The organism is Ancylobacter radicis, assembly GCF_018449475.1.
GTDB lineage: Bacteria > Pseudomonadota > Alphaproteobacteria > Rhizobiales > Xanthobacteraceae > Ancylobacter > Ancylobacter radicis.
Map to the genome: position 1 here is coordinate 233,944 of NZ_JAHCQH010000021.1, position 56,657 is coordinate 290,600.

52 protein-coding genes (2 of these 52 only partly in view) are annotated in these 56,657 nt (G+C 67.8%); 19 read left to right on the plus strand and 33 right to left on the minus strand.

Annotated features, from left to right (window positions below):
* Nucleotides 1-67, minus strand: the 5' end (the start) of a protein-coding gene (locus KIP89_RS17335) for a type II toxin-antitoxin system ParD family antitoxin (protein ID WP_213756838.1). The gene continues 218 nt to the left of window position 1, outside the view; 67 of the gene's 285 nt are visible here — the first part of the coding sequence; the start codon lies at nt 65-67; its stop codon lies off the left edge, out of view.
* A gap of 73 nt (nt 68-140) precedes the next feature.
* On the opposite strand from KIP89_RS17335, the gene KIP89_RS17340 reads away from it, so the two are divergent.
* The 4 genes from KIP89_RS17340 to KIP89_RS17355 all read left to right on the plus strand — a co-directional run bounded on the left by KIP89_RS17340 (nt 141) and on the right by KIP89_RS17355 (nt 4,366).
* A complete protein-coding gene (locus KIP89_RS17340; protein WP_250152592.1) occupies nt 141-1,559 on the plus strand; it encodes an FAD-binding oxidoreductase in 1,419 nt (472 codons plus the stop codon).
* A 210-nt stretch (nt 1,560-1,769) separates the two neighbouring features.
* Complete coding sequence (exbB, locus tag KIP89_RS17345; protein ID WP_213756840.1) at nt 1,770-2,906, plus strand: tonB-system energizer ExbB; 1,137 nt, start codon at nt 1,770-1,772, stop codon at nt 2,904-2,906.
* A 45-nt stretch (nt 2,907-2,951) separates the two neighbouring features.
* The gene (gene exbD / locus KIP89_RS17350) at nt 2,952-3,491 is read left to right on the plus strand and encodes a TonB system transport protein ExbD (protein WP_213756841.1); all 540 of its coding nucleotides are present in this window, start codon (nt 2,952-2,954) and stop codon (nt 3,489-3,491) included.
* Nucleotides 3,488-4,366 carry an energy transducer TonB family protein gene (locus tag KIP89_RS17355; protein ID WP_213756842.1) on the plus strand — a complete coding sequence of 293 codons (879 nt, stop codon included), beginning with the start codon at nt 3,488-3,490 and terminating at the stop codon, nt 4,364-4,366. The genes exbD and KIP89_RS17355 overlap by 4 nt, the downstream gene beginning before the upstream one ends.
* On the opposite strand, the gene KIP89_RS17360 is transcribed toward KIP89_RS17355, so the two are convergent.
* From KIP89_RS17360 to KIP89_RS17390, 7 genes are all read right to left on the minus strand, one after another.
* Nucleotides 4,353-5,540, minus strand: coding sequence for a trans-sulfuration enzyme family protein (locus KIP89_RS17360; RefSeq protein ID WP_213756843.1), 1,188 nt, complete (start codon nt 5,538-5,540; stop codon nt 4,353-4,355). The two genes, KIP89_RS17355 and KIP89_RS17360, sit on opposite strands and share 14 nt — an antisense overlap.
* A gap of 5 nt (nt 5,541-5,545) precedes the next feature.
* On the minus strand, nt 5,546-6,535 hold the full coding sequence (locus KIP89_RS17365; RefSeq protein WP_213756844.1) for a dipeptide ABC transporter ATP-binding protein: 990 nt from the start codon (nt 6,533-6,535) through the stop codon (nt 5,546-5,548).
* Nucleotides 6,532-7,527, minus strand: coding sequence for an ABC transporter ATP-binding protein (locus KIP89_RS17370; RefSeq protein ID WP_213756845.1), 996 nt, complete (start codon nt 7,525-7,527; stop codon nt 6,532-6,534). The genes KIP89_RS17365 and KIP89_RS17370 overlap by 4 nt, the downstream gene beginning before the upstream one ends.
* Entirely contained in the window at nt 7,524-8,261 is a 738-nt protein-coding gene (locus KIP89_RS17375) for a hypothetical protein (protein ID WP_213756846.1), read from the minus strand. Before KIP89_RS17375 ends, KIP89_RS17370 begins: the two co-directional genes overlap by 4 nt.
* A gap of 4 nt (nt 8,262-8,265) precedes the next feature.
* Complete coding sequence (locus KIP89_RS17380; RefSeq protein ID WP_250152593.1) at nt 8,266-9,189, minus strand: ABC transporter permease subunit; 924 nt, start codon at nt 9,187-9,189, stop codon at nt 8,266-8,268.
* The gene (locus KIP89_RS17385; RefSeq protein WP_213756847.1) at nt 9,179-10,192 is read right to left on the minus strand and encodes an ABC transporter permease subunit; all 1,014 of its coding nucleotides are present in this window, start codon (nt 10,190-10,192) and stop codon (nt 9,179-9,181) included. The genes KIP89_RS17380 and KIP89_RS17385 overlap by 11 nt, the downstream gene beginning before the upstream one ends.
* Nucleotides 10,193-10,559: 367 nt before the next feature.
* A complete protein-coding gene (locus KIP89_RS17390; protein WP_369807194.1) occupies nt 10,560-12,119 on the minus strand; it encodes an ABC transporter substrate-binding protein in 1,560 nt (519 codons plus the stop codon).
* Nucleotides 12,120-12,412: 293 nt separating this feature from the next.
* Between KIP89_RS17390 and KIP89_RS17395 the strand changes: the two genes are divergently transcribed.
* Nucleotides 12,413-13,645 carry an acyl-CoA dehydrogenase gene (locus tag KIP89_RS17395; RefSeq protein WP_213756849.1) on the plus strand — a complete coding sequence of 411 codons (1,233 nt, stop codon included), beginning with the start codon at nt 12,413-12,415 and terminating at the stop codon, nt 13,643-13,645.
* Between the two features lie 6 nt (nt 13,646-13,651).
* Here the strand turns inward: KIP89_RS17395 and KIP89_RS20065 are convergent, their stop codons facing one another.
* The 4 genes from KIP89_RS20065 to KIP89_RS17415 form a co-directional block, all read right to left on the minus strand.
* On the minus strand, nt 13,652-14,992 hold the full coding sequence (locus KIP89_RS20065) for an ATP-dependent DNA helicase (protein WP_213756850.1): 1,341 nt from the start codon (nt 14,990-14,992) through the stop codon (nt 13,652-13,654).
* Between the two features lie 37 nt (nt 14,993-15,029).
* On the minus strand, nt 15,030-15,869 hold the full coding sequence (locus KIP89_RS17405; protein ID WP_213756851.1) for an EamA family transporter: 840 nt from the start codon (nt 15,867-15,869) through the stop codon (nt 15,030-15,032).
* Nucleotides 15,870-15,952: 83 nt separating this feature from the next.
* Nucleotides 15,953-16,792: an EamA family transporter gene (locus KIP89_RS17410; RefSeq protein WP_213756852.1), complete on the minus strand. Its 840-nt coding sequence runs from the start codon at nt 16,790-16,792 to the stop codon at nt 15,953-15,955.
* 76 nt (nt 16,793-16,868) lie between these two features.
* Nucleotides 16,869-18,326 carry an NAD-dependent succinate-semialdehyde dehydrogenase gene (locus KIP89_RS17415; protein ID WP_213756853.1) on the minus strand — a complete coding sequence of 486 codons (1,458 nt, stop codon included), beginning with the start codon at nt 18,324-18,326 and terminating at the stop codon, nt 16,869-16,871.
* Between the two features lie 202 nt (nt 18,327-18,528).
* Between KIP89_RS17415 and KIP89_RS17420 the strand changes: the two genes are divergently transcribed.
* Nucleotides 18,529-18,897: a hypothetical protein gene (locus KIP89_RS17420; protein ID WP_213756854.1), complete on the plus strand. Its 369-nt coding sequence runs from the start codon at nt 18,529-18,531 to the stop codon at nt 18,895-18,897.
* Nucleotides 18,898-18,917: 20 nt separating this feature from the next.
* Here KIP89_RS17420 and KIP89_RS17425 read toward each other — a convergent pair whose 3' ends face one another.
* Both KIP89_RS17425 and KIP89_RS17430 read right to left on the minus strand, forming a co-directional pair.
* Nucleotides 18,918-21,665: a DNA translocase FtsK gene (locus KIP89_RS17425; RefSeq protein ID WP_213756855.1), complete on the minus strand. Its 2,748-nt coding sequence runs from the start codon at nt 21,663-21,665 to the stop codon at nt 18,918-18,920.
* Between the two features lie 160 nt (nt 21,666-21,825).
* Nucleotides 21,826-22,143, minus strand: a complete 318-nt coding sequence (locus KIP89_RS17430; protein ID WP_213756856.1) for a GNAT family N-acetyltransferase — start codon at nt 22,141-22,143, stop codon at nt 21,826-21,828.
* A gap of 168 nt (nt 22,144-22,311) precedes the next feature.
* On the opposite strand from KIP89_RS17430, the gene KIP89_RS17435 reads away from it, so the two are divergent.
* Nucleotides 22,312-22,950 carry a nitroreductase family protein gene (locus KIP89_RS17435; RefSeq protein ID WP_250152594.1) on the plus strand — a complete coding sequence of 213 codons (639 nt, stop codon included), beginning with the start codon at nt 22,312-22,314 and terminating at the stop codon, nt 22,948-22,950.
* A gap of 28 nt (nt 22,951-22,978) precedes the next feature.
* Here the strand turns inward: KIP89_RS17435 and KIP89_RS17440 are convergent, their stop codons facing one another.
* The 6 genes from KIP89_RS17440 to KIP89_RS17465 form a co-directional block, all read right to left on the minus strand.
* Nucleotides 22,979-25,273: a mechanosensitive ion channel family protein gene (locus KIP89_RS17440; RefSeq protein WP_213756857.1), complete on the minus strand. Its 2,295-nt coding sequence runs from the start codon at nt 25,271-25,273 to the stop codon at nt 22,979-22,981.
* 106 nt (nt 25,274-25,379) lie between these two features.
* Entirely contained in the window at nt 25,380-26,177 is a 798-nt protein-coding gene (locus tag KIP89_RS17445; protein ID WP_213756858.1) for a COG3904 family protein, read from the minus strand.
* Entirely contained in the window at nt 26,174-27,454 is a 1,281-nt protein-coding gene (locus KIP89_RS17450; RefSeq protein WP_250152595.1) for a hypothetical protein, read from the minus strand. The genes KIP89_RS17445 and KIP89_RS17450 overlap by 4 nt, the downstream gene beginning before the upstream one ends.
* A 230-nt stretch (nt 27,455-27,684) precedes the next feature.
* Nucleotides 27,685-29,862: a malate synthase G gene (locus KIP89_RS17455; protein WP_213756859.1), complete on the minus strand. Its 2,178-nt coding sequence runs from the start codon at nt 29,860-29,862 to the stop codon at nt 27,685-27,687.
* Nucleotides 29,863-30,044: 182 nt separating this feature from the next.
* Nucleotides 30,045-31,343, minus strand: coding sequence for an isocitrate lyase (gene aceA / locus KIP89_RS17460; protein WP_250152596.1), 1,299 nt, complete (start codon nt 31,341-31,343; stop codon nt 30,045-30,047).
* Nucleotides 31,344-31,498: 155 nt separating this feature from the next.
* A complete protein-coding gene (locus KIP89_RS17465; protein WP_213756860.1) occupies nt 31,499-31,726 on the minus strand; it encodes a hypothetical protein in 228 nt (75 codons plus the stop codon).
* A 143-nt stretch (nt 31,727-31,869) separates the two neighbouring features.
* Here KIP89_RS17465 and KIP89_RS17470 point away from each other — a divergent pair, with 143 nt between their 5' ends.
* Entirely contained in the window at nt 31,870-33,291 is a 1,422-nt protein-coding gene (locus KIP89_RS17470; RefSeq protein WP_213756861.1) for a helix-turn-helix domain-containing protein, read from the plus strand.
* A gap of 141 nt (nt 33,292-33,432) precedes the next feature.
* On the opposite strand, the gene KIP89_RS17475 is transcribed toward KIP89_RS17470, so the two are convergent.
* From KIP89_RS17475 to KIP89_RS17485, 3 genes are all read right to left on the minus strand, one after another.
* The gene (locus tag KIP89_RS17475) at nt 33,433-35,439 is read right to left on the minus strand and encodes a primary-amine oxidase (protein ID WP_213756862.1); all 2,007 of its coding nucleotides are present in this window, start codon (nt 35,437-35,439) and stop codon (nt 33,433-33,435) included.
* A 101-nt stretch (nt 35,440-35,540) separates the two neighbouring features.
* Entirely contained in the window at nt 35,541-35,756 is a 216-nt protein-coding gene (locus KIP89_RS17480) for a hypothetical protein (RefSeq protein WP_213756863.1), read from the minus strand.
* Nucleotides 35,753-37,237, minus strand: a complete 1,485-nt coding sequence (locus tag KIP89_RS17485; RefSeq protein WP_213756864.1) for an APC family permease — start codon at nt 37,235-37,237, stop codon at nt 35,753-35,755. Before KIP89_RS17485 ends, KIP89_RS17480 begins: the two co-directional genes overlap by 4 nt.
* Before the next feature lie 128 nt (nt 37,238-37,365).
* On the opposite strand from KIP89_RS17485, the gene KIP89_RS17490 reads away from it, so the two are divergent.
* The 9 genes from KIP89_RS17490 to KIP89_RS17530 all read left to right on the plus strand — a co-directional run bounded on the left by KIP89_RS17490 (nt 37,366) and on the right by KIP89_RS17530 (nt 44,149).
* Complete coding sequence (locus tag KIP89_RS17490; RefSeq protein ID WP_213756865.1) at nt 37,366-38,379, plus strand: AraC family transcriptional regulator; 1,014 nt, start codon at nt 37,366-37,368, stop codon at nt 38,377-38,379.
* 125 nt (nt 38,380-38,504) lie between these two features.
* A complete protein-coding gene (locus KIP89_RS17495) occupies nt 38,505-39,002 on the plus strand; it encodes a YciE/YciF ferroxidase family protein (RefSeq protein WP_213756866.1) in 498 nt (165 codons plus the stop codon).
* Between the two features lie 464 nt (nt 39,003-39,466).
* Complete coding sequence (locus tag KIP89_RS17500) at nt 39,467-39,889, plus strand: DUF2934 domain-containing protein (RefSeq protein WP_250152597.1); 423 nt, start codon at nt 39,467-39,469, stop codon at nt 39,887-39,889.
* 144 nt (nt 39,890-40,033) lie between these two features.
* Nucleotides 40,034-40,591, plus strand: a complete 558-nt coding sequence (locus KIP89_RS17505; RefSeq protein WP_213756867.1) for a histidine phosphatase family protein — start codon at nt 40,034-40,036, stop codon at nt 40,589-40,591.
* 62 nt (nt 40,592-40,653) lie between these two features.
* On the plus strand, nt 40,654-41,166 hold the full coding sequence (locus tag KIP89_RS17510; RefSeq protein ID WP_213756868.1) for a DUF2934 domain-containing protein: 513 nt from the start codon (nt 40,654-40,656) through the stop codon (nt 41,164-41,166).
* 129 nt (nt 41,167-41,295) lie between these two features.
* Nucleotides 41,296-41,562 (plus strand): hypothetical protein, encoded by a 267-nt coding sequence (locus tag KIP89_RS17515; protein ID WP_213756869.1) that lies wholly within the window; start codon nt 41,296-41,298, stop codon nt 41,560-41,562.
* Between the two features lie 284 nt (nt 41,563-41,846).
* On the plus strand, nt 41,847-42,125 hold the full coding sequence (locus tag KIP89_RS17520; RefSeq protein ID WP_213756870.1) for a hypothetical protein: 279 nt from the start codon (nt 41,847-41,849) through the stop codon (nt 42,123-42,125).
* A gap of 56 nt (nt 42,126-42,181) precedes the next feature.
* Nucleotides 42,182-42,397 carry a hypothetical protein gene (locus KIP89_RS17525; protein ID WP_213756871.1) on the plus strand — a complete coding sequence of 72 codons (216 nt, stop codon included), beginning with the start codon at nt 42,182-42,184 and terminating at the stop codon, nt 42,395-42,397.
* 84 nt (nt 42,398-42,481) lie between these two features.
* Nucleotides 42,482-44,149 carry an alpha-amylase family protein gene (locus KIP89_RS17530; protein WP_213756872.1) on the plus strand — a complete coding sequence of 556 codons (1,668 nt, stop codon included), beginning with the start codon at nt 42,482-42,484 and terminating at the stop codon, nt 44,147-44,149.
* A 2-nt stretch (nt 44,150-44,151) separates the two neighbouring features.
* Here KIP89_RS17530 and KIP89_RS17535 read toward each other — a convergent pair whose 3' ends face one another.
* The 4 genes from KIP89_RS17535 to KIP89_RS17550 form a co-directional block, all read right to left on the minus strand.
* Entirely contained in the window at nt 44,152-44,715 is a 564-nt protein-coding gene (locus KIP89_RS17535) for a cysteine hydrolase family protein (RefSeq protein WP_213756873.1), read from the minus strand.
* Nucleotides 44,716-44,802: 87 nt separating this feature from the next.
* Nucleotides 44,803-46,401 carry an alpha-amylase family glycosyl hydrolase gene (locus KIP89_RS17540; protein ID WP_213756874.1) on the minus strand — a complete coding sequence of 533 codons (1,599 nt, stop codon included), beginning with the start codon at nt 46,399-46,401 and terminating at the stop codon, nt 44,803-44,805.
* Nucleotides 46,402-46,413: 12 nt separating this feature from the next.
* A complete protein-coding gene (locus tag KIP89_RS17545) occupies nt 46,414-47,391 on the minus strand; it encodes a TIGR03885 family FMN-dependent LLM class oxidoreductase (protein ID WP_213756875.1) in 978 nt (325 codons plus the stop codon).
* A 12-nt stretch (nt 47,392-47,403) separates the two neighbouring features.
* A complete protein-coding gene (locus KIP89_RS17550) occupies nt 47,404-47,655 on the minus strand; it encodes a GlsB/YeaQ/YmgE family stress response membrane protein (protein WP_213756876.1) in 252 nt (83 codons plus the stop codon).
* Nucleotides 47,656-47,962: 307 nt separating this feature from the next.
* Between KIP89_RS17550 and KIP89_RS17555 the strand changes: the two genes are divergently transcribed.
* Entirely contained in the window at nt 47,963-49,210 is a 1,248-nt protein-coding gene (locus tag KIP89_RS17555; protein ID WP_213756877.1) for a cupin domain-containing protein, read from the plus strand.
* A 30-nt stretch (nt 49,211-49,240) separates the two neighbouring features.
* Here the strand turns inward: KIP89_RS17555 and KIP89_RS17560 are convergent, their stop codons facing one another.
* Nucleotides 49,241-50,179, minus strand: a complete 939-nt coding sequence (locus tag KIP89_RS17560; protein WP_213756878.1) for a DMT family transporter — start codon at nt 50,177-50,179, stop codon at nt 49,241-49,243.
* Nucleotides 50,180-50,438: 259 nt separating this feature from the next.
* Between KIP89_RS17560 and KIP89_RS17565 the strand changes: the two genes are divergently transcribed.
* Nucleotides 50,439-52,175, plus strand: coding sequence for an ABC transporter ATP-binding protein (locus KIP89_RS17565; protein WP_213756879.1), 1,737 nt, complete (start codon nt 50,439-50,441; stop codon nt 52,173-52,175).
* Nucleotides 52,176-52,209: 34 nt separating this feature from the next.
* Here KIP89_RS17565 and KIP89_RS17570 read toward each other — a convergent pair whose 3' ends face one another.
* From KIP89_RS17570 to KIP89_RS17590, 5 genes are all read right to left on the minus strand, one after another.
* On the minus strand, nt 52,210-53,256 hold the full coding sequence (locus KIP89_RS17570; protein WP_213756880.1) for a polysaccharide biosynthesis/export family protein: 1,047 nt from the start codon (nt 53,254-53,256) through the stop codon (nt 52,210-52,212).
* Between the two features lie 356 nt (nt 53,257-53,612).
* A complete protein-coding gene (locus KIP89_RS17575) occupies nt 53,613-53,807 on the minus strand; it encodes a hypothetical protein (protein ID WP_213756881.1) in 195 nt (64 codons plus the stop codon).
* Between the two features lie 53 nt (nt 53,808-53,860).
* Entirely contained in the window at nt 53,861-54,571 is a 711-nt protein-coding gene (locus tag KIP89_RS17580) for an ABC transporter ATP-binding protein (RefSeq protein ID WP_213756882.1), read from the minus strand.
* A 29-nt stretch (nt 54,572-54,600) separates the two neighbouring features.
* Nucleotides 54,601-55,425, minus strand: coding sequence for an ABC transporter permease (locus KIP89_RS17585; RefSeq protein ID WP_213756883.1), 825 nt, complete (start codon nt 55,423-55,425; stop codon nt 54,601-54,603).
* 17 nt (nt 55,426-55,442) lie between these two features.
* Nucleotides 55,443-56,657 carry the 3' portion of a KpsE/RkpR family capsule polysaccharide export protein gene (locus KIP89_RS17590; RefSeq protein WP_213756884.1) on the minus strand. The gene runs 153 nt beyond the window's last position, so the window shows 1,215 of its 1,368 coding nt (coding positions 154-1,368); its start codon lies off the right edge, out of view; the stop codon is at nt 55,443-55,445.

Below are 56,657 nucleotides of genomic sequence, written 5' to 3' on the forward strand. Positions count from 1 at the left end.
CAAGGCGGTCTATGAAATCGGCCTGCTCGCGTGGCAGACTGAAGGTGCGCTTCTCCGCGGTCGCCATCGCTCCCTCCATCGGTTCGGTATGACTTATTCATACCGTCGTTCTGTCAAAGCTGCAAATGACGCCTGATGCCATGCCCTCCCTCGCCCCGCTTCTCGCCGCCATCGCCCAGCGCATCGGCGCCGCCCATGTGCTGACCGAGCCGGCCGACATGGCGCCGTTCCTGCACGAGGAGCGCGGGCTCTATCAGGGGCGCGCGCCGGCCGTGCTGCGGCCGGGTTCCACGGAAGAGGTCGCCTTCGTGGTGGAGGCCTGCGCGCGGGCGGGGGTGCCGATCGTGCCGCAGGGCGGCAATACCGGGCTGGTGGGCGGACAGATGCCGTTCGGCGAGGTGCTGGTCTCGCTGGCGCGCCTCGATCGTATCCGCGCGGTCGATCCCGTCGACATGACGATGACGGTGGAGGCGGGCTGCATCCTCGACAATGTCCACAAGGCGGCGGAGGCGGCGGGCTGCCTGTTCCCGCTGCACATCGCCTCGCAGGGCTCCTGCCGCATCGGCGGCAACCTCGCCTCCAATGCCGGTGGCACCGCCGTGCTGCGCTATGGTAATGCGAAGGATCTGGTACTGGGGCTGGAGGTCGTGCTGGCCGATGGGCGGGTGTGGAACGGCATGAAGCGCCTGCGCAAGAACAATGCGGGCTATGACCTGAAGCCGCTCTTTCTGGGTACCGAGGGCACGCTCGGCATCATCACCGCCGCCGTGCTGAAGCTGTTTCCGCAGCCGGCGCAGCGCACCACCGCCTTCCTCGCCGTCCCCGATCCGGCCAGCGCGCTCGCTTTGCTGAAGCGCCTGCGCGGCGAGGCGGGGGATGCGCTCACCACTTTCGAGCTGATGGCGGCGTTCGGCGTCGAGACCGTGCTGACCCATATGCCCGGCACGGTGCGGCCTCTGGCCGACCGCTACGACTGGTATGTGCTGGCCGAGCTTTCCGCTCCCACCCGCGCCTTCGATCTCGGCGCGCTGATGGAGGAGGCGCTCGGTGCCGCCATGGAGGCGGGCGAGGTGCTGGACGCGGTGATCGCCGCCAGCGAGGCGCAGGCGGCCAATCTGTGGCGGCTGCGCGAGGATATGAGCGAGGCGCAGAAGCACGAGGGCGGCTCGATCAAGCACGACGTCTCCGTGCCGGTCTCGCGCGTGCCGGAATTTCTGGAGCGGGCGCTGCCGGCCTGCCTGGCGGCGCTGCCGGGGCTGCGGCCGTGCCCGTTCGGCCATGTCGGCGACGGCAACATCCATTTCAACCTGAGCCAGCCGGTGGGCATGGAGAAGGCCGCCTTCATCGGCCTGTGGGAGAGGTTCAACCGCATCGTCCACGACATCGTGACCGAGATGGACGGCTCGATCGCCGCCGAGCACGGCATCGGCATCCTCAAGCGCGAGGAACTGGCCCATTACGCCGATCCGGTGGCGCTCGATCTGATGCACCGTCTCAAGGCGGCGCTGGACCCGGCCGGCCTGCTCAATCCCGGCAAGGTGCTTAGCAACGGGCGGTAGAAACGTAGCTCTCTGGAATTATAACAAACAAGAACTACTTCGATCATCGCTGTTTTGAGCGATTCTACAATGCATTAGGTCGGCGTTTTGCTGTTGTCGACCTTGTGCGTTGAGGGGTATGGAAGCCGTTAACTGACGGGACCGGCTTCCCCGATGATCTCCGCGTGCGCCTGCGGAGCGCGGCAGCCGGCCGAACATCGGATAGCCGCCATGCTGACGTCTCGCACCACCGCCCCGTTCCGCCGCTGCGTCCACGCGCTGCTGGCTCTGGCTCTGTGCTGCGGACCGATCCTGCCCGCGCTGGCGCAGGAAGGGGCGCCGGTGGCACCGACGGCCCAGCCGGCGCCCTCCCAGCCGGCCCCCGCGGCCACGGTTCCCGCTGTCCAGCCGGCTCCCGCCCCCATTGCCCCGGCCCCCGCAGCAGCGGCTCCGGCGCCGGCCACGGGTGACGCTCTCGTGCCGCCCATGCCCGGCGCGACCGGGACGGCTCCCGATGCGACCGCCGCTCCCGCGCCGGCCGACGCGCCGTCGGTTGCCGGCGCGCCGGCCATGCCGCCGGTGGCCGGCGAGGATGTCAGCGTCGCCGCCCAGTTGCCGCACGACCTCTCTCCGTGGGGCATGTTCATGGCGGCGGACTGGGTGGTGAAGGCGGTGATGATCGGCCTCGCCTTCGCCTCGGTCGTGACCTGGACCGTTTGGCTCGCCAAGTCGCTGGAACTGACCTTTGCCAAGGCGCGGCTGCGCCGCTCGCTCAAGGGCTATCTCGGCAGTGCCTCGCTGGATGCGGCGCGGGCCGTACGCGCCGCCGGGCCCGCCGCCGCCATGCTCAAGGCCACCGATCTCGAACTCCAGCGTTCCGGCGATCTGCCGGCCGAAGGCATCAAAGAGCGCGTCGCCATCTCGCTCGGCCGCATCGAGGTCGGCGCCGGCCGCGCCATAACGCGCGGCACTGGCCTGCTCGCCACCATCGGCGCCACCGCGCCCTTCGTCGGCCTGTTCGGCACGGTGTGGGGCATCATGAATTCCTTCATCGGCATCTCGAAGGCGCAGACCACCAATCTCGCTGTCGTCGCGCCGGGCATTGCCGAGGCGCTGCTGGCGACCGCCATCGGCCTCGTCGCGGCGATTCCGGCGGTGGTGATCTACAACCACTTCTCGCGGCAGGTCTCGGGCTACCGGGTGCTGATGGGCGATGCCAGCGCCGAGGTGCTGCGCCTGCTCTCGCGCGATCTCGACAAGCGCGACGCGATCGCCCGCCACAGCGCCGAGGCGCGCCAGAACGACCCGCGCCACACCGGCCACGGCTCGCCGGTGGCGGCCGTCCGTGTCCGCGCCGCCGCCGAGTGAGCGGACGGCCCTAATCCGCGAGCGTGCGGGCAGGAGTGATTTGCCATGGCTGCCAAGCTCCAGAGCACGGACAGCGACGATCTCGTCGAAAACCACGAGATCAACGTCACCCCGTTCATCGACGTCATTCTGGTGCTGCTGATCATCTTCATGGTCGCGGCGCCGCTCTCCACGGTCGATGTCGCGGTGGACCTGCCGGCCTCCAACGCCGCCGTGCAGCCGCGCCCGGACAAGCCGGTCTATCTCACCGTGAAGGGCGATCTCGGTCTCGCGCTCGGCAATGACGATGTGGAGCGCCCCGCGCTCGGCGCCACGCTCGACCGCACGACGGAGAACAAGCGCGACACCCGCATCTTCCTGCGCGCCGACAAGGCCGTGCCCTATGGCGAGCTGATGGAGGTGATGAACCTGCTGCGCGCCGCCGGCTACCTCAAGATCGCCCTGGTCGGCATCGAGATGGCCGGGGTGCCGGCCACGGGTACTGCCCCCGCCGCGCCGGGGGCGGCTCCTGCCGCCGGGACGCCTGCAATCGGGACGCCTGCCGCCACGCCGGCGGCGCCCGCGCCGGGAACTCCCGCACCATGAGCCTGATGCTGCTGCATGGCAGCCGGCGCCAGGAGATGGTGCGCGCGGCGGGCTGGGCTGTGTGCGGCGGGCTGGTGCTGGCCGCCCATGGCGGGGCGCTCGCCTATATGCTCTCCGAGCCGCCGATCGTCGCGGCGCAGGAGCCGGCCGCGATCATGATCGAGCTGGCCGAGATGCCGGTGGCCCCGGCCGCCAACCCGGTCGAACTGCCGCCGGGCCCGGAGATGGTCGAGGCGCCGGAAAAGATCGAGGAAGAGGTGCCGCCCGATCCGCTGGCCAAGGAGGAGGACGTGCCGCCTCCCGAGCCGGAGCCCGAGCAGGAGCCGGTCCCCGACGTCGCGGAAAGCCCGGCGCCCGATATCGAGGTGCCGCTGCCTCCGCCGCCGCCGCTCGCCTCCGAACTGACGCCGCCGGAGAAGAAGCCCGATCCGCCGAAGGAGCGCCCGAAGCCGAAGCCGAAGCCGAAGGAGCGGGAAAAAAGCGAGAAGCCGCCGGCGCCGAAGACCTCCGCCGCTCCCTCGCTCAATGCCGCCCCGTCCGACCGTGTCGCCGCGCCGACCTCCGGGTCGAGCGCTTCGTCGAGCCGGGCGCAGGCGGACTGGCGCTCGCGGCTGATGTCGCATCTCAACCGGCACAAGCGTTACCCGAACGAGGCGCGCGCCAATGCCGAGCAGGGCCGTCCGCGCGTCGCCTTCACGATTAATCGCGCGGGACAGGTGGTCGCGGCGCGGCTGGTCGGCTCGTCCGGCTCGGCCAGCCTCGACGAGGAAGCGGTCGCCATGGTGCGCCGCGCCTCGCCGCTGCCGGCGCCGCCGGCCGACATGCCCGGCGGCAGCTTCAGCTTCACCGTGCCGGTGCTGTTCAACCTGCGCTGAGGCGGTCCAGCAGGCCGGCGAGGTCGTCCCACAGCTCGGCGGGGTCTTCCAGCCCGATGCTGAGGCGCAGCAGCGGGCCGGCATGGGGCCAGCGCGTCGCGGTGCGGATGGACGCGATGTCCTGGGGCGCCACGAGGCTGTGCGTGCCGCCCCAGGACGCGCCGATGGCGAACACCTTGAGCGCGCCCAGTGCCGCGCCGAGGTGTGCCTCCTGGCCCGGCTCCAGCACCAGGCTGAAGACGCCCGAACCACCCTTGAAGTCGCGGCTATAGGCGGCGTGGCCGGGATGGCTTGGGAGCGCCGGGTGCAGCACCGCCGCGACGCCGGGCCGGCCAACGAGCCGCCGGGCGAAATCCTCGGCCACCTGCCCGACATGGGCGAGGCGCACCGCCATGGTCTGGATGCCGCGCAGCGCCAGCGCGCATTCATCCGGCGACACGCCGATGCCGAGCGTGCCGAGCGTCGCCCGCAATTCCCGGTGCAGGGCGATATCCGCGACGGTGATCGAGCCGAGCAGCAGGTCGGAATGGCCGCCGACATATTTGGTCAGCGCCTCGCAGACGATGTCCGCGCCATGGGCAAGCGGCTTGAACAGCAGCGGCGTCGCCCAGGTATTGTCGCAGCCGGTGAGCACACCGCGCGCGCGGGCCGCCGCGATCAGGGCGGGCACGTCCGGCACCTCCATCGAGCCGGAGCCGGGCGCCTCGATCCAGAGCAGGCGGGTGCGCGCCTCGATCAGATCGGCGATGCCGGCGCCGATCATCGGGTCATAGACCGTGTGGGCGATGCCGCGGGGGTTGAGATAATCCGCGCAGAGCGCGCGCACCGGCGGATAGGCATTGTCGGGGATCAGCACATGATCGCCCGGCTTCAGCACGGCGAGCATCACCATGGAAATGGCGGCCTGGCCGGAGGGCACGATCAGCGTGCGCGCGCCGCCGTGCAGCCGGGTGATCTGCTCCTCTAGCGTGCGCGTGGTCGGCGTGCCGTGCAGGCCATAGGTGTACCCGTCGGCCCCGCGCGTCGCCCGGCGCAGGAAGGCCTCGCCATCGGGATAGACGATGGTGGAGGCCCGATAGGTCGGCACGGCGAGGCTGGCATAGCCTTCCTGCGATACCTCAGGCGGGTGGACGCAGAGCGTCGCGTCCCGCGTCGGTGTGTCGTCCTTCGCCATGGTGACTACGCCGCCCAGCAGGCGACCAGCTGCTCGCCCTTGCGCTCGGTCGGCGGCATCTCCACCCGGCAGCGGTCCATCACCAGCGGGCAGCGCGGGTTGAAGGGGCAGCCGCCCGGCGGGTTGAACGGGGAGGGGAGTTCGCCCTGAAGCACGATGCGCTCCTTCTTCGCCTCCGGGTCCGCCACCGGCGTCGCCGAGAGCAAGGCGCGCGTATAGGGGTGCTTGGGCGCGGTGAAGATGGCCTCGCGCGGCCCATGCTCGACCACGCGGCCAAGATACATCACCAGCACCTCATCGGCCATGTGGCGGACCACGCCGAGATCGTGCGAGACGAACACATAGGCGACGCCGAGCTGGTCCTGAAGCTCCACCAGCAGGTTCAGCACCTGCGCGCGCACCGACACGTCGAGCGCGGAGACCGGCTCGTCCAGCACCAGGATCTTCGGCCGCATCACCAGCGCGCGGGCGATGGCGATGCGCTGGCGCTGGCCGCCGGAGAACATATGCGGGTAGCGCCCATGATGCTCCGGCCGCAGGCCGACGCGGGCCATCATGTCGAGCGCCCGCGCCCGCCGCTCGGCGGCGGAGAGCTTGGTATTGACCAGCAGCGGCTCTTCAATCGCGTTGCCGACCGTCTGGCGCGGATTGAGCGAGCCATAGGGGTTCTGGAACACCATCTGCACATCGCCGCGGTACCGGCGCAGCGTCGCCGTGTCGGCATCGGCCACATCGACATCGTCGAGCCGCAGCGAGCCGGCGCCCGGCCGCTCGATCATGGTGAGCATGCGGGCGAGGGTCGACTTGCCGGAGCCGCTCTCGCCGACCACGGCCAGCGTCGAGCGCGGGGCGAGGCGGAAGCTGATGCCGGCGACGGCCTTCACGATGGCGGATTTGGCGAACAGGCCGCGCGCGACCTCATAGCTCTGGGTGAGGTCGACGGCTTCCATCACCGCATCGCGGGCGGCGGGTTCGTGGGGGGCGATCTGGTTCATAGGGCGAACTCCCGGTGCTGCGGCACGCCGTCCTTCAGCGGATAGTGGCAGAGGGCGAGGCCAAGCGCGGCGCTGGCGCGCGACGGCGGCACGGTGCGGCAGGTATCGGTGGCAAAGCGGCAGCGCGGCGAGAACAGGCAGCCGGCCGGGCGGTCGGCAAGGCCCGGCACCACGCCGGGGATGGACGGCAGGAGCCGCCCGCTCGCCCGCTCCGGCAGGGCGTCGAGCAGCGCCGCCGTATAGGGATGGTGCGGATCGGCGAACAGGCCGCGCGTGCCCTGCATCTCGATCTGCTGCCCGGCATATTGCACGCAGACCCGCTGCGAGGTCTCCGCCACCACGCCCATGTCATGGGTGATGAGCACGAGGCCGACGCCGCTCTCCTTCTGCAGCCGCAGCAGCAGGTCGAGGATCTGCGCCTGGATGGTGACGTCGAGCGCGGTGGTCGGCTCGTCGGCGATGATCAGCTTGGGGCTGCAGGCGAGCGCCATGGCGATCATCACGCGCTGGCTCATGCCGCCGGAGAGCTGGTGCGGGAAGGCCTTCAGCCGCCGCTCCGGCTCGGGAATACCGACCAGATCGAGCAGTTCGACCGCCCGCTTCTGCCGCTCCGCGCTGGAGAGATCGAGATGCGCGGCCATCGCCTCGCGGATCTGGAAGCCGACCGTGAAGCAGGGGTTGAGGCTCGACATCGGCTCCTGAAAGATCATGGCGATGTCGTGCCCGATGATCTTGCGCCGCTCGCGCGCCGAGAGGGTGAGCAGGTCGCGATTCCCAAAGGCGAGCCGGTCGGCGCTCACCTTCGCGGTCCAGGGCAACAGCCCCATCACCGCCAGCATGGCGACCGACTTGCCCGAGCCGGACTCGCCGACAATGGCCACGAGTTCGCCCTCGGCCACATCGAGATCGACGCCGTCGACCGCCTTGAACGGCCCGCGCGAGGTGGCGAAGGTGACGGACAGGTTGCGGATGGAGAGGAGGGGTTCTTTCATTCCGCACCTTTGGAGCTTATATTCGGGTCATCTGGAGAAACGTCATGCGCGGCCCGATCATTCCCATCGTCTGAGCTGCCCGCACCGCCCCCGACAGGGCGTCGGCTGGCTTCGCGCGCCCGAGCGCGCGTCATCGCCGCCCGGCGACGTTCCAGAAAATGGACCGACTGACGTTCAAGCTGCATGTCCGGCAGATAAGCGGCGATGTCCGTGATCGCCCGCTCGCCGGCCGCCCGCTGCATGTCCACAACCGTCATCAGGCCCTTGATGAACTTCGTGCGCTCGCCGGGTTCCTGCGCGGCGAATTCCGGCGTGCGCAGTTCGCGCGTCAGATCGTTGGACTGGGCCGCGAGGCGATAATACTCGACCACGGCGTGGATGACCGGCGCCGGCAGCAGCGCGAGTTCCCCCAGCGCGCTGCGGAAGACGAAGTCATTGTCGTCGGCGGTGGCGAAGGGCGAGCTGTTCGCCAGCGCGTAATCATATTCCGCCTGACCCACCTGCCATTCGCTCGCCCCCACGCCTGCCAGTATCTCGGCATGGACGGCGACGAGAAGGTCGCGCTGGCGCTGGCGGCGCAGCCGGCGCTCCTGCCGCAGATCGTAGCGCGCCTTGAACATGGCGGTGGCGGCGGCGCCGAGCACGCCGCTGGCAATGCCGATCGCGGCGACGATGAGCCGGGGATCCTGCACCGCCTGCCAGAGCGATCCTACCGGTACGGCCTCCGTCTCCATCGGCTCAGCTCCTGCGCAGCTTGGGATCGAGCGCGTCGCGCAGGCCGTCGCCCATCAGGTTGATGGCGACCACGGTGACGAGGATGGCAAGGCCCGGCAGGGTGACGATCCACGGCGCGGCGCGGATGAATTCGCGGCTGTCGGCGAGCATGGCGCCCCATTCCGGGGTCGGCGGCTGGGCGCCGAGGCCGAGGAAGCCGAGCGCCGCAGCCTCAAGGATCGCGTCGGAAATGCCGAGTGCGGCCTGCACGATGAGCGGGGCGAGGCAGTTCGGCAGCACGGTGACGAACATGAGCCGCAGCCTGCCGACGCCGGCGACCTGCGCGGCGATGACATATTCCTTCGACAGTTCCGCCAGCGCCGCCGCGCGCACCAGCCGCACATAGCGCGGCAGATAGACGACAGTGACGGCGACGATGGTGTTCAGAAGGCTCGGGCCGAGCACCGCGACCACGAGGATGGCCAGCACGAGGCTGGGGATCGCCACCACGAGGTCCATGACGCGCATCACCACCACCTCGACGATGCCGCGCAGGAAGGCGCTGGCGAGGCCGAGCACGATGCCGACCACCACCGAGACCAGCATCACCGACAGGCCGATGCCGAGCGAGATGCGCGCGCCATAGATGAGGCGCGAGAGCACGTCGCGGCCGACCGCATCGGTACCGAAGGGAAATGCCCAGGTGCCGCCGGCCCAGACCGGGGGCTGCTGCACATGCTGGCGGAACTGCTCGATCGGCGAATGCGGCGCCACGAAGGGCGCGAACAGCGCCAGCAGCGCGATGAACACCACCACGGCAAGGCCCAGTACGGCCCCGCGGTTCTCGCTGAAGGCGGACCAGAAGGCGCGCAGCGGCGAGGCTTCCGCCGGCACGCCCTCGACCGGGGGCACGGCGGGGGAAAGAGCGAGGGCCTGATCATCCGCCATGCCGGATCCTCGGGTTGATCGCGACATAGGTGAGGTCGACGATGAGGTTGACGACGATGACGATGCCCGAGATCAGCATGATGCCGCCCTGCAAGGCCGGATAGTCGCGCCGGGCAATGGATTCGATCAGCCATTTGCCGACGCCGGGCCAGGCGAAGATGGTCTCGGTCAACACCGCGCCGGCGAGTAGCGTGCCGGTTTGCAGGCCGATCACGGTGACCACCGGAATCAGTGCGTTGCGCAGTGCGTGCAGCCCGACCACGCGCAGCGGCGACAGGCCCTTGGCGCGGGCGGTGCGGACATAATCCTCGCCCAGCACCTCCAGCATCGAGGAGCGCGTCATGCGGGCGATCACCGCCAGCGGGATGGTGCCGAGCACGATGGACGGCAGGACGAGATGCGCCGCCGCCGCGCCGAACGCGCCTTCCTGACCGGAGAGGATGCTGTCGATCAGCATGAAGCCGGTGACCGGCTCGAAATAGTAGTTGATCAGGTCCATGCGGCCGGAGACCGGGGTGAGACCCAGATATTCCGACATGAACATGATCAGCAGCAGGCCCCACCAGAAGATCGGCATGGAGTAGCCGGTGAGAGCCACGGTCATCACCGCATGGTCGAACACCGAGCCGCGCTTCACCGCCGCCAGCACGCCGGCCGGGATGCCGAGCACCACGGCGAAGATCAGCGCGCAGAAGGCCAGCTCCAGCGTCGCCGGGAACAGCACCGCGAATTCCTGCAGCACCGGGGTCTTGGTGACGATGGAAACGCCGAAATCGCCGTGCACGATGCCATTGGCGTAGTCGAGGAACTGGCGCCACACCGGCTGGTCCAGACCAAGCTCATGGCGCAGCTGGGCGAGGCGTTCGGGCGCGATGCCGCGCTCGCCGGTGCGCGCCTCGATCGGGTCGCCGGGCACGAGGCGCACGGCGACGAAGGTAACGAACATCAGCGCCACGAAGGTCGGCAGGGTGAGCGCGACGCGGCGTAGGAAAAAGCGGAACATGGGCTTCCCGGGCTTGGGGCCGGCCAGATCAGGCCGACAGGCGAGGCCGGCACGCGAGGCCGAGACCTGCGGCGGCACGCGCAAAGGCGAACGTGACGGGACGGAGCGATGTCGTGCCCGCGAAAGGGCCGCGGCCTGTCCCAGGCATCGGCGCGGACGCTGCTCTGCGTCCGTGCGGTTGCCGGCGCCTGTTGAATCAGCACGCCTGTTGGAACAGTTCCTTGATGGATCAGCCCCTCGGCGGATCAGCGGGCGCGAACGGCCCCGGTCGCGGCACGCGCCGCCCCATGACAGGCGACGGCGCGGCCCGTCTTGTCGAAAGGCACGGCCCCGGCGGCGCGCTCCCGCCGCCTGGGGCCGCGCGGGCTCACTTCAGGTCGACGCCGTAGAACTCGTGGCGGCCGAACGGGCTCACCTTGTAGTCGACGACTTCCTTGCGGGTCGGCTCATAGACCACCGAATGGGCGATGGTGAACCAGGGCGCATCTTCCTTCACGATGACCTGCGCCTGCTCATAGAGCTTGGTGCGCTCGGCGACGTCCGAGATGGTCTTCGCCTTGTTGATCAGGTCGTCGAACTCCTTGTTGCACCACTTTGCGAGGTTCTGCCCACCCGGACGGGCGGCGGCGCAGCCGAGCAGGAAGAAGAAGTTGTCCGGGTCGCCATTGTCGCCGGTCCAGCCGAGCTGGCCGGTCATGTGCTCGCCCTGCTGGAGGCGCTTGCGGTACTCGCCCCACTCATAGGAGACGAGCTTGGCATTGACGCCGATCTTGGCGAGGTCCGACTGCATCATTTCGGCGATGCGCTTGGCGTTCGGGTTGTAGGGACGCTGCACCGGCATCCACCACAGGTCGATGTCGAGCGGGGTTTTGACACCGGCCGCCGCGAGCATGGCCTTGGCCTTCTCGGGATCGTACGGGTAGTCCTTCACGGCGGTGTTGTAGGACCAGATGGTCGGCGGGATCGGGTTGATCGCGGCCTGGCCGGCGCCCTGATAGACGTCCTTGATGATCGCGCCCTTGTCGATCGCCATGTTGAAGGCCTGGCGGACCTCCTTCTTGTCGAAGGGCGGCTTCTGCGTGTTGAACGACAGATAGGCGATGTTGAGGCCCGGCTGGGAGATCAGGTTGACCGCTGGATCGGTCTTCAGGGCGGCGATGTCGGCCGGGTTCGGCGCGATCATCACATGGCACTCGCCCTTCTTCAGCTTGGCATAGCGCGCGGTCGGGTCGGGGGTGATGGCGTAGACGAGGTTGTCCACCTTGGCCGGGCCGCCCCAATAGGCCGGGAAGGCCTTGTAGCGGATCACCGCGTCCTTCTGGTAGGCAACGAAGGAGAACGGGCCGGTGCCGACCGGGATCTGGTCGTACTGCTCGGGCGTGCCCTTCTTCAGCAGGAAGTCGGCATATTCCTTGGACGTGATGGTGCCGAAATCCATGGCGAGGTTCGCCAGCATCGGCGCGTTCGGCTCGGTCAGGGTGAACTTGACCGTGTAGTCGTCCACCTTGTCGATCGACTTGAGCAGGTCGGGCATGCTCATGTCGTTGAAGTAGTCATACGCGCCGCCCGTGACCTTGTGGTACGGGTTCTCCGGCTTCCACTGGCGCTCGAACGAGAACAGCACGTCATCCGCGTTGAAATCGCGGGTCGGGGTGAAGCCGTTCACGCCGGAATGGATCTTCACGCCCTTGCGGAGCTTGAAGGTGAGTTCCTTGCCGTCATCGCTCACCGTCCAGCTTTCGGCCAGCGCCGGGACGACCTTGGTCGAGCCGCGCTCGAATTCGACGAGCTGGTTGTAGACCGGGCGGGCCGCATCGAAGCTGGTGCCGGTGGTGTTGAGCGCCGGGGTGAAGTTTTCCGGGCTGCCTTCGGAGCAGTAGACCAGCGTCTTGGCGGCGAAGGCGGGCGCCGACAGGACGGTAAGCATCGCGGCGGCAAGCGCCAGCTTGGGAGTGATTACCCGCATAGAAAGACCCCTCTCGTGGAACGAAGCGGCGCCGTGCCCATTGTGTGGGCCAGCCTGTTGTTTGATCTCCGTCGTCCAAGCGTGAAATCAATCACGTGTCCGAGTATTGCGCAATCTCACCCCACCCCCCGACCAAAGTCGCATGACCCAAGGAAGGGCGTGCCAACCACGCCGCGCCTCGTGCATGGCGCCGTGCGAAGTTGTAAGAGCATGGCAACCGGCGCGCTCCGCCGGCTGATGGGAGAAGTCCGCTCATGAGTGCCGCGCTGTCCGCCGCTTCCGCCGCCCCGACGCCGACCAAGGCCGCCCGCGCCGCCTTCGACTGGGCCGATCCGCTCGATCTCGACGGCCAGCTCACCGAAGAGGAGCGCCTCGTTCGCGATACGGCGCGGGACTATGCACAGGAAAAGCTGCTGCCGCGCGTGACCTCCGCCTATATGGAGGAGCGTTTCGACCGCGAGATCATGACCGAGATGGGCGAGCTTGGCCTGCTCGGGCCGACCATCCCCGAGGAATATGGTGGGGCCGGCCTCGGCTATGTGTCCTACGGGCTGGTGGCGCGCGAGGTGGAGCGGGTCGATTCGGGCTATCGCTCGGCGATGAGCGTGCAGTCCTCGCTGGTCATGCACCCGATCAACGCCTTCGGCAGCGTGGCGCAGAAGAAGAAGTTCCTGCCGAGGCTGGCCACCGGCGAATGGGTCGGCTGCTTCGGCCTGACCGAGCCGGATGCGGGCTCCGACCCGTCGGGCATGCGCACCCGCGCCGAGAAGATCGACGGCGGCTATCGCCTGTCCGGCACCAAAATGTGGATCACCAATTCGCCGATCGCCGATGTCGCGGTGGTGTGGGCAAAGTCGGCAGCGCATGACGGCGAGATTCGCGGCTTTCTGGTCGAGCGCGGCATGAAGGGTTTCACCACCCCGAAGATCGAGGGCAAGCTCTCCTTGCGCGCCTCCGTCACCGGCGAGATCGTGCTGGATGGCGTCGAGCTCCCCGAGGAGAACCTGCTGCCCGACGCCTCCGGGCTCAAGGGGCCGTTCAGTTGCCTCAACCGCGCGCGCTTCGGCATCGGCTGGGGCACGATGGGCGCGGCGGAAGCCTGCTATGCGGCGGCGCGCGGCTATACGCTGGAGCGCAAGCAGTTCGGCAAGCCGCTGGCGGCGACGCAGCTGATCCAGAAGAAGCTGGCGGACATGGCGACCGAGATTACCCTCGGCCTGCAACTGGCGCTTCAGGCGGGGCGGCTGTTCGATGCCGGCCGGCTGCCGGTCGAGACCATCTCCATGCTCAAGCGCAATAATTGCGGCAAGGCGCTGGAGATTGCCCGCCTCGCCCGCGACATGCATGGCGGCAATGGCATTTCGTCGGAATATCCGGTGATGCGCCACATGGTGAATCTGGAGACGGTGAACACCTATGAGGGCACGCACGACATTCACGCGCTGATCCTCGGCCGGGCGATCACCGGCCATCAGGCGTTTTTCTGAGCCGCGTCAGCCCAAAAAGGGGAACTCGGCATCCGCTTCGAAGGCGGCGGTGAAGGCCGCCACCCGACGGTCGATGCGGATGTCGGAGGCGCGCAGCGGGCGGGCGAGCGACAGCCCTTCCAGCGAGCGGGCACGCGAGAGCGCGACATAGGCCTGACCGGCGGCGAAGGCGCCGCTGTCGAAGTCGATCCGCGCATCGTCCAGCGTCAGGCCCTGCGCCTTGTGGACGGTGACCGCCCAGGCGGGCACCAGCGGGATCTGCGTGTAGGTGCCGACCACCTTGGCCTCGACCTTGCCGGTGACCTCGCTCCAGTCGTAGCGGATGCGCTCCCAGGAGGTGCGCTCGATCTCGACCACGCCGGCGCCGTCGAGCCGCACGAAGGCGCTGTTGGGGGTGAGGCCGATCACCGTGCCGACCGAGCCGTTGACCCATTGCCGCTCGGGATCGTTGCGCACCGCCATGACGCGCGCGCCGACCTTCAGCACCAGCAGTTCGGGGACGGGCAGGCGGTCATTGGCGAGGTCGAACTCGCCCTCGCTGCGCCCTTCATAGATGCGGCCGGCTTCGGTGAGCCCGTCGAGCCCCCGCCGGTTATAGGCGTCGACGCGCATATTGGTCGGGGCCAGCACCACCGGAATGGACCCGGCGCGGTGCTCGCGGAACGAGGCGGCGTTGATCGCGTCCACCGCGCGCCCGACCTGCCGCCCGCCGCGCAGATCGGCCAGATGGCCGACAAAGGCGTCGTCGGTCTGCCGGTAGACCTGGATGAAGGGCAGGCGGGTGATCTCCACCTCGCGCAGCACCCGCGCGTCGAAGGCGAAGGGGCCCTCATAGCCGAGATGGATCAGGATCTCGCGCTCCGCCTGCGGCACGACCGGCGGGAGCTGGAGGAAATCGCCGACCAGCACGACCTGCACGCCGCCGAACGGGCGGGGATCATTGCGGGCCATGCGCAGCGAGCGGTCGACCGCGTCCAGTACATCGGCGCGCACCATCGACACCTCGTCGATGACGAGGCGCTCCAGCTTCTTCATCAGCGTGCGCTTCTGCGGCCGGATCTTGATCTGGTCGGGGTCGATCAGCCGCGGCGGCAGGCCGAAGAAGGAATGGATGGTCTGGCCGCCGAGCTGGAGCGCGGCAACGCCGGTGGGAGCGAGGAAGGCCTGCTTGCTGCCGCCGCGCTTGCGCAGCGCCTGAAGGAAGGTGGTCTTGCCGGTGCCGGCCCCGCCGAGCACCATGACCAGAGGCGCCCCCTGGTCGATCAAGGCCAGCGGCCCCGCAAAGGCATCCTCCGGGATGGCGAGGCGGGTCGCGGGGCGAATCGTCGGGGTCGGATGGTCGCTCATGCCCGCAAGGAAGCACAGCCGGCGGCGCTGCGCGACGTCAGTGCAGCTTGATAAGGGCGAGGCCGAGCACGATCAGCCCCGCCGCCGCCAGTCGCGCCGGCCGCAGCGGCTCGTGCAGCACCACCACGGCGATCAGCGCGGCGAACATCACGCTGGATTCGCGCACCGCCGCGACGAGGCCGATGGGCGCCTTGGTCATCGCCCAGATGGTGATCCAGTAGGCCGAGAGCGACATGGCGCCGCCGAACAGGCCGGGCAGCAGGAAGCCGGTCGCCGGGCGCAGCGCGGCGGGGCCGAGGCGGATGAGGGCCACCACCAGCACGCACGGCCCTTCGAGCAGGAACAGCCAAGCCGAATAAAGATGCGGGCTGCCGGCATTGCGGGCGCCGAGACCGTCGATCAGCGAATAGATGGCGATGCTGAGCGCGCAGGCGGCGGCGAGCAGCAGGGCGCGCCCGTCGAACCCGCCGCCCTTGGGCCGCCAGGCGATGGCGAGCACGCCCAACGCCAGCACGACGACACCGAACACGCCCTGCGCGTCGATCGGTTCGCCGAGCAGCAGCAGCGAGAACAGCGTGGTGATGAGCGGCGAGCCGCCGCGCGCCAGCGGGTAGACGAAGCCCATATCGGCGAGCCGGTAGGCGCCCGTCAGGGTGAGGTAATAGACGAGATGGATGGCGATGGAAGCGGCGATCCACGGCCAGACATGGGCGGGTGGCGGGCCGACCCAGATCGCCGCCGGCAGGGCGATGGCGCTGCACGCGGCGGTGATCAGCACCACGGCGACCAGCGGATCGAGCCGGATCTTGAGAATGGCGTTCCAGCCCGCATGCATGGCGGCGGCGGCGATGACCGCCAGAAACACGCTGGGTTCCATGGACCTGCCGGAGAGTGCGAGACGCCCCGTCGTTAGCTGATTCACGCCGCCTTGCCGAGCTTTCGCTGAGCCGGCAAAAGGTTCTAGTGGATCTTGATCAGGGTCAGCCCGCCGACCACCAGCACCGCCGCGATTACCCGGTCGGCGCGCAGCGGCTCGCGCAGCAGCGTCACCGCCATGATGGCGCCGAACAGCACGCTGGATTCCCGCACTGCCGTCACCAGCCCGATCGGCGCCTTGGTCATCGCCCAGACCGAGAGCCAGTAGCTCACGAACAGCATGGCGCCGCCGAGCAATCCCCAGGGAAGGAAGGCCATCATCGGCCCGAGCACGGCCCGCCCCTTCCACGCCAGGACCAGAACCGCGATCACGACCGCATCGAAGACGAACAGCCAGGTGGTGTAGAGATTGGCCTGGCCGGTCAATCGCGCGGCGGTGCCGTCAATGACGGTGAAGGCGGTCACCGCCACGCCGGAGCCGAGCGCCAGCACGAGCGCCCGCCCTTCCAGGCTGTGGCCGAAGGCGTGGCGCGCCATGATCAGGATGCTCGACGCGAGCAGGAGGATACCGATCGTCCCGATCAGGCCGATCGGCTCGTGCAGGAACAGGATCGAGACCGCCGCCGTCATCAGCAGGGCGCTGCCGCGCGCCACCGGATAGGTCATGCCCAGATCGGCCCGCGTATAGGCGCCGATGAGGAAGGCGTAATAGGACAGGTGGCAGACCACCGAGGCGCCGATCCAGGGCAGCACGGTGGGGCCGGGCAGGCCGAACCACAGCGCGAAGGGCAGCGCCACGATGCCCCCGCAGATGCCGACCAGCACCAGCGCGCTGAACGGATCGAGCCGGATCTTGAGGATCACGTTCCACCCCGCCTGCATCACGGCAGAGAGGAGCACGACCAGGAATATGGAGAGTTCCATCGGGTGGCAGCGGGTCGCGGGGAAGGGACTACGATAATACCCTATCCCGCGCCCGCTGCCGAGCGATTACGCGGCGTCAGACCCCGAGCTGGGTGACGAACTTGGTGTTCACATAGGCTTCCATCGCCTCGGTGCCGCCTTCCGAACCGTAGCCGGAATCCTTCATGCCGCCGAAGGGCGTCTCGGGCAACGCCAGGCCGTGATGGTTGATCGAGACCATGCCGCTTTCCACCCGGCGGGCGAACTCGTCGGCGCGCGACCCGGAGGTGGTGTAGGCATAGGCGGCAAGGCCGAACGGCAGGCGGTTGGCCTCAGCGATCACCGCCTCCATGGAGGAGAACGGCATCACCGGCACGACCGGCCCGAAGGGCTCCTCATTGAGGATGCGGGCATCGGGGGAGAGGTCGGTCAGCACGGTGGGCTGGAAGAAATAGCCATTATTGCCGATGCGCTCGCCGCCGGTGCGCAGGGTCGCGCCCTTGGCCACGGCGTCGGCGGTCAGCGCCTCCATCGCCTCGACGCGGCGGGCATTGGCCAGCGGGCCCATGCGCACGCTCTCATCGAGGCCGTTGCCGACCTTCACGGTCTGCACCGCCTCGGTGAAGCCGTCGACGAAACGCTGATAGATGTCCTGATGCACGAGGAAGCGGGTCGGCGAGACGCAGACCTGACCGGCGTTGCGGAACTTGGCGCCGGACAGCAGCTTCACCGCCACCTCGACATCGGCATCCTCGAACACCACGGCCGGGGCATGGCCGCCGAGTTCCATGGTGACGCGCTTCATATGCGCGCCGGCGAGCGCGGCGAGCTGCTTGCCGACCACGGTGGAGCCGGTGAAGGAGATCTTCTTCACGATCGGGTGCGGGATCAGGTACTGCGAGATTTCCGCGGGCACGCCGAAGACGAGGTTGATCACGCCCTGGGGCAGGCCGGCATCCTCATAGGCCTTGACGAGGGCGGCACAGCTCGCCGGCGTCTCTTCCGGTCCCTTGAGGATCACCGCGCAGCCGGCGGCCAGCGCGGCGGAAACCTTGCGCACCGCCTGGTTGATCGGGAAGTTCCATGGCGTGAAGGCGGCGACGACGCCGACCGGCTCGCGATGCACGATCTGCTGGATGCCGGCGGCGCGCGCGGGGATCAGGCGGCCATACTGGCGGCGGCCTTCCTCGGCGAACCAGTCGATGATGTCGGCGGCGGCGAGGGTCTCGACGCGGGCTTCCGCGACCGGCTTGCCCTGCTCCATGGTCATGATGCGGGAGATGTCTTCCGCCCGCTCGCGCAGCAGCTCGGCGGCCTTGCGCATCAGCTTGTAGCGTTCATGCGGGGCGGTATGGCGCCAGGTGGCGAAGCCCTTTTCGGCGGCGATGAGCGCCGCGTCGAGGTCGGCGCGGCTCGCATGGGCGAGGGTGCCGATCACTTCCTCGGTCGCCGGATTGATGATGGGCTGCGTCGCCGGCGCCCCATCATGCCCGCTACCTCCCCGCCACTGACCGTCAATGAAAAGCTGGACGTCGGGATAGGAGACGGTGAGCATGGTCTGTCCTTTCGGCAGGGGGCCGGCCGGGCCGGCATCGGATGGATCACACCTAATGTTCCTGACCGCAATGTGAAAGGGGTGTGAGCGCGGGGCCGCTGGCGCATTCGCGCACAAGCGCACCCCTGCCGCAGCGGCACAAGCGCGGAACCCGGATGCGTCGGGGCCGTTACCGTCGGAGCAGCAGCAGCGAGCGGAACCAATGGCGACGGCGGATCGACTGCGTGAGGATATCGACCGGGGACGCACCGGCGACAAGGTGCCGTTCTCCGATCCGGCGGCGGCGCCGCTCGGCACCGATGACGAGGCCGCCGGCACGCCGCCGACCGCGGAACGGATCGAATTGGCACAGGCCACCGCGGCGCGCGCCAGTGGCAGGACCCCGCCGGGCGACACCGGCGAGAGGTCTCGTCCCTATAATGACCAGGCCCATGACAGCCATCCCGGCCAGATGCCGGGGGAACGGGTTGCCCGCACGCGCACCGGCAACCGCCGCGCCGCCTATCTGCTGGCCGGCGCGGTGGTGGTGACGGGCGCGCTGCTCGCCATCTGGGCCGCGCTCATGGCGTGAGGCCCCGCGCGAGCCGGCTCTCAGCGGCTCTCGCGCAGGATCTCGCGCTTGCCGGCATGGTTGGCCGGGCCGACGATGCCCTCGTTCTCCATCCGCTCCATGATCGAGGCGGCGCGGTTGTAGCCGATCTGGAGGCGGCGCTGGATGTAGGAGGTGGACGCCTTCTTGTCGCGCATCACCACGGCCACCGCCTGATCGTAGACCTCGCCCGGCTCGTCGCCCATGGCGGTCTTGTCGAACACCGCCGCATCGTCGGGGATCGGCTCGTCCTCTTCCTCGGCCGTGACCTCGTCGAGATATTCCGGCCGCGCCTGACACTTCAGGTGCTCGACCACGCGCTCGACTTCCTGATCGGATACGAACGGGCCGTGCACGCGCGAGATGCGCCCGCCGCCGGCCATATAGAGCATGTCGCCCTGACCCAGCAGCTGCTCGGCGCCCATTTCGCCAAGGATGGTGCGGCTGTCGATCTTCGAGGTGACCTGGAAGGAAATCCGGGTCGGGAAATTCGCCTTGATGGTGCCGGTGATGACGTCGACGCTCGGGCGCTGCGTCGCCATGATCAGGTGGATGCCGGCGGCGCGGGCCATCTGGGCAAGACGCTGGATGGCGCCTTCGATTTCCTTGCCGGCCACCATCATCAGGTCGGCCATCTCGTCGACCACGATGACGATATAGGGCAGGGGAGCGAGATCCATGATCTCCTCTTCCTCGATGATCTCCCCGGTCTCGCGATCGAAGCCCTTCTGCACCGTGCGGGTGATGATCTCGCCCTTGGCGGCCGCCTCCGCCACGCGGGCATTGAAGCCGTCAATGTTGCGCACGCCGAGGCGGCTCATCTTCTTGTAGCGGTCCTCCATCTCGCGCACCGCCCATTTCAGCGCGACGATCGCCTTCTTCGGGTCGGTGACGACGGGGGTCAGCAGATGCGGGATGCCCTCATAGACCGAGAGTTCCAGCATTTTCGGGTCGATCATGATGAGGCGGCACTGCTCGGGCCGGTGGCGGTAGAGCAGGGAGAGGATCATCGTGTTGATGGCGACCGACTTGCCCGAGCCGGTGGTGCCGGCGACCAGCAGATGCGGCATGCGGGCGAGATCGACGATCACCGGCTCGCCGCCAATGGTCTTGCCGAGCCCGATGCCGAGCTTGGCCTTGGCGGCCTCGAATTCATGGCTCGCCAGCATCTCGCGCAGCCACACCGTCTCGCGGCGCTGATTGGGCAGCTCGATGCCGATGACGTTGCGCCCTTCCACCACCGCGACGCGGGCGGAGATGGCGCTCATCGAGCGGGCGATATCGGCGGACAGACCGATGACGCGGCTCGACTTGATGCCGGGGGCCGGCTCCAGCTCATAGAGCGTGACGACCGGGCCGGGATTGGCGTCGATGATCTCGCCGCGCACGCCGAAATCATGCAGCACCTGCTGCAGCTTCACCGAATTGCGCTCGAGGAATTCCTCGGACAGCTCGTAATCCGGTTCGTTCTGTGGCGGCTCGGTCAGCAGGTCGAGCGGGGGAAGCTCATACTCGTCGCCCGGCAGGGCCGGGCGGGCCACAGCCACCGGGCGCGGAGCGGGAGCCGGGCGCAGGGCGGTGACGGGAGCCGGCGCGATGGGCGTCGGGGCGGGGATGATGTCGGCGACCACGGGCGCGGCAGCGGGTTCGGCCTCCGCGACGGGGGCGGGAGCCGGGACCAGGGCGAAGCTGGGCCAGGAGAAGGACACCTCGGTCGGCGCGACCGTGTAGCCGCCAAGGCTCGGCAGGGAAATGCCAAACTCCGGTCCGGCCGCCAGGGTGTCGGCGGCGAGGGGCTCGGGGCTCTCTGCATAGGCTGGCGCGTCTTCCTGCGGCGGCGCGTCGAAACCGGCCAGGTCGTCGTTCTGATCATCGCCCTCGTCGTCGTCATAGGGCAGCGCGGCGAAGGCTTCCGCCGCCGCCAGCCAGTCCTCGTCATCGTCCAGCCCGTCATCCTCAAGCAGCGCCGTATCCTGCTGCATCGCGTCGAACTGCACCGTGCCGAGCTGGGCGGTGTCCTGCTGCACGACGTCCTGATGAGCCGGCACGACCGGGGGCACGTCCCAGCCGAGCTGGATCATGCCGGCGATCTGGCGGATCGACGAGGGCGGTCCGGCCTCCACGGGCAGCGGCGCCGCCGTGAGATACACGCTCTGCGCCGGCGCGGCGGCGGGCGGCACATCAAGCGCGGGGGCGGGCGAAACGGACACCGGCTCGGTCGGAATCGACGCGGCCGGGATCGACGCGGCGGCGATAGCGACGGCGTCAGCCGCCTCGCGCAGCACGGTATCCTGCGCGGCCAGCGCCCGGCGGGCATCGGCGGCGATCAGCGGCTTGGTGGCGACGCCGAGCGGCGGCTTGCGCGGCGGCACGCGCAGCACGGGGGTCTGCGAGGGGCGCGGCGGCACCAGCGCGGTGCTGGACAAGGTGGCGCTCGCGAAGCTCGTGCCGTCGAAGGCGGGCTCGTCCGGCGTCGGCGCGGGCGTCTCGGCCACCGGCTTGCGCAGCAGGTAGTCCGGCGTTCGGGTGAAACGGGTGTTGGAGGGCAGCGTGAAGGGCTGTAGCCAGCTCGGCACCAGCACCCGGCCGGGCGTGCCGACCGGGGATGCCTTGCCGGCCTTGGCCCCCTTCGGCGCCGGCGGCGCGAAGACGGGCTTGGGATTCGCGCGCGAGACAAAGCGCGGCGCGCTCTCGCTCGCCTCGGAAGGCTTGGTCTCGTTCGAATCGGACGGACGCGCCGGGGTACGCATGGACGCCAGAACCTTTGCCGCTGATACCGGGGGGCACCGACCGCCGAGCGCGGTTGGCGCCCCTTCGGCCGTGCTCCATGGTTAGGAGCACAGCGTTAATGAAGGGTATGGAGCGGCGGGTTTTCCCCGGAGTGTGGCACGTATGTGTCAGCCGCCGGGGTCAGGCGAGGCCGAGCGTGGCGCGGATTTCCGGCGCCATCAGGTCATGCGTCTCGGGACGCTTCATCATGTAGCGGCCGAACACCGAACAGCGCGGTACCACGGAGAGGCCGCGCTCGCGCGCGCTGGCCAGGCCCGCCTCGACAAGGCGCGTGGCGATGCCGCGCCCGCCAAGCTCCGGCGGCACTTCCGTATGCGTGAAGATGATGTGGTCCGGCGCCAGAATATACTGGGCGACGGCGAGGTGGCCGTCCTGCTCGATCTCGAAACGGTCGGCGGCGCGGTTGTCACGAACGGGGATTTCGCCGTTGATGCTCATCTCTTGCTCCTTGGGGGCCGCTCCCTGTTATGTCGGGATGGTTTGGGGCGACCATGGGATATTGTCGACCAAAACGGCCGGCGAGTCGCCCCTCGCGCTGGCCCTGCAGGTGAATTTGTCGCGTCACGGCTTCCATCTAGAGCCGGAACGCGCCGTGGAAAGGCTCAGATGTCCGACATGACGACGATCGCTCACGGGAACGCTGCCCCGGCCAATCCCCGCGCGGCGCTGCTGGCGGCGCTCGCTTCCCGCCGCTCGGTGGCGGCGGCAGGGCTGGCCGAACCCGGCCCGAGCGCAGCCGACATCGAGACGCTGCTCACCCTTGCCGCCCGTGCGCCCGACCATGCGATGCTGACGCCCTGGCGCTTCATCCTGATCGAGGGCGAGGCGCGCGCCGCGCTGGGCGCCCGGCTGGCGCAGGCCTATCGCGCCGGCAACCCGCACATGGCGCCGGAGAAGCGGGAGAAGTTCGCCGGCATCATGTCCCGCCTGTTCCCGGCGCCGCTGGCGGTGGTGGTGGTCAGCCGCCCGGTCGAGGGCACCAGCATTCCGCCGTTCGAGCAGGAATTGTCCGCCGGCGCGGTGTGCATGAACCTGCTGCACGGCGCCCATGTGCTCGGCTATGCCGGCATCTGGGTGACAGGCTGGGCGGCGACCCATGACGCGGCGGTGCGCCTGCTCGGCGTGAGCGAGGGCGAGCGCGTCGCCGGAATCCTGCATGTCGGCACGGCCAAGGAGCCCCCGAGCGAGCGAGCGCGCCCGGATGTGGCGGCGCTCACCACGCGCTGGACGCCCCCGGCCGATTGACGTCCTAACGTCTCAGCTAGCCGTTGCCTCAGCTCGCGGCGGCCTCGGCTTCCGCCTGCTGCAGCAGGTCGTTGGCCGCGCGCGCCCGCGCGGTCGCCACCGCCGCGGCCGCGCCGCCATGCTCGGGCGCGGCGAGCGACTGCACGGCGACCGTGTTGTTGGCGAATTCGATGCCCTGCTCGGGGAGCTGGAAGATCATCCGCTTGATCGCCTCGCGCCGCACCACGGTCGGCTTGACCGGGCGCACGGTGAATTTGAAGCGCACGATCAGCGCGGTGTCGTCGATATCGGCAACGCCCTGCATCTTCAGCGGCATCAGGAACTCTTCCTTGAGTTCCGGGTCTTCCAGCATTTCGAGGCCGATCCGCTTCACCGTCTTGCGCAGCTTTTCCAGATCGGTGTTGCGGGCGAAGCGCAGGTTGAACTTCATCGTCGTCCAGTCGCGGCTGAAATTGGTCACCTGCCCGAGCTGGCCGAACGGGATGGTGTGGATCTGGCCGTTCTGGTGGCGCAGCTTCAGCGAGCGCAGGGTGAAGCCTTCCACCGTGCCTGTGGCCTTGCCACAATCGATGTACTCGCCGACCCGGAAGGCATCGTCCACCAGATAGAACACGCCCGAGACGATGTCCTTCACCAGCGTCTGGCTGCCGAAGGAGATAGCGAGGCCGATGATGGAGGCGCCGGCGATCAGCGGCACGACGTCGATGCCGAGCTGGCCGAGCATCGTCAGCCCGGCGAGGATGATGATGGCGAGCAGCAGGGTCACGCGCAGCAGCGGCATGAGCGTGCTCATCCGCGAGGCCGGGCCCTCATTGCCGTCCTCGGCGTCGAGGCCGGGCATGGTGGTGCTGCGCTTGCCGGCGTGCTTGCCGGTGACATAGATCACCGCCTGCCAGGCGCAATAGGCGCCGAGCAGGATCGCGCCGGCCGGCAGGGCGGCCCCGGCGATCGCGTTGTAGCGGCTGTTGTCCATCATGCCGATGCCATAGACCAGCCAGATGCGGATGGTGAGCGACATGGCGCCGAGCAGCACGGCCACGCGCACGCAGCGCATGATCGCCTCGACCAGCCGCTCGCGGCTTTCCGGCTTCCCGCCCGACGCGGTCTCGCTCCGCATCAGCCGGCAGACCTTGTCCATGAAGGATTCGATGACGATCAGCGCGATCAGCACGTCCAACGTCATCAGGATGGCGAGGTGGATGCCCTCCAGCGAGGTGAGCGCGCCATAGACCCGCGCCATGCCGAGCGCGAGGAAGAAGGGGATCGCCACCGCCAGCCACCAGCGCGCGGCGAGACCGGCCAGCGCCCCCGGCCGCCCGCTCTGGGTGAGGCCGTGCAGCCATTTGGCGACCGGCTCGCGAATATGCACCGAGGCGGCGATCAGCACGCTGGTGAGGATCATCGTGTTGATCAGCATGGCGCAGGCGACCACCAGCGGCGGCGACTGCATGCCTTCGAGGATGCGGCGAATATCCGCGAGCACAATGGCGATGAGGATCACCGCCGAGGCCCAGCGATAGATCCGGCGCGCATCATCGTCGCCAATATCGGCCAGCCGGGCCGGTGCCAGCTTCGGCCGGAGCGGAATGCGGAAGATCAGCAGATAGAGCCGCCAGTAGAACACGCTGGTGAGCACGAGATAGCCGAAGCGCGCCTGCGGCTCGCTGCCGGCGAACAGGCCGACGACGAAGCCGTGCGTCACCAGCCACATGCCGGTCAGCACCACCACGTCGAGGCCGATCAGCGCCGCCAGCGCCCAGATCGAGGCGGCGCCCTCGACGCGGCTCGCCAGATAGCGGCGGGGCCAGCGCAAAGCGAGCCGCAGCAACCCCTCCGTCGCCAGCGCCGCCGCGACGCAGGCGGCGAGCAGCAGGAGAAAGCGGTTCGGATCGCGCCCGCTATTGAGGTCCGGGCCGAGGATCATGGGAATGCGCACGGCTTGCTGGATCAGCGCCGGAAAATGCTCCAGCGCATCGTCGCCGCGCTCCACCACCTCGATGAAGACCTCGCTGAGCGGCTCCTCCATCTCCATGTCCATCATGGGCGGGGCGGCGGGGGGAGAAGCCGGCGCGGCTGCCGTCGCGGGCGTCGTTGTGCCGGCGGGCGCGGCCACCTGTTCTGCCTTCAGCCGCTCGGCCACGGCCTTGGAGAGGGCGTCGACCAGTTGATCGAACTGCTGCGGGCTGATCGGCAGCGGCGCCGTCGTGGGGATGGCGCTCTCCGCCGGCGCGGCGGTCTGGGCGCGCGCGGGCAGGCTCATCGCCGTCAGCAGAGAGAGCGCGAGCACGGTGGGCAGTAGGCGGAAACGCACGAGAACGCTCATGGGACGCGCCGCAACGGGCCACCGGAATGGCGGCCACAAGAGGATACGGACCTTGCCGGCACTATGTTACGCCGCGTCGGGAGCGTCCATCAGGATTTGTCCGCCCTTAGGCTCCCGTGACGAGCTTCAGTTCGGCCAGTTCCGGCGGCGAGAAGTAGAACAGCTTTTCCGGCGGCGTCTCCATGGCGTGAATCCATACGCGCGGATCGACGCCCATCGCCACCAGATGGCGCTGGCATTCGGCGGAGACGCGCTGCGCGCTCGCCATGCCGGTATCGGCCGCCCCGCCGCCGGGCGCCATGGCGAAGACCTGATGCACGCCGAGCGAGGCCCCCGCCTTGGCGACGCGCCACACCCCGCCGGCGAAGACCAGCGGGCAGGAGGAAGCACAATGCGCCTCCGCCGGCACCTCGGTGGCAAAGCCCTTCTCGCGGATCAGCCGGCCCATGGCGAGCGCGTCGCTCACCGAGCCGCCGGGCGAGTTCAGCACGACGGTGGTGACATAGGCGCCGCGCTTTTCCACTTCGGCGACGAAGCGTTCCGCCGTGCCGGGCGTGATGGTGCCGCGCGCCTCCAGCCGCCCGCCGGCGACGAGTTCCAGCGTCATCGCCTGGCGCAGATCGGCCTGCGGCGCCGGGCGGGTACGCTCCTCCTGCGCGGGGTCGACACCCGGCCGGGCCGAGGGCAGGAAGGGCCGCGCCTCCGGCTGCTCGCCCGGTAGCAAAGCGGGCGGTGGGGCGTTGGCGGCCTGCTCCGCGCGGTCATAGGCATCCCAGCCGATCACCGCGAGGCTGAGCACGATGAGCGTGCGGAACACCGCGCGCAGCACCGTCTCGTCCGGCCGGGCACCGAGCCAGCGGCGCCAGAGCGGGGCGGTTGCCGGCACTGTGTCGGTCGCGCTCATTCCTTGCGCGCCCCGCGTCCGGGGAGCGGGGTGACGGTGGAGGCCGCGAGCGCGGTGGCCACCTCCGCGTCGAGATCGTCAGTTCTCTCCGTACCGTCCGGGCCGGCCTCCTCCTGCCTCACCTCGCGCAGCAGCCGCATGGCGGTGATGAGCTGGGCGGCGGTCATGGTCTCGGCATCGGCAGGCGCGTCCTCCCGCCGCAGCGCGGCATGGACGACGCAGAGCGCCAGCACCAGCACGGCGGGCAGGAGGTCGATGGAGATGGCGCCGGCCCAGCTTGGCAGGAAGTCGCCGGCATAGCGCAGCACCGCCTCGGCGGTGGAGAGCGGCTGGAACCGCGCCGGCTCCACCGGGCCGGAACCGATGATGTCGTCCGCCGCCTGCGACAGCGCGCGGGCCTGCACGGCCACCGCCCGCTCGACATTGCCGACCACCGCGTTCTGCCGCCCGGCCAGATCTGCGCTGCGCCCGTCCGCCGCCGGAGCGATGAAACCGCGCGCCATGTCGTCCGCCGCGCGCTTCACCGCCGGGGCCATCGAGCTCTGCTCCATCGCCGCGATAGTGCCGACGAGACGCAACGCCTCGGCGCCGAAGGCATCGCTGCGCTCCCGGATCGCGCCGCTGCCGGACACCGTCTCGCGCATCTTGGCGATCTGCGCGCTGCCTTCGGCATAGAGCTGGCGGGTGCGCTCCCCGCTCTCGGTTAGCTGGCGGCCGAGATCGTCGAGCTGGTTCGACATCTGGGTGAGCAACTGTACCACCGTGCCCGAGCCGCCCGTGCCGGTGAGCGCGCCGGAGCGTTCGGCCTCGGCGAGGCGGGCAAAGCGCGTCGAGGCGAGCTGGATGTCCGGCGTGAGGCTCTGGGCGCCGAGCGCGCGGTTATGCGCCGCGTCGAGATCGCGCGTGTAATCCTGGAGCGTGACGGCGAGATGCTGCTCGATCGCCGCCGAGCCCGCCAGCGCCGCCGCGTTCAGCCAGGACGACATGGCGACGATCATCAGCGATCCCAGCACCATGGCGGCGGTGAGCCAGACGCGGCTCGCCGCGTCGCGTACATGCGGCAGGAAGGTCAGCAGCATGGTCCAGAAGGCGTAGATCGCCACCGAGACGGCGGTCGAATAGATCAGCGCCGCGAAGACGGTGATGACCGGCGAGCCGTCCAGCAGGTCGCGCACGCCGAGATAGGTGTAGACGCCGGAAGCCAGAGCCAGCACGCCGAGCGTGATGCGCAGGGTCACATCAAGCCCGGCGACGCCCGCACGCAGCGCAGAAGCCATGGGGTGGGTCCGCCATCAGAGGAATTTCCTCAATCAGGCCCGGACTTTGCGCCGGCAATGTGACCTATCGGAAGGTATGATGGCGCCGGCAAAGGCCGGCGGGCGTGCAGAAGTAGACGCTTGGCCGGCCAAATGTGGCGAAAGCACAACGAAAAGGCCGCCCCGGTTTCCCGGAGCGGCCTTCCCAGTCGGTGGTCGTGCGCGGTGTTCACCGGAACCCGTCGCCGTCGTCAGGCGGCGGCGGCCTGCGCCTGCTTGGCCTGCCGGCGGCGATTGGTCAGGATGAACTCGGTATAGCCGTTCGGCTGGGTGCGGCCCTCGAAGACGAGGTCGCGCGCGGCACGGAAGGCGAAGCCGTCAAAGGCCGGCGCCATCGGCGTGTAGTCGGGATCCCCCGCGTTCTGCTGGTCAACGATCGCGGCCATGCGGCGGAAGGTGTCCTCCACCTGCTTCTCGGTGACGACGCCGTGCAGCAGCCAGTTGGCGACATGCTGGGAGGAGATGCGCAGCGTCGCGCGGTCTTCCATCAGCCCGACATCATGGATGTCCGGCACCTTGGAGCAGCCGACGCCCTGGTCGATCCAGCGCACGACATAGCCGAGAATGCCCTGGATGTTGTTGTCCAGTTCCTGCTGCACCGCCGCCGGCTCCCAATTGCCACGATCGACCACCGGGATGGTCAGGATATCGCGGCGCGAGGCCGGGGTGCGGCTGCGCAATTCGTCCTGCCGGGCGAACACGTCGACCTTGTGATAGTGCAGCGCATGCAGCGTCGCGGCGGTGGGCGAGGGCACCCAGGCCGTGTTGGCGCCGGCGAGCGGGTGCGCGACCTTCTGCACCATCATGTCGGCCATGCGGTCGGGCATCGCCCACATGCCCTTGCCGATCTGGCCATGGCCGTCGAGATGGGCGGCAAGGCCCGCATCGACATTGTTGTCCTCATAAGCCTTGATCCAGGCCTGCGCCCGCATCTCGTTCTTGCGCACCATCGGGCCGGCCTCGATCGAGGTGTGGATCTCGTCGCCGGTGCGGTCGAGGAAGCCGGTATTGATGAACACCACGCGCTCGCGCGCCGCGCGGATCGAGGCGGCGAGGTTGACGCTGGTGCGGCGCTCCTCGTCCATGATGCCGATCTTCAGCGTGTTGGGCTCAAGGCCCAGCATCTGCTCGACGCGGGCGAACAGGTCGACCGCGAGCTCGACTTCCTCCGGCCCGTGCATCTTCGGCTTGACGATATAGACCGAGCCGGTGCGGCTGTTCTTCACCGCGCTCTCGCCCTTGAGGTCGTGCAGGGCGATCAGCGTGGTCACGGCTGCGTCGAGGATGGATTCGGGGATGTCCTTGCCGGCGGCGTCGCGCACCGCGTCGGTCATCATGTGCTGGCCGACATTGCGCACCAGCATCAGGCTGCGCCCGTGCAGGGTCAGGCTGCCGCCATCCGGCGCGTCATAGGTGCGATCGCCCGCCAGCCGGCGCTCGACGGTTTCCTTGCCCTTGGCGAATTCCGCGCTGAGCGTGCCCTTCATCAGGCCGAGCCAGTTGCGATAGACCAGCACCTTGTCCTGCGCATCCACCGCCGCGACGCTGTCCTCGCAATCGACGATGGTGGTCACCGCCGCCTCGATCACGATGTCGGCGATGCCGGCCGGGTCGGTCGCGCCGATGCGGTGGGTACGGTCGATCACGATGTCGATATGCAGGCCGTGATTGACCAGCAGCACCGAGGAGGGTGCGCCCGCCGCGCCGCGATAGCCGGCGAACTGGGCGGCATCCTTCAGCCCGACCACCGCGCCGGAGGCCAGCACGGCCTCCAGCGCCGGGCCGGCGACGCGGTAGGAGGTAACCTCGGCATGGCTGCCGGAAGCGAGCGGCACGCTCTCGTCGAGGAAGGCGCGGGCGCGCTCGATCACGCGCTGGGCGCGCACCGCGTTGAAGCCATTGGAACGGCTCGCGCCATTGTCCTCGGGCAGGGCGTCGGTGCCGTAGAGCGCGTCATAAAGGCTACCCCAGCGCGCATTGGCGGCGTTGAGCGCATAGCGCGCATTGGTGACGGGCACGACAAGCTGCGGACCGGGAATGCGGGCGAGTTCGTCATCGACGCGGGCGGTCGCGACCTCGAACGCCTCCGGCTCGGGCATCAGATAGCCGATCTCGGCGAGGAACACCTCATAGGCCACGGGATCGACCGGCTTGTTCTTGTGCGCGCGATGCCAGGCGTCGATCTGCGCCTGAAGCTCGTCGCGGCGGTCCAGCAGCGCCTGGTTGCGCGGGGCGAATTCGGCCACGAGCGCGGCGAAGCCTTTCCAGAAAGCGGCGGCGTCTACCCCGGTGCCGGGGATCGCTTCACGGTTGATGAAGTCGACAAGCGCGCTGTCCACCTTAAGGCCGGCGACGTCGGTAATGCTCATGGACGGGTCCCTCCCCTTCAATGATTGGGACCGACGCCGAAGACGGGCGTCGGCCAGTTTGTGCTATGCAGCGAGTTTGGGTGCGTCGCAATATCGCACATAGTCGGACAAGCGCCCCCGGCAAGATGCCGATGGGGGCGCCTGTCGCATGTCAGCCTTGCGTGAGGCGGGACGGCCGGTCGTCAGAACTGCGCCGTCTCGGTCGATTCCTTCATCGCCGTGGTCGAGCTCATTCCTTCGCTGAGCACGGTGGCAATGGCGTCGAAGTAGGAGGTGCCGACCTCGCGCTGGTGGCGCGTGGCGGTGAAGCCGTCCTTCTCCGCCGCGAACTCGGATTCCTGGAGCTGGGAATAGGCGGCCATGCCGTCCTGCCGGTAGCGCCGGGCGAGTTCGAAGGTGGTGAAGCACTGGTTGTGGAAGCCGGCCAGCGTGATGAACTGATAGCGGTAGCCCATCGCCCCCAGCTCGCGCTGGAACGCCTTCATCTGCGCCTTGTCCATATGCTTGGCCCAGTTGAAGGAGGGCGAGCAATTATAGGCGAGCATCTTGCCGGGATGGACCTTGTGCACGCCTTCCGCGAAGCGGCGGGCGTCGTCCAGGCTCGGCGTCGAGGTCTCGCACCACAGCAGGTCCGCATAGGGCGCATAGGCGACGGCGCGGGCGATGCCGGCCTCGAAGCCGCCATTGTAGCGGTAGAAGCCTTCCGCGGTGCGCTCGCCGGTGATGAAGGGCCGGTCCGTCTCGTCGATGTCGGAGGTGATGAGGCGGGCGGATTCGGCATCCGTGCGCGCCATCAGCACCGTCGGCACGCCCAGCACGTCGGCGGCGAGGCGGGCGGCGTTCAGCGTGCGGATGAACTGGCGGGTCGGCACCAGCACCTTGCCGCCGAGATGGCCGCACTTCTTCTCCGAGGCGAGCTGGTCCTCGAAATGCACCGCCGCCGCGCCGGCCTCGATCAGCGCCCGCGTCAGTTCATAGGCGTTGAGCTGGCCACCGAAGCCGGCCTCGGCATCGGCGATGATCGGCACGAAATAATCGTGCTGCGGCCCCTCGATGCCGTCCGCCCGTTCCATGGTCTGGATCTGGTCGGCGCGCATCAGCGCCTTGTTGATGCGCCGGACCACGGCGGGGACGCTGTCCACCGGGTAGAGGCTCTGGTCGGGATACATGTCGCCCGACGAATTGGCGTCGGCGGCGACCTGCCAGCCGGAGAGATAGATCGCTTCCAGCCCGGCCTTCACCTGCTGGATCGCCTGCGCGCCGGTATAGGTGCCGAGCGTCGGCACATAATCCTGGCTCTGGAGAAGCTCCCAGAGGCGGCGGGCGCCGTGCTGGGCGATCGTCTGTTCGACGCGCAGCGAGCCGGAGAGACGGTTGACGTCAGCGGGCCCGTAGCTGCGGCTGATGCCGTTCCAGCGTTCCGGCGCCCAGTGCGGCGCGGGGAAGGGATTGCTCGGGGTGTCGCGGCGGGAGTCCAGCATGGGAATGGCCTGCTGTTGAAGGTGAGGAAAGGGGCGAAGCGGGCGCGGAGGCTGTGGAGGGGGCAGCCCCCGCGCCCGACAATCCGCCGGGGCGACCGCTTCGCGCGTCATCGAAGCGGATCGGGCGGAAACGCGGCCGGGCAGCCATGGCGGAACTAGCGGGCCCGGCGGGTATAGGTCGCGGCCACCAAAGCGCGGCCGTCGAGCAGGGAGTGCAGGTCCTGGCCCGGCGCCAGCTCGAAGCGGTGGCGGCCGATGCGGTGGACGATGCTGTAATCCTGCTCGGCAAGACCCTGCTCGCGGAAGGTCCGGCTGATCTCCTCGGCGTCGCCGCCGACGATGGTGACGAATTCCTCGTCGCCGTGCTGCTGGTGTCGGGTCATGTCAATTCCTCCAGTGAGGGTGTGATGTAAAGATTTCACACTCGACATGATCAGGCAATAAATATAGCAGTATGAGTATGTTAAGCTGATAAGGCTTGTAAAGTTTACAGGCCTGTTTTGTAAACCGAGCAAAGGAGCGGGCCATGCTCGCCACCGAACCGCGCATTGGTAGCCGCGTGCAGCGGCTGCGGCGCACCAAGCGCGTCTCGCAGGCGGACCTCGCCACGGCGCTGGGCATTTCCGCGAGCTATCTCAACCTGATCGAGCACAACCGCCGGCGCATCACCGTGCCGCTGCTGATGAAGCTCTCCGGCTATTTCGGCATTGAGCCGGGCGAACTGGTGGAGAGCGACGAGTCGCGCCTGGTCGGCGACCTGATGGAGCTGTTCAGCGATGATCTGTTCACCGATGCCGGCCTGACCAATCAGGACATACGCGACCTTGCCAGCTCGAACCCGGCGGTTGGGCGCGCCGTGGTGCGGCTCTACGACCAGTTCAAGACGCTGCGCGAGGCGCGGCGCACGGGCACGGCCGGCGTGCCCGATGCGGACGAAATCGGCTATCACCCCGCCACCGACGCGGTGTCCGACTTCATCCAGGAGCATGGCAACTACTTCCCGACGCTGGAAGCCGCTGCCGAGCGCGTGCGGCACGATATCGACGTCGCCTCGGATTCCTTCGAATACGGGCTGAAGACCTATCTGTTCAACGTGTTCGGGCTGAATTGGCGCTCGGCCTCGCTACCCGCCGGCATCGCCCGCCGGCACGACGCCAATGCGCGCGAACTCATCACCGCCGAGGTGCTGCCGCCCGAATCGGCGATCTTCGCGGTGGCGCACCAGCTCGGCCTGCTCGCCGCCTCGCGCGAGATCGACCAGTTGATCGAGAGCGGCAACCTTGCCGGCGACGCGCCGATCCTCACCCGCAACGCGCTGGCGAGCTATTTCGCGGCGGCGCTGGTCATGCCCTATGAGCCGTTCCTGCGCGCCTGCGCCGAGACGCGCTACGATATCGAGCGCGTGCAGCGGCGCTTCCGCACCTCGTTCGAGCAGGTGTGCCATCGCATGACGACGCTGCAGCGGCCGGGCATGAGCGGCATCCCGCTGCATCTGGTGCGCACCGACATCGCCGGCAACATCTCAAAACGCTTCTCGCTGTCGGGAATCCACATCTCCCGCCATTCCGGTGCCTGCCCGCGCTGGAACGTCTACGCGGCGTTCCTGCATCCCGAGCGCATCAATGTGCAGCTCAGCCAGATGCCGGAGGGGCAGCGTTATTTCTGCATCGCCCGCTCGATCACGCGCGGCGGCTACCGCCACAACGCGCCGCGCCGTCATCTGTCGATCGGGCTCGGCTGCCATATCAGCCACGCCCATCAGATGGTCTATTCGGACGGCATGAACCTCGCCGACCCTTCGCAGACCGTGCCGATCGGCGTCGGCTGCCGCATCTGCCCGCGCCTCGACTGCGAGCAGCGCGCCCAGCCCCCGGTCGATCACCGCTTCACGCTGAACGAGACCGAAATGGCCGAGAGCTTCTACGCCACCGCCCGGCGGGGTGTGTGAAGGGTTTACAAGCGCGACGTCTTCCGCGCGCCGTCATCCCCGGGCTTGACCCGGGGATCCACGCCTTCGGCCGGGCGCGAGGGGAAAGTCGTGGATGGCCGGGCCAGGCCCGGCCATGACGGTCCTCTGTACGCCCCCGCCTCAATGGCAGCAGGAGCCACCGCCCGTCTTGCCGCTGCCTTCCTTGCCGCCCTCGTCGTCCCCCGCCTCGCGGTTATCCCGCGAATGCGCGTTCTTCTCCGGCGGCAGGTTCATGGCGATGTTGCCGGCGAAGAAGCCGTTGGGCTTCAGGAGGAAGCCGGCATATTCGACCGGCATGATCGGGAAGTCCTCGGGCTTGCACACATGGGTGTGGCCGAAGCTGTGCCAGAGTACGACATCGGCGTTCTCGATCGGCCGGTTCTGCGCCACATAGGCCGGCAGGCCGCCGCCGCCCGCATTCACGTTCGGGTAGTCGCCCGAGGCATATTTTTCGCCCTTGTCGAAGGCGGTGACCCAGATGTGCTTCTTGGCGAAGCCGCCGCGCCGGGCGACCGTCGAGCCTTCCTGCGCCAGCATCACCGGGGTGGGCGTCACCACCAGCTTGTAGCCGGGCGCCTTGCCGACGCTGTTGACCGCCTGCGGGTTCGCCACCTTCCAGTAGCGGCCGGTCTCGCCATTGGCCACCGCCGGGCTGTCGAGCTCGCGCTTCAGGGTGCGGGTCTTGGTGTCGAACACATTGCCATAGGGGTTGTCCTCGCCCCAGGCGCGCGGGGCGAATTCATGCTCGGTCACGGTGTTGCCGCCGCCGTCAATGTCCATGTGCAGACGGGCGTTGAAGAAGTGCTGGTGCGTCGGCCCGCCCAGCCCCTCATCCACCATGCCGCCCCACGGATAGACCTCGCCGGGCGTCACCGCCGCGGTCTGGATGATGCCGGTGAGCTTGGCCTCGAGTTGGATCGTGCCGTCCTGGTAGAGATACCAGTAGAAGCCATAATCGTAATTGCCGACCGTGGCGAAGAACGAGATCACGAGGCGCCGCGAGCGCCGCGTCTCATAGATACCGTTGCGGAACTCATAGTGCTTCCACAGCGTACCATAGTCCTCCTCATGCATGCAGATGGCGTTCTTCATGACGAAGGGCTGGCCGAGATCGTCGGCGGCCGGCACGTCGAAATAATGGATGTGGCCGAGGCAGTCGCAGCCGAGTTCCAGCTGGTTGGCGAGGCGCCCGAGCCCGTATTCGCCGGCGTCGAAGGCGCTTTTCCAGTAATGGTTGGCGGTCGGGTCGGCATAGGGCACGACCATTTCGGTCACGCTGGCGCGGAAGATCACCGGGCGCAGCTTCCCGCCATCGGTGATGGCGAGTTCGTGCAGCACCAGCCCCTCGCGCGGGGTGAAGCCGACGCGGAAGCTCCAGTTCTGCCACTCCACGCGCCAGCCATCGACGGTGAAGCTCGGCCCCTGCCGCTGCACGATGTCGAGCGGCTTGATGTCGGTGCGCACGTCCGGGAAGGCCTCGCGGCCGTAATTGCGCTTCTTCTTCGGAACGGGGACGATCTTCTCCTCGTCCACGAGGTCGACGACCTTGTTGGCGATGAGATCGACCACCGCCACCACGCCCTCGATCGGGTGGGCATAGCCATTGTCGCGGATGTCCTCGCGCCAATAGGAGACCGCACGCACGATGCGGCGGCCCTTCTCGAAATCACGGCCGAAAAAGCCGGAGGAGAACGGGTCGACCTGCACCAGCGGGATGTCGGCCTCGGTGATGCCGCGCTTGGCCACCGCCGCGCGCCAGCCGGCATCGGCCTTCACGATCTCCTCGGCGCGGATGAACTCCTCGATCATCACCGGCGGCTGGCCATAGGGCGGCTGGTCGTTCGGCAGGATGGTGAAGGAGGTGACATGCGCGGTAAGGAGATCGACGATGGCCTCGCTCGCCTCGCCCGTGGTCACGTCGAGCGTCAGCAGGAAGGCGAGGCGCGGCAGGGGCGCCCCGGCCCGCCAGGCGGCCAGCTCGGCCTTGGCGGGTTCTTCCAGCCGGACGATGGGGAAGCGGTGATAGGCCCCGAGACCTTTCGCGGCGGTGAGGATGGCGACCGCCTGCGCGATCTCGGCAAGGCTCAGCGGGTCCAGCGGGTGGGTGATGTCGACTTTGGCGTCCATGGCGGACCTCCCGAACGGATGAGGGAACCGGCGGGGCCGCAGCCCCGCCGCCGGGATGGGTCAGGCGGGCGCGGCGCCCGCCGGATCAGGGGATCACGCGATCAGGGCTGCGCGGCGGCGGTGCAGAGCACCGTGTCCATCGGCGCGCCCAGCGCTTCGTGCAGGCAGAACAGCTCGCACAGTGCGTGGCTCTCGATGCTGGCGACGATCAGCAGGGCGACCACCGCTCCGGCGAGGGCGGCGCGGGTCAGGTCGCGGGCGAGGCCCGGCGCCGGGGCGGACGCGTGCGTATGGAGGGAGAGGTTGAGCGTGCTCACGCGAACACCTCCCCGAGGCTGGCATAAAGCTCCGGCCGGCGCTGGCGCAGATACAGCGCAAAGCCGGCCCCGAGCAGGAACACCACGGCCAGCCCATAGGGGAAGGCCATCACCAGCGGGCCGTCGCTGCCGGTCAGCAGCGACAGGTTCACCGTCACCAGCACCAGTGCCCCGGCGAGGCCGACAAGACCGAGCACGGGGGCGATGAGCGTCGTCCAGATGCCGTGCCGGGTGGGGGTGACCCGGAAGAAGCGGATCACCGCCAGCGACACCAGCACCTGCACGGCGAGGATGCCGAGCACGGCCAGCGCCGACATGAAGGAGAACACGGTGGTGTAGGGGTCGGCGCCCGCCGCGATGAACAGGGCGAGGATCACTGCCGCCACCGCGCTCTGCACATAGCCGGCGATGTGCGGCGAGCCATGCACCTCATGCACCTTGCCGAGCGCGCGCAGTGCCAGCCCCTCGCGGCCGAGCGCGAAGAAATAGCGGTTGATCGTGTTGTGGAAGGACAGGATGCAGGCGAACAGCGAGGTGATGAGCAGCAGGTTCATCACCTCCACCGACCAGCCGCCCAGCACTTCGGCCGCGGCGGTGAAGTAGAAGGCCTCCAGCCCCTTTTCGGCGATGCCCTGCACCTGCGAGGGGCCGTAGAACTGCACGGCCGCCCAGGTCGAGAAGGCGTAGAACAGGGTGATCAGCAGCACCGCGACATAGGTGGCGCGGGGAATGGTCTTCTCCGGGTTCTCGGCTTCCTCGCCGAAGATGGCGGTGGCCTCGAAGCCGATGAAGGAGCCGATGACGAAGACCAGCGCCACGCCCAGCCCCGGCGCGAAGACGGTGGACGGCGCGAAGGCGGAGAAGGTGAAGCCCTCCGGCCCGCCGCCCTTCAGTACGATGCCGATATCGAGCAGCAGCAGGATGGCGATCTCCGCCACCATGCACACGCCGAGAATGGCACCGGAAAAGGCGATGTTGCGCTGGCCGCAGGCCATCACCGCGATCAGCGCCACATAGGCCCAGACCCACCAGGGCAGCTCGATGCCGAAGGGCGCCAGCGCCCCGGCGACGAACACGCCGAACAGCGCATAGACCGCGATCTGCACCGCGCTGTAGGTGACCAGCGCCATCATCGCTCCGCCGACCCCGGCCGGCTTGCCGATGCCCTGCGCGATATAGGTGTAGAAGGCGCCGGCGCCGCCGACATGCCGGCTCATGGCGGTGAAGCCGACCGAGAAGACGAGGTAGAGCAGCCCCGCCAGCACGAAGGCGCCGGGCACTCCCGGCCCGTTGCCAAAGGCGAAGGCGGCCGGCGAGGCGCCGACCACGGCGGTCAGCGGCGCGGCCGCCGCCACCACGAAGAACACGATATGGGCGAGGCCGACGGAATTCTTCGCCAGCGCCCGCGAAGCAGAGGCGTCGGTCGCAAGCGGCAACGCGCCGCCGCTGACGGCATGAGGCACTGCATCGTTCAAGGACATGAGGACCCCCTCTGGTTGAGGCATTTATTTCCTATGGGGAATATCGAGGGTGTCGGGTGGTCCTGAAATTGCTGGATATGCCGAGATTTCGATAGTTTGCGCCAGTGATGGCGCGGGAGCTGCCATCGATGGCAAATGCACCGAATTTGACCGTGCGCGTGCCTGAAATCGCTTCAATTCGGGCCTCCGTGCTGCTCAGTCTGATGGGCCCGCTCGACCGGTTGACCGGCAAGGCGGACATGATCCTCGCCGGCCATGGGCTGTTGCGCTCACAGCTTGAGGATTCCTACGCCCTTATCCCCATGGCGCGCTATCTCGCCGTGTTCGAGGACGCGGCGGTGCATACCGGCGATTCTCATTTCGGCGCGCGGCTCGGCGCGGCGTTCCGGCCCGCCGATATCGGCCCCATCGGCATGCTGTTCTCGCTCTCCGGCACCATCCGCGCCGCGCTGGCGCGCATGGCCAAGCATGTGGCGGTGGTGCAGGGCGCGACCGCCATCGGCCTGATGGAGGAGGGCGACCGGCTGGTCTGGAGCTACCGGCTGGAAGACCCGCGCCTGTGGCCGCGCCGGCAGGACAGCGAGTTCTCGGTGGCGGCGACCTGCCAGATGGTGCGCAGCTGCTTTTCCGCCGGCTGGAACCCGCTCGAGGTGCATCTTGAGCACGGTGCCCCGCTCGATCCGGCGCCGCTGCAACGGCTGCTGCGCTGCCCGATCCTGTTCGGCCAGTCGGCCAACCGCATTCTGACGACCAAGGCCGATGCCGACCGCGTCTACCGCACGGAGGATCGCGACCTCATCGGCATATTGGAGCGGCACGCGACCGATCTCGGCGATAAGGCGCAGCGCGCGGCGGGGCTGGCCGATCAGGTGCGCGGGGTCATCGGCATCTATCTCGGCCACAAGCCGCTGACCCTCACCTCGGTCGCCGCCGAGCTCGGCCTGTCGCCGCGCACGCTCCAGCGCCGCCTTTCCGAGGAGGGGGTGAGCCTGCGCGATCTCGTGCGCGAGCAGCGCCGCTCCATCGCCGAGCAGCTGGTGGAGGGCGGTTCCAGCCTCGCCCATGTGGCCGAGGCGCTGGGCTATGCCGACAGCACGGTGTTCTGGCGGGCGCGGCGCGGCTGGCGTCGGGAGCTGCTCTGAAGGCGCCAATACCGTTCGCCGGCAAGGGGTTCCTGATCCTGCCCGCATTCTCCGGCGGGACGGAACGAAGCCCCGTGCCGTCCGTTGTCTGCTCGCTTGAGGGGATACATGAACTGGAGACGAACATGGCGGAGAAGACACTCGACACCCTGTTTCACGAGACGCTCAAGGACATCTATTACGCCGAGCGCAAGATCCTGAAGGCGCTGCCGAAGATGGCGCGTGGCGCGCAGTCGCCGGAGATGAAGAAGGCCTTCGAGGCGCATCGCGACGAGACCGAAGGCCAGATCGAACGTCTCCAGCAGATCTTCGAGATGATCGGCAAGCGCCCGCAGGGCAAGACCTGCGCCGCGATCGAGGGCATCCTCGAAGAGGGCGAAGAGATCATGGACGAGTTCAAGGGCGAACCGGCCCTGGACGCGGGCCTCGCCGCCGCCGCGCAGGCGGTGGAGCATTATGAGATCGCCCGCTACGGCACGCTGAAGCGTTGGGCCAAGGTACTCGGCCTCAACGACGCCGTGACGCTGCTCGACGCGACGCTTCAGGAGGAGTCGAAGACCGACGACCTGCTCACCAAGCTCGCCGACAAGGTCGCCAACACCAAGGCGCTGAAGGCGGCGTGATCTGCCGGCGTCGGCGCCGGACAGGTGCCGGTGCCCCCTATGCTGCGGGCGGCTTGACAGCCTCGTCGAGCCGCCCGGCAATCCGGCCCGTGACAAGGGCGCAGGCGGCCTCCCGCTTGCGCCCTTTTGCATGGGCGGCTGGCCGAGCGGAGAAGCGTGCCCGTCGCCGCGGCGGGCGGCGTCGTCACAGTGTTGTTCGCAGCCTGCTAACTCTGCCCACCCGCGTTCGGGCTCAGGAGGACGGGTCGCTGCGGCCCATCGCGCCCTCGACGCGGGGCGTCGATTCAGTCACCTTGAGGCGGCATTTCGATGATGACAGGGTGGCCACCCAGTACCGCGTTGGACGCCCGTCCGCTTTCTCTGCCGCGAGGGTGCGGTCGATGCCCGAACGGTTCGGCGCGGCGGCACAGGGTCGGGGAACGCGGCCCCCGCCGCGACGTTTTAGCACTACCGCATGGGAGGACATGATGGACGAGCGTGAACACCGCATCCGCGAGAGGGCGCACCGGCTGTGGGTCGAAGAGGGGTACCCGCACGGCCGCGCCGAGCAGCACTGGTTCGCCGCCATGGAAATGGTGGCCGTCGAGGAAAACCAGCAGGCCACGCTTCAGCCTGTCGCCGCCCAGCCGGCGGCCGAGCCCATCGAGGCGCTGGTCAATGCCGGCGAGTTCCCCACCGCCACCGACCAGGGCGAGATGCAGATTCCGCAGACGCCCGGCAAGCCCGCCAAGAAGACCGCTCCCGCAAAGCCGGCAAAGCCGGTCGCCGAGAAGCCCGCCGCCGAGAAGCCCGCCGCTGTTAAGCCTGTTGCGGCCAAACCTGTTGCTGAAAAGCCTACGGCAAAGAGCAAGCCTGCGGCAAAGCCGTCCGGCAAGACGAAGGTCTGACGGTCCCGTCGACCACAGGCCGGGGCCGGGCGTGGCGTGCAGTCGCGACGCCCGGTGACAGGCGGTGATCGTCGCGGCCCCCTTCCGCGTAGCAAAGGAGCGGGGCCGGGTGCCTCTCGCTCCGCCGCTTGTGGAGATCCGTCCATGCACCGCCGCCTGATCCTCGCCTCCATCGCCCTTCTTGTGTCGATGACCGGCCTGACCCGCGCCGACGAGGCCGTCGCCTGGCAGGCGTTGCGCGCGGGCGGCGTGGTGCTGTTTCGCCATGCCAGCGCGCCCGGCGTCGGCGATCCGGCCGGCTTCCGCATCGGCGATTGCAGCACCCAGCGCAACCTCGATGCCGCCGGCCGCGCGCAGGCGCGGCGGATCGGCGAGACCTTCGCCCGCGAGCGGGTGAGCGTAAGTCGCGTGGAAACCTCGCGCTGGTGCCGCGCCACCGAGACCGCTGAACTGGCCTTTCCGGGTAAGGTGGTGGCGGAACCGGTCTTTGATTCCTTCTTTCAGGATCGAGCCGATGAGCCCGCGCAGACCGCCGCCGCCCGCCGCCGCCTGCTCGACTGGCGCGGGCCGGGCGCGCTGGTGGTGGTGGCGCATCAGGTGAACATCACCGCGCTCACCGGCATCAATCTCGCCTCGGGCGAGGGGGTGGTGCTGCGGGCCGAGGGCGGCGCGCTGAAAATCGTCGGTCGCATCCGTCCCTGAGCAAACGCGCCGGAACGTCCTCCGCTCTCCGTGCGTTGGCTGGCACGAACAGGGAGGACATCATGAACGAGCGCGAGCAACGCATTCGCCATCAGGCCTATCTTCTGTGGGAGCGGGACGGCCGGCCCGATGGGCGCGATCTCGATTATTGGCACCGCGCCGAGCGCAGCCTCGACGAGGCAAGCCGCGATGAGGTGGATGACGGCCCAGCGGGTGACGACGGGGAGATGAGCCCGCCTGCCCGTGATCGCGGCGAGAGCTTCAGCCCGGTGGACGCCGCCGCGGCACCCGCCGCACCCACGGCCTCGCCGATGCTCGATGGCGCCCCCGTCGCCAATGCCGACATCCCGGTCGAGCCGGATCGCGCCCTGCCGGGGGCGCACACTCCCGCCGATGTGGACCCGAATGTGCGCATGCAGGGCGGCGAGGTCGAGCCGGTGAGCGAGATCGCCAGCATTCGCCGCACGTTGGAAGTTCCCCCGAGCCGGCGCGGCGCGGCCTCGCCCATGGCCGACACCGCCGGCGCGTTCAGCGGCAATGCCGGGGCCCGCCGCCGGCCGGGCACGAAAGGATGAAACGCCGGGACGCCATGGGCGGCCGACCGCGACGATTCAGGAACCGCGCGTCAATCGAGGCGTTCCCCATCGGATGCTGCCCCGCACACCCCCGCCCGGCAGCCCGGACATCCCCTACAGGAGACTTCCATGTCGATGAATGATGACCTTCCGTCCAAGGCCGACTCGCTTGCCAGCGCCGCCAGGAACGAGACCGAGGCGCTCAGTGACAAGGTGAACGAAGCGATCGAGACGGCGCAGAATTTCGCCGGTGACGTCGGCGAGCGGGGCAAGAGCGCCTATCGCAGCGGAAATGCCGCTGTGGCTGCCTATGTCGACCCGCTGCCCGGCATGGTGCTCGCCGCCGCCGCCGGTTTTCTGGCCGGCTGCCTGTGGTCGAGCGGGAAACGCTATTGAGGCGCAGCCCGTCCTCTGTGCGCCTTGCCGTCCGGCGTTCGGGCGGCGACGGCGTTGATCTGAGCCGGGGGAGGCGCGCGACAGGCGTCTCCTCCCGGCGCGAGCCGGCCGATATCTGCCCGCCCCCGGATGAGTCAAAAATCACCGGCGGATGATCCGCACGGACGAGCCTACGTAAAAATACTCATCAATGCAGCCTGCCGCCGCCGCTCAGACCTTCGGATCGGCGTAGAAAAGGGGTCCGCGTATAGGGACCCTGCAGGCGCCATCAGGTCGGGAACGCGATGACGCGACGAGTGAAGGGGCGGGGCTGGCTGCGAACGAGCAATTTCGGGTCCTCGACCGCCAGCTACCAGTTTTCCATACGGACCGAAAACGGTGTTCTGGTCGCCGAGGGGGAAGTGCGTGGCGAACTGACCCAGATGGTGGAGGCCCGCGCCGCGCGCCGCGCCACGCTGGTGCTCGATAATGATCGCTGGATGCCGATCGAGGCGCTCGACCTGACAGCCGATGGCTTGAAGTTTCGTAGCCTGGGCGACATTTCATTCCTCAATGAGGAATAGCCGAAGGGCGTGCGGCGGGCCGGGTAAGCGGGCGTCGCGGAAATGTCGGGGGCATCTTGAAACGGACGGAACAGACGGCACGCGAGATGTGCGCTCTCGATCTTCGTGCGCGCGGCATTGCTGAGGACAAACTGCCCGATCTGGTCGAGCGGTTCTGGCCCGTGCTCGCCAACGAAATCCGGCAGGGAATCGTGGACGGGGCCTGGCCGTTCGAGGTCACCCAGATCGAGACGCTGTCGGCCGAATACCGCGCGGTTCTCGGCGAGCGTTGATCGCCCCCTTCGCCTGAAGGCCGGGGGAACGCCCGGCCGCCCGGTGCGTTGCGCTTTCGTCCTGACCAAGGAGAGAGCGTCCTCGTGATCACCGACCTCTGGTACAAGAACGCAATCGTTTATTGCCTCTCGGTTGAGAGCTTCATGGATTCGGATGGCGACGGGGTGGGCGATTTTCGCGGCCTCATGCGCCGGCTGGATTATCTGCACGGCCTCGGTGTCACCGCCGTCTGGCTCATGCCCTTCCTGAAATCGCCGGGTCGCGACGACGGCTATGATGTCGCCGACTATTACAGCGTCGATCCGCGCTACGGCACGCTGGGCGACTTCGTGGAGTTCACCCACGCCGCCCGCCAGCGCGGCATGCGGGTGCTGATCGACCTGGTGGTCAACCACACTTCCGACCAGCATCCCTGGTTCCGCTCGGCCCGCTCCGACCCCAACTCGCCCTATCGCGACTGGTATGTCTGGTCGAAGAAGAAGCCGAAGAACGCCAATGAGGGCATGGTCTTTCCCGGCGTGCAGAAAAGTACCTGGACCTATGACAAGGCCGCCAAGGCCTATTACTTCCACCGTTTCTACCATTTCCAGCCCGACCTCAACACGGCGAACCCGGATGTGCAGGCGGAGATCCTGCGGATAATGGGGTTCTGGCTGCAACTCGGCGTCTCCGGCTTCCGCATGGATGCCGTGCCCTTTGTCATCGCCGAGAAGGGGCCGGATGTGGCGGGCGAGCCGGTCGAGCATTTCGGCATGCTGCGCAGCTTCCGCGAGTTCCTGCAGTGGCGGCGCGGCGATGCCATCATTCTGGCGGAGGCCAATATCCTGCCGGAGGACGACAAGAAATATTTCGGCGAAGACGGCGACCGGATGCACATGATGTTCAACTTCCAGGTCAACCAGACGCTGTTCTACGCCCTCGCCTCATCCGATACCGCGCCGCTGACCAAGGCACTGGAAGCCACGCGGCCCGACTACGCGACCGCGCAATGGGGCATCTTCCTGCGCAATCATGACGAGCTGGATCTCGGCCGCCTGACGCGCAAGCAGCAGCAGCAGGTATTCGCCGCCTTCGGGCCAGACAAGTCGATGCAGCTCTATGACCGGGGCATCCGCCGGCGGCTCGCACCGATGCTCCAGGGCGACCGCCGCCGGCTGGAACTTGCCTACAGTCTCATGCTCACCCTGCCGGGCACCCCGGTGCTGCGTTATGGCGACGAGATCGGTATGGGCGACGACCTCTCGCTGGAGGAGCGGCACTGCGCCCGCACGCCCATGCAATGGTCGAACGAGCCGCAGGGCGGCTTCAGCGAGAGCCCGGACACGTTCCTGCCGGTCATTTCCGCCGGCGCCTATGGCTATGAGCAGGTGAACGTCGCCGAGCAGCGGCGCGATCCCGGCTCCATGCTGAACTGGATGGAGCGCATGGTCCGCATGCGCCAGGAGACGCAGGAGATCGGCTGGGGCGAATTCGACGTGGTCGATGTCGGCCACCCCTCGGTGCTCGCCCTGCGCTATGTCTGGCGCAACAACACCGTGCTGTTCCTGCACAATTTCCATGCCGAAGGGCAGGTCATCACCTTCCCGCTGACCCCGCCGGAGGGCGAGCCGAACCGGCTGGTCAACCTCCTCTCCGAGGATCACAGCGAGGCCGATGCCAAGGGGCGCCACACCATCACGCTGGAGCCCTATGGCTATCGCTGGTTCCGCGTCGGCGGCCTCGATTATGCCTATCGGCGCAGCGAGCGTTAGCCTCACCCCAGCGCCGCGAGCACCTCGGCCGTTGTGGCAATGGTCGCGAACTCATAGCGCAGGGTGGCCACGTGAATATCGTGGACGGTCCGTGCGGGAATATTCCCTCCCCGGCCGTCCGGCAGATCGAAGCAGTCGCAGGCGTCCTCGACCAGAATGACGCGATATCCCAGGTTGGCGCCCACGCGCGTGCTGGTCGACACGCACATGTCGGTCGAAATCCCGAACAGGACGAGCGTTGAAATGCCGGCCCGGCGCAGACGCAGGTCGAGATCGGTGCCGATGAAGGCCGCATTGACCGATTTGCTGATCAGCGGTTCGTCGCCGATGGGCAAGAACCCATCCCGCAGCGCGTTGCCGGGATGGTCCGGGCGCAGGGTGGAACCGGGCTCCACCGAGTCATGGCGGATGTGAAAGATCGGCAGCCCGGCTCGCCGCCAGGCGTCCAGCAGGGCGTGCCCGTGGCGGTCAACGGAGGAGTTCCAGCGAGGGGGCCATGCCGGAAAGTCGAAACCCTTCTGCATGTCGATCGGAATCAGGGCGGCGGCGTTCAGGTCGAGCGTCATGCAGGTCTCGTTCAAAGCTCAGTCGCGGACAGCATAGTCGCGCGGAGCGTCGATGCGAAACGGATTTGAGCCAAGCGTCAGCAGACCCTAACCCTCGCCGAGCGCGACGATCACCCCTTCATGCGGGCGCAGCCAGAAGCCGCCCTGCACGGGCTCCTGCCGGTCCAGCTCGGTGGAGATGAGGATGCGCCCACGGGTCTCGCCCGCCGGCAGGGCGATGTCGCCGCGCGGGTCGCTGCCGAGATTGAGCGCCACCAGAATGCGCTCGCCCTGCCATTCGCGGATGAAGATCAGCACGTCTCCGGCCGTGCCCACGGCAAGGTAGCTGCCGAGCTGAAGCGTCGGCCGTGTTCGGCGCAGCGCGATGAGGCGGCGGTAGAGCGTCAGCAGCGAATGCGGGTCGGCGCTCTGCGCCGCGACATTGCGGGTGGCGTGATCGCGCGCCAGCGGGAGCCACGGCCGGCCGGTGGTGAAGCCGGCATTGGCCGTGCCGTCCCATTGCATCGGCGTGCGTTCGGGATCGCGCCCGACGCCGAGCCCCGGCTCGTTCTTCTCCCACGGGTCCTGTGCCTGATCGGTGGGGATCGGCACGTTCTCCATACCGATCTCGTCGCCGTAATACATGGTCGGCGTGCCGCGCAGGCTGAGCAGCAGCATCGCCGCGAGCCGCGCCCGTTCCGAACCGATGCGGCTGGCGATGCGCGGGCGGTCGTGATTGCCGAGCACCCAGTTGGGCCAGCCGCCCGCCGGCAGCGCGCCCTCATATTCCTCGATCAGCCGGGCCAGAGCGGGAGCGCCCCAGCTCGCATGCAGAAGCTGGAAGTTGAACGGCAGATGCGCCCCGCCGAGGTTCTCGCCGTAATAGGTGACGAGCCGCTCGACCGGCAGGTAGATCTCGCCGATCAGCACCCGGTCGCCATATTCCTCCAGCACGGCGCGCAGGCCGGCGATGATCTCGTGAACATCGGGCTGGTCGGTGGAGCGGGTTTGCAGCAGCCGCGCCACTTCCGGCTCGCCCGGCCGGTAGGCCGGGTTCAGCGGGTCGTCGCGGAACTGGGGGTCCTTCATCAGGTGCCAGATCACGTCGACGCGGAAGCCGTCGACGCCGCGCTTGAGCCAGAAGCGCAGCACCTCGTGCATCGCCGCGCGCACCTGCGGGTTACGCCAGTTGAGGTCCGGCTGCTCCCTGAGGAAGGCATGATAGTAATATTGCCCGCTCGCCGGATCGAGGCTCCAGGCCGGCCCGCCGAAATTGCTGATCCAGTTGTTGGGCGGCCCGCCATCGGGCGCCGGATCGTGCCAGATGTACCAGTCGCGCTTGGGGTTGCTGCGCGAGGAGCGCGACTCCAGGAACCAGGGATGCTGCGCCGAGCTGTGGTTCGGCACGAAGTCGAGCACCACCTTCAGCCCGAGACCATGCGCCTCGGCGACCAGCCGGTCGAAGGCGGAAAGATCGCCGAAGATCGGGTGAACGCCGCAGTAATCGGCCACGTCATAGCCGAAATCAGCCATCGGCGAGGGGTAGATCGGCGAGATCCACACCGCGTCGACGCCGAGATCGGCGAGATAGGGCAGACGCTGGCGGATGCCGTCGAGATCGCCGACGCCATCGCCGTCGGTGTCCTGAAAGGAGCGGGGATAGACCTGATAGAAGATCCCCTTCTGCCACCACTGGGCCTCGCTCATGTCGGCACTCCCTTAGCGCGGGGTTTGGTTGGCCGCGAAGTGCGGCAGCACCTTCGCCCCGAAATCCTCGATGAAGGCGCGCTGGTTTAACCCGACATTGTGAAGGTAGATGTCGCGGAATCCGAGTTCCGCATATTCGCCGATCCAGTCCACATGCCGGGCCGGATCGGGCGAGATGCGTACGCTCTCCTCAAGGTCCTCCGGCCGTACATGGCGCGTGGCGTCGTCGAACTGGGAGGGGGTCTTCAGCTCGGAAGCGACCGAGCTGGACAGCGCGTTGAAGCGCCATTGGTCATGCGCGTTGGCGCGGGCCTCCTCCAGCGTCGGCGCGTAGGACAGGTGCACCTGAAGATAGACCGGCTTGCCCGCGCCGCCGCCTTCGGCAAAGGCGTCGAGAATGGCGCGCAGGCCGTCATGCGGCTGGTTGATCGTGACCAGCGCATCGGCCCAGCCGCCGGCGCGTCTGGCGGTGGCCGGGGAGAGCGCCGCGCCGACCAGCGGGGTAGGCGTGGCCGGCAGGCTGTGCAGCCGCGCCTCCTCGAATCGGATGAGGCCCTCGCGCGTCACCGTCTCGCCCTGTTGCAGGGCGCGGATGGCGCTGGCCGCCTCGATCAGGCGCGCGTCGCGCTCGGGCTTGGCCGGCCAGCGGTCGCCGGTGACGCGCTCGTTCAGCGCCTCGCCGGAACCGAGCGCCATCCAGAAACGGTCGGGGAACATCTCGCCCAGCGTCGCCGCCGCCTGGGCGATGATCACGGGATGGTAGCGCAGCCCGATGGGGGTGGTCACGACGCCCATCGGCAGCCGGGTTGCCGCGAGCGCCGCCCCGAGCCAGCTCCAGGCGAAGCCGGAATGGTGCTGGCGTTCGCTCCAGGGCTGCACATGGTCGGAGCACATGGCCCCGGTGAAGCCGGCCTGTTCGGCGGCGATGACGCAGGCGAGCAGTTCGCTGGGCGCGAACTGCTCGTGCGAGGCGTGATAGCCGAGCCTCATGAGTCAGGCCCGTCAGCCTCGTATGGCCCGCACCAGCCATATCAGGATGCACGCGCCGACCACGCCCGCCACCAGATAGCCGAGCCAGCCGCCGAAGCCGACGCCGAGAAAGCCGAACAGGAAACTCGCCACGGAGGCGCCGATGATGCCCAGCACGATGTTGAGGAAAATGCCGGTGCCGGTGTTCATGATCGACGAGGCGATCCACCCGGCCAGGCCGCCGATGATGATGGCGGCAATCCACCCGATCTGTGCGTCTTCCATAGTCAGCCTCCCAGCCAAACGAAAAGCCGCCCGAGGCGGCACGGATCAACGCCGCCGCGCGCCGGCCGTTCCATGTTTTCTGGGATCGCGGCGCGCGAGGTCAGGTGCGGTACTTTTGGGGCGGGCGCCGCCTGCGGTGGGCAGCATACCCGCGTATGCCCCCGCCATCCCTTCGATGCCAGCAGCCAACCGCATGTAGAATGGCCCCGCCGCCGCGTTTTCCTATCCTTGCTCCCACAGATCGACGGCGCCCAGCGCGTCGTCGACAGGCACCGGCGCCACGGCGCCACCGATCAGGAGAAGGTCCATGGAAGATCTGTCCCGCCGCGCCATGCTGGCCGCCAGCGCCTTTGGTGGTGTCGCTCTCGCTGCCGGCGCGGCGCACGCCGCCAGCTTCGGCAATCCCGACCAGCCGGCCCAGGGCGCGGTCAACGCGGCGCCGGGCGCGCTGTCCGATCCCGGCCCGCAGAACCCCGCGCTCGCCAACCAGATTCCCGCCTTTGAGAGCCCTCCGGCGACCGATGTCGGCAGCATGCCGATGAACTGGTCCTCCTTCAACATCATGCCGAAGCGCATCCAGGCGGGCGGCTGGGCGCGGCAGTTGACCGCCACCGAGTTTCCCGCCTCCAAGGAGGTCTCCGGCGTGAATATGCGCCTCGCCGCCGGCGGCATCCGCGAGATGCACTGGCATCTGGCGAGCGAATGGGCGCTGATGACGCGCGGGCATTGCCGCGTCACCATGCTCGACAAGGATGGCCGCGCCTATGTGCAGGATGTCGGGCCGGGCGATCTGTGGTTCTTCCCCGCCGGCTACCCTCACTCGCTGCAGGGGCTGGGGCCGGATGGCTGCGAGTTCCTCATCGTGTTCGATGATGCCTATCAGTCCGAATATAACACGCTGCTGCTGACCGACTGGTTCGCCCACACCCCGCCGAAAATCCTCGCGCAGAATTTCGGCGTGCCCGAGGAGGCGTTCAAGAACATCCCGCTGCATGATCTGTGGATTTTCCAGGGCGAGTTGCCGCCCCCGCTCGCGGTCGATCAGGCGGCGGTCGCCTCTGCCGGCGTGCCGCCTCTGCCCTTCACCTTCTCCCTCGGATCGAGCCAGCCGGTGAAGGAGAATGAGAGCGGCAAGGTCCAGCTCGCCGACAGCCGCACCTTCAAGGTGTCGAACACCATTGCCGGGGCGATCGAGACCATCAAGCCCGGCGCGCTCCGCCGCATGCACTGGCACCCCAATGCGGATGAATGGCAGTACTGGATGAAGGGGCAGGGCCGCATGACCGTGTTCAATGCCGGTCCCCGCGCCCAGACCATCGACTTCAAGCCGGGCGATGTCGGCGTCGTGCCGAAAAGCCAGGGCCACTACATCGAGAACACCGGCAATGAAGACATCGAGATGCTGGTGATCTTCAAGGCGCCCGAATATCAGGAGGTCGATCTCGCCGACTGGCTCAGCCACGCCCCGCCGGAACTGGTCGCCCAGCACCTGAACATCGACCCCGCCATCATCGCCCGCTTCCCGAAGGACCAGATCGGTCTCCAGCCGGGATGATCGGGGCGTTCGCGACAGAGCCGGCGCGCGTTACCCGCGCCGGCTCAGCACCATGGCGATGCTGGCGAGCACCACGGCGAGGCCGGCGAGGGAAACCGGCGCCAGTTGCTCGCCAAGGATGACCCAGCCGAGCAGCACGCCGAGAACCGGATTCACATAGGCGAAGGTCGTCGCCACCGCCGGCGAGAACGCGCGCAGCACCCGGATATAGGAGGTGAGGCCGATCACCGAGGCGAAGATGATGAGGAAGCCGAAGGCGAGCCATTGCTGCACGCTCGGCGGGCCCGGCAGCGGCGCCGCTTCCGCGCCTGTCAGCACGGTCAGCACCAGCGAGGCCGCCAGCATCTGGAAAGCGGCGGCCCATTCCGTCGGCATGCGCTGCATCAGCGGGCGCTGAACGATGGTGCCGAGCGACCAGCTGATGCCGGCGCCGATCACGATCGCCGTGGTGAAGACGCCGTAGCCGGGCTCGATGATGGCGCTATGCGCGTCGAGCAGGGTTGGCGAGACCACGAGGAACAGCCCCACCAGCCCCAGGAACAGGCCGGCCACCACCCGCGGTGAGGGCACGCGCCGGGCGATCAGCAGATCCAGCAGGCAGCTCCACAGCGGGATGGCGCCCATGGCCATGACGATGAAGCTGGAGGTGGCGTGCTTGGAGGCGAGCGTCGCCAGCCCGTTGCCCGCCACCCACATGAGGACCCCGCTGGCGGCGCAGATCAGCAGGTCGCGCGGGCGCGGGCGAATCGGCAAGCCGCAGCGGATCAGCGCCACGCCCGAGAGCAGCAGCGAGGCCAGCCACATGCGCGAGGATTGCAGCTGGAACACGCTCACCATGGCCGGGCCGGAAACGCAGATCTTCACCGCCAGATAGCCGCCACTCCAGACCAGATAGATGGCCAGCAGATGCCCATAGGCGGAGAGCGGCGGGCGGGGGGTGGTAACCCCGCCGGAGGCGGTGATGCTCATGATGGGAAAGGCCCGACGCGAGGAGCGCCCCTCATCCCCGCGCATCGCGGCAAATCAAAGGCGCCGGCGCACGGACCGGGGAGGCGTCATCCACCTTGCCGCGCGCGCCACTTCGCGGCACATGGTGCGCATCGTTTTCCGCCGTGCTTCGGCGCGGCGCACGCGGCGCGTCGGTGCCGACGGGCAGGACCGGTATGAATTTCCCCACGAAGTCTTACGCTTTCACAGATCGCCTTCATCCGGCGCGCGGGCGCGCCCCATGCTGAAGGCGTTCTTTTCCTATTATCGTCCGCACAAGCGGCTTTTCATTCTGGATTTCGGCTGCGCCGTGCTGTCCGGGGTGCTGGAACTCGGCTTCCCGATGGCGATGAAAGCCTTCGTCGATGTGCTGCTGCCGCAGGCCGACCTCCAGCTCATCGGGCTCGCCGCCGTCGGCTTGCTGGCAATCTTCCTGCTCAATAGCGGGCTGATGGCGGTGGTCACCTATTGGGGCCATGTGCTCGGCATCAACATCGAGACGGAGATGCGCGAGCGGGCCTTCGAGCACCTGCAGAAGCTCTCCTTCCGCTTCTACGACAACTTCAAGACCGGCCACCTCGTCGCCCGCGTCACCAAGGACCTCGAAGAGATCGGCGAGATCGCCCATCACGGCCCGGAGGACCTGTTCATCGCGGTGATGACCTTTGTCGGTGCCTTCCTCCTGATGCTGTGGGTCCACCCGCCTCTTGCTGGACTCACTGCACTGATCGTCCCCCTCACTGCACTCATTGTCGCCCGTTATGGCGGCCGCATGACCCGCAACTGGCAGGCGCAATTTGGGCGGGTCGGCGACTTCAACGTGCGGTTGGAGGAGAATATCGGCGGTATCCGGGTGGTGCAGGCCTTCGGCAATGAGGCCTATGAGCGCCGGCTCTTTGCGGGCGATAATCAGCGGTATAAAGACACCAAGCTCGATGCCTACCGGATCATGGCGGCGAGCCAGGCGCTGAACTACATGGCGATGCGCTTCGTACAACTGGGCGTTATGCTGGCCGGAAGCTGGTATGTGGTACAGGGAAGCTTGAGCATCGGCGGTTTCGTCGGATTTCTTCTGCTGGTGACGGTGTTTTATCGTCCGCTCGACAAAATCGCGGCGATGATGGAGAGCTATCCCAAGGGCATCGCCGGCTTCCGCCGCTATCAGGAACTGCTGGAAACCGCGCCCGACGTCGCCGACCATCCGGGCGCGCGGGCCGTCGGCCATCTCAAGGGGGACATCCGCTTTGCCGGCGTGTCCTTCGGCTATTCCGAAAACCGGCCCATTCTCAAGGGTATAAACCTTGATATCCGGGCCGGCGAAACGGTCGCCTTCGTCGGCCCTTCCGGCGCCGGCAAGACCACGCTCCTGTCCCTGCTGCCGCGCTTTTACGAGGTGGATTCGGGCAGCATCCACATCGACGGCATTGATCTGCGCGACATGACGCTGGCCTCGCTCCGCCGCAATATCGGCATCGTGCAGCAAGATGTTTTCCTGTTCGGCGGCAGCATTCGCGAGAATATCGCCTATGGCCGCCTGGATGCCTCCGAAGACGACATCCGGCTGGCGGCGCGCCGCGCGCGACTGGAAGGGCTGCTGGCGGAGCTTCCCGAGGGCCTCGACACCATCGTCGGCGAACGCGGTGTGAAGCTCTCCGGCGGCCAGAAGCAGCGCCTCGCCATCGCCCGTATCTTCTTGAAAGATCCGCCGATTCTCATTCTGGACGAGGCCACCTCCGCCCTCGACACGCACACCGAGCGGGAAATTCAGAAGTCTTTGGATGAACTTGCGCGCGGGCGTACCACGCTGGTGATCGCCCATCGGCTGGCCACCATCCAGAATGCCGGCCGGATCGTGGTGGTGACGACGGACGGCATCGCCGAGCAAGGCACGCACGAGGCGCTACTCGCCCAGCGCGGCCTCTATCACCGCCTTCACACCGCGCAGTTCGGCGCCGACCCGTTCTCGATGGACGCCTGACCCCCGGCGGCCCAACCCGGCCGGGATCAAACACCTAGTCGGATACCGCGACCGCGTTGGAACGTATGGTCGAGGTGATGGTCTGCGCCATCCGCAGGAACTTGGTGAATTCCACTCCCGGCGCGTTCGCCACATAGACGATGTCGCCGACCCGAACGGGGAAGGCGCGGGCGATGAAATAGCCGCTGGGATCCTTCAGATTCAGGCGGTAGATCACCGGAACGAGGCTGTTGCCGACCAGCAGGGGGGTGTCGGGCCGATAGGCCCGGACCACGGCCGGCTGCTCATAGCGGAAGATGAAGATGCCGCTGGGGTCCGCCTGGCTGTCGACGAGACCACCCGACACGCCCATGGCCTCCGCCACCGAGAATTCCTCGCGGTCGATCGGCATTTCGCCGGCGGCCTTGACCGCACCCAGCGCCGTAAAGGTCTGCGGCCGGCGGAACACATAGACCGTGTCGCCGGGCTGCATGTAGATGTTTTCCTCGGGGTTCGACAGAATGGCCGCGAGCTGCACCGTGGTGCTGCGGCTGCCGCGCGTCACCCGCACGAAGCTCTCATGCGCCGCGCCCTTGATTCCTCCAGCTTGGGCAATGACTTCGAGAAGCCGGTCGCCCTTGACGTTCAGGTTGACCCGGCCGGCGCCGGTGAGATCGCCGACCACGACCACGGAGGCGGAGGTCTGCTGCGGCAGGGTGACGAGCACCTGCGGCTCGATGGCTTTTCCGGTCAGTCCCTGCTCGATGATCTTGGCGATGTCGCTCGGGCGCTTCCCGACCACCAACAATTCGCCGACATAGGGCACCTTGATGCGGCCGTCGCGGTCGACCACCTGCGCGGGGAGGGTCTCGCTGCCCGAGCCGGTATCGACAACCGAGCGGCCGCCGAACAGCCCGCCGCCGCTCGCTTCCCAGATGGAGATGGAGACTACATCGCCCACGCTCACGCGCGTCTCGGGCGCGTTGCGCCGCGCGCCGAAGCTGCGGACCAGGCTGGAGGAATGCCACAGGCTCATGGCCCGCACGCTTTCGGCGTCCACGTCGACGATCACGTAATCGGTCGGTTCTTCCTTGGGAGCCATCACCTCCTGGGTGGTCGGCCCCGACCCCGGAAAGAAGACGCATCCGCCAAGGGTCAGACTCAACACGGCGAGCCCTGCGAGGCTGGCCTTTGACCTACGGATAATCAAACCGCGTTATCCTCTTTCGTAATGCCCGGCACATGTAAAGCCGATGATCGGGTGCATTACTATGCTGTGATCGATAACGGCGGATTAAGATGAAATATTGTGGCCGTGAAGTCACATTGGGTCAGGTATGAAATGTAGTTCGATATTATAATACCGCATAATTGCATTATTTTACTGGAGAATTAGAAGCGAAATTCGAGGCTGACCGAATCGGTGCCGACCCTTGTCAGGGTCGGCACCGAGGTTGTTCACTCCGCAGCTTGAGGCATGCGCGCCTCGCGCGCAAAGAACTGCCGCTCGGCCTTCAGGGCGCGGCGGGCCGCCTGAATGCATTCCTTGCGCTTTTCGGTGCTGAGTTCCTTCCACGCTGCGGGGTCGAACTCGACCAGACGGCGGGCGACGAAACGCTCAAGCTGGCGGCTTATGTCGGGCAGGTCAGTCATGTTAGCTCCTCAGGATTGGGTCGGGGTGAGTCCCGACGAAAGGGGGCTGGACTTCAGACCAGAGGTCCGAACGGTTCCTCGATGGAACGCTCCTCATGCTCCTCATCGTCCGGCATGCCGCCCGCGTCAGGAGGCGCATTCCGGTCGATGGAGAGATAGGCTCGGATCGCGTCGCCGACATTCGGGAAGGTGTAGAGCCTCCCGCCATGCAGGACCGCACCGATATCCGCGAAACGACGCATCATCTGGGGCGAGCGCGTCGTGAAGATGAGGGTGGATTGAGCTCGCCGCGCCTGCACAAGTTCGGAGCAGCGTTCGCGGAACGCGCCTTCGCCACCGAACAGGGCTTCGTCGGCAATAAAAATGTCGAACGGCATCGCATAGGACGCGGCGAACATGAATCGGGCGCGCCGTTCCCGCGTATAGGTTGACATGGGTTGGTCGATCACCTGCTCCAGATCGGCGAACCGTGCCACGAAATGAGTGGCGGCTTCGCCATCGAAGCCGTTCACGCGGGCGACGAAATGCAGATTCTCCCGGCCGGTCAGCGCCGCATGATAGGCCTGTCCGCTGGCGATGGGCGGCGATATGGAGCCGACCCGCCGGACCTTGCCGCGATCCGGCAGCGTCGAGCCGCCGATCAGGCGGATCAATGTCGACTTACCCGATCCGCGGGCTCCCAGAATGCCAACCGATGCCCCGCCCGGAAAGGCCGCGTCGAGATGCTCGAACACGCGAGCCTGCCGGCGGGCTGTCCGATACATCTTCGCAACGTCAATGAGACGGACCGCAATCATACCAGCCTCGGACGGAAGACGCGCTCGAGCGCCAGCCCGATAAGAACGGTCGCGAGGCCGAAGCCGAGCAGGTAGGGCTTGTCCAGCAGGGAGGTGGGATAGGTGAGATAGAAGCCGGTGCGAAACCACTCCAGCGCATGCATGAGCGGGTTCCACACGATGTATTGCCGGACCTGAGGCGGCATGAAGTCGGGCACGTAGAACACACCCGACGTGAACAGCAGGACCCGCGAGCTGACGCCGTAAATCACCGCCCAGAGATGGAAGAACGCGCCGATCACACCGTTGATGAGGCCGACGCCGATGGCCAGCACGCCGGTGGCGGCGAAAGCCTGGACCGCATTCATCGGCCGCACAGGTGCCGCTTCTTTGACCCCGGTCGAATAGATGAAGCAGAACAGCAATGTGCCGATGATGACGAGCGTTGCCGTTTCCAGCAGCGCGCGCGCCAGGATGATGTCGAGGGGTTGCACCGGAGCGAGCGCCCGCACGAGGCCGCTGGATCGAATGGCGCCTGTGGTACGCCCGGAAACATGGGTGAACAGGAAGAACGGCACGATGCCGGTGGCCAGAAACAGCAGCATGCTGGTGCCGAAATCGGGCCGCCTTCCCAGGAAGGTGAAGATCGCGATCATCACCGCGAGATGGAGGATCGGTTCGAACAGGGCGAGCAGATAGCTCATCCTGGACTGGACCGAGCGGAGGCGCATCTCGCGCAGCATCAGCGCGATGATGACGCGGCCCTGAGTGCGCAGGCCTTCACCGAAACGGCCGCTTCGGCTGGTGGAGCCCGGCTCGGTGAAGAAGGAGCTGAATGACATGTGCGATCCGTTCCCGCTCAGGCGACGTGGTCGCGGATCGAGAAGAACACCATTACGCTGATGAACCAGATCGCGGCGACCGACAGCAGCACAATCAGCACCGAGACGAAGCGTTGCGGATATTCGCTCGCCTGAGCCAGAGCCGGCTGGACATAGGTCGCGACATAGGTGTGCTGCGACGCGGCTTCCGAGCGTGCCAGTTCGAGGGCGGACAATGTCGTTTCGTAATATTTCTCAGCGAATTGGCGGCTGAGGTCGACATCCTCGTAATTGGACAGCATCTCGGAAATGACCGGCGAGGAGGCCGTTGCGCCGCCGCCCGCATTGGTGCCGGCGGCGCGCGCCACATCGCCCTTGCCGAGTTCGCGCTCGATTGTGGCGATCTGCTTGGTGGTCGCGGAAATACGGCTTTCTATGACCTTCACGCTGGGCGCACTCGCGTCCATATACGTCCGCAGCGAAGCAAGCTGCGACTGCAACCCGGCAAGTTCGCCCCGCAGCTTCATGGCGAGGTCAAGCGTGCCGCCCGCCGTGCGCGCCGCGTCGGGGGTTTGCTCGCTGTCACGGAACTTGTGCATCTGGGCACGCGCATCACGCAGCCGCTGCTCGGCCCGCGAGACGTCGCCCTCGGCGAACCTCACCGCGTCGAGCCGCGAGCGAGCGGATATCTCGTTGATGAGCCGTTCGCTCTGCTTCACCAGCGTGGCGGCAATGGTGAAGGCATCCTCCGGGGTGAACGCCCGAACGCGCACCAGCGCCAGTCCGGTCGACATGTCGAAGGTGGCGTCGATCATGGACTGCCAGTAGGTGACGAGGTTCTCCATCGTCACGCTGGTGCCGAGCCGCGACAGCCAGTCGACGTTCTGGCGGCTGTACATCTGCCGGAGATCGACGGTCTTCATCAGATCTTCGACGGCCTGGCGGCTGGTTATGTAATCGACGACGAGGAAATTGTCGGTAAAGGCGCCGGAACGCGCTGCGGTGCCAAGCGCTGTGCTTGCGGCGGTGGCGCCGGCCGGCGAGAAGTTCTGGTTGCGAACCGCGAAGCGGAACTCCGAGACATATTGGTTCGAGACGAAAAAGCCGTAATAGACGCCAGCGGCGATGGTCGGCAGGGCCACCATCAGAAAGAAGGATACCCACAGGCCGATTGAGCGTCGCTGACGCCGACGGCGGGGGAGTGCCGCGCTGAGATCCGAGCCTTCGACGTCCGGCAGCGGAAAGCGCGCGCG

Coding starts and splice junctions, on each gene's coding strand:
- KIP89_RS17415 (WP_213756853.1), bottom strand. CDS start 18,326: ATGCTCACCGTCTCCTATCCCGACGTCCAGCTTTTCATTGACGGTCAG.
- KIP89_RS17365 (WP_213756844.1), bottom strand. CDS start 6,535: ATGAACCAGATCGCCCCCCACGAACCCGCCGCCCGCGATGCGGTGATG.
- exbD (WP_213756841.1), top strand. CDS start 2,952: ATGGCTGCCAAGCTCCAGAGCACGGACAGCGACGATCTCGTCGAAAAC.
- KIP89_RS17450 (WP_250152595.1), bottom strand. CDS start 27,454: ATGGCTTCTGCGCTGCGTGCGGGCGTCGCCGGGCTTGATGTGACCCTG.
- KIP89_RS17390 (WP_369807194.1), bottom strand. CDS start 12,119: ATGCTTACCGTCCTGTCGGCGCCCGCCTTCGCCGCCAAGACGCTGGTC.
- KIP89_RS17455 (WP_213756859.1), bottom strand. CDS start 29,862: ATGAGCATTACCGACGTCGCCGGCCTTAAGGTGGACAGCGCGCTTGTC.
- KIP89_RS17370 (WP_213756845.1), bottom strand. CDS start 7,527: ATGAAAGAACCCCTCCTCTCCATCCGCAACCTGTCCGTCACCTTCGCC.
- KIP89_RS17475 (WP_213756862.1), bottom strand. CDS start 35,439: ATGGACGCCAAAGTCGACATCACCCACCCGCTGGACCCGCTGAGCCTT.
- KIP89_RS17410 (WP_213756852.1), bottom strand. CDS start 16,792: ATGGAACTCTCCATATTCCTGGTCGTGCTCCTCTCTGCCGTGATGCAG.
- KIP89_RS17535 (WP_213756873.1), bottom strand. CDS start 44,715: ATGACGCTCGACCTGAACGCCGCCGCCCTGATTCCGATCGACATGCAG.
- KIP89_RS20065 (WP_213756850.1), bottom strand. CDS start 14,992: ATGAGCGACCATCCGACCCCGACGATTCGCCCCGCGACCCGCCTCGCC.
- KIP89_RS17395 (WP_213756849.1), top strand. CDS start 12,413: ATGAGTGCCGCGCTGTCCGCCGCTTCCGCCGCCCCGACGCCGACCAAG.
- KIP89_RS17445 (WP_213756858.1), bottom strand. CDS start 26,177: ATGAGCGCGACCGACACAGTGCCGGCAACCGCCCCGCTCTGGCGCCGC.
- KIP89_RS17360 (WP_213756843.1), bottom strand. CDS start 5,540: ATGGCGAAGGACGACACACCGACGCGGGACGCGACGCTCTGCGTCCAC.
- KIP89_RS17405 (WP_213756851.1), bottom strand. CDS start 15,869: ATGGAACCCAGCGTGTTTCTGGCGGTCATCGCCGCCGCCGCCATGCAT.
- KIP89_RS17565 (WP_213756879.1), top strand. CDS start 50,439: ATGCTGAAGGCGTTCTTTTCCTATTATCGTCCGCACAAGCGGCTTTTC.
- KIP89_RS17420 (WP_213756854.1), top strand. CDS start 18,529: ATGGCGACGGCGGATCGACTGCGTGAGGATATCGACCGGGGACGCACC.
- KIP89_RS17505 (WP_213756867.1), top strand. CDS start 40,034: ATGCACCGCCGCCTGATCCTCGCCTCCATCGCCCTTCTTGTGTCGATG.
- KIP89_RS17485 (WP_213756864.1), bottom strand. CDS start 37,237: ATGTCCTTGAACGATGCAGTGCCTCATGCCGTCAGCGGCGGCGCGTTG.
- KIP89_RS17545 (WP_213756875.1), bottom strand. CDS start 47,391: ATGAGGCTCGGCTATCACGCCTCGCACGAGCAGTTCGCGCCCAGCGAA.
- KIP89_RS17540 (WP_213756874.1), bottom strand. CDS start 46,401: ATGAGCGAGGCCCAGTGGTGGCAGAAGGGGATCTTCTATCAGGTCTAT.
- KIP89_RS17575 (WP_213756881.1), bottom strand. CDS start 53,807: ATGACTGACCTGCCCGACATAAGCCGCCAGCTTGAGCGTTTCGTCGCC.
- KIP89_RS17550 (WP_213756876.1), bottom strand. CDS start 47,655: ATGGAAGACGCACAGATCGGGTGGATTGCCGCCATCATCATCGGCGGC.
- KIP89_RS17520 (WP_213756870.1), top strand. CDS start 41,847: ATGACGCGACGAGTGAAGGGGCGGGGCTGGCTGCGAACGAGCAATTTC.
- KIP89_RS17580 (WP_213756882.1), bottom strand. CDS start 54,571: ATGTATCGGACAGCCCGCCGGCAGGCTCGCGTGTTCGAGCATCTCGAC.
- exbB (WP_213756840.1), top strand. CDS start 1,770: ATGCTGACGTCTCGCACCACCGCCCCGTTCCGCCGCTGCGTCCACGCG.
- KIP89_RS17495 (WP_213756866.1), top strand. CDS start 38,505: ATGGCGGAGAAGACACTCGACACCCTGTTTCACGAGACGCTCAAGGAC.
- KIP89_RS17585 (WP_213756883.1), bottom strand. CDS start 55,425: ATGTCATTCAGCTCCTTCTTCACCGAGCCGGGCTCCACCAGCCGAAGC.
- KIP89_RS17385 (WP_213756847.1), bottom strand. CDS start 10,192: ATGTTCCGCTTTTTCCTACGCCGCGTCGCGCTCACCCTGCCGACCTTC.
- KIP89_RS17560 (WP_213756878.1), bottom strand. CDS start 50,179: ATGAGCATCACCGCCTCCGGCGGGGTTACCACCCCCCGCCCGCCGCTC.
- KIP89_RS17430 (WP_213756856.1), bottom strand. CDS start 22,143: ATGAGCATCAACGGCGAAATCCCCGTTCGTGACAACCGCGCCGCCGAC.
- KIP89_RS17435 (WP_250152594.1), top strand. CDS start 22,312: ATGTCCGACATGACGACGATCGCTCACGGGAACGCTGCCCCGGCCAAT.
- KIP89_RS17465 (WP_213756860.1), bottom strand. CDS start 31,726: ATGACCCGACACCAGCAGCACGGCGACGAGGAATTCGTCACCATCGTC.
- KIP89_RS17515 (WP_213756869.1), top strand. CDS start 41,296: ATGTCGATGAATGATGACCTTCCGTCCAAGGCCGACTCGCTTGCCAGC.
- KIP89_RS17340 (WP_250152592.1), top strand. CDS start 141: ATGCCCTCCCTCGCCCCGCTTCTCGCCGCCATCGCCCAGCGCATCGGC.
- KIP89_RS17490 (WP_213756865.1), top strand. CDS start 37,366: ATGGCAAATGCACCGAATTTGACCGTGCGCGTGCCTGAAATCGCTTCA.
- KIP89_RS17355 (WP_213756842.1), top strand. CDS start 3,488: ATGAGCCTGATGCTGCTGCATGGCAGCCGGCGCCAGGAGATGGTGCGC.
- KIP89_RS17375 (WP_213756846.1), bottom strand. CDS start 8,261: ATGGAGACGGAGGCCGTACCGGTAGGATCGCTCTGGCAGGCGGTGCAG.
- aceA (WP_250152596.1), bottom strand. CDS start 31,343: ATGCTGGACTCCCGCCGCGACACCCCGAGCAATCCCTTCCCCGCGCCG.
- KIP89_RS17500 (WP_250152597.1), top strand. CDS start 39,467: ATGATGGACGAGCGTGAACACCGCATCCGCGAGAGGGCGCACCGGCTG.
- KIP89_RS17555 (WP_213756877.1), top strand. CDS start 47,963: ATGGAAGATCTGTCCCGCCGCGCCATGCTGGCCGCCAGCGCCTTTGGT.
- KIP89_RS17470 (WP_213756861.1), top strand. CDS start 31,870: ATGCTCGCCACCGAACCGCGCATTGGTAGCCGCGTGCAGCGGCTGCGG.
- KIP89_RS17425 (WP_213756855.1), bottom strand. CDS start 21,665: ATGCGTACCCCGGCGCGTCCGTCCGATTCGAACGAGACCAAGCCTTCC.
- KIP89_RS17570 (WP_213756880.1), bottom strand. CDS start 53,256: ATGGCTCCCAAGGAAGAACCGACCGATTACGTGATCGTCGACGTGGAC.
- KIP89_RS17510 (WP_213756868.1), top strand. CDS start 40,654: ATGAACGAGCGCGAGCAACGCATTCGCCATCAGGCCTATCTTCTGTGG.
- KIP89_RS17440 (WP_213756857.1), bottom strand. CDS start 25,273: ATGAGCGTTCTCGTGCGTTTCCGCCTACTGCCCACCGTGCTCGCGCTC.
- KIP89_RS17380 (WP_250152593.1), bottom strand. CDS start 9,189: ATGGCGGATGATCAGGCCCTCGCTCTTTCCCCCGCCGTGCCCCCGGTC.